The 55,760-nt window shown below is 53.9% G+C and carries 60 protein-coding genes and 2 tRNA genes (2 of these 62 cut by a window edge); 32 read left to right on the top strand and 30 right to left on the bottom strand.

From position 1 onward, the window contains the following. The 4 genes from rpsA to aroA form a co-directional block, all read right to left on the bottom strand. Positions 1-780, bottom strand: partial view of a 30S ribosomal protein S1 gene (gene rpsA, locus D7D48_RS08765; protein ID WP_125231052.1) — the 5' portion only. 927 nt of this gene lie to the left of the window's left edge; 780 of the gene's 1,707 nt are visible here — the first part of the coding sequence; its start codon is at positions 778-780; the stop codon falls past the left edge of the window. 249 nt (positions 781-1,029) lie between these two features. Then, positions 1,030-1,656 carry a (d)CMP kinase gene (locus tag D7D48_RS08760; protein WP_125231051.1) on the bottom strand — a complete coding sequence of 209 codons (627 nt, stop codon included), beginning with the start codon at positions 1,654-1,656 and terminating at the stop codon, positions 1,030-1,032. Continuing rightward, positions 1,653-1,931: a CBU_0592 family membrane protein gene (locus D7D48_RS08755; RefSeq protein ID WP_125231050.1), complete on the bottom strand. Its 279-nt coding sequence runs from the start codon at positions 1,929-1,931 to the stop codon at positions 1,653-1,655. Before D7D48_RS08755 ends, D7D48_RS08760 begins: the two co-directional genes overlap by 4 nt. Then, positions 1,928-3,262: a 3-phosphoshikimate 1-carboxyvinyltransferase gene (aroA, locus tag D7D48_RS08750; RefSeq protein WP_125231049.1), complete on the bottom strand. Its 1,335-nt coding sequence runs from the start codon at positions 3,260-3,262 to the stop codon at positions 1,928-1,930. Before aroA ends, D7D48_RS08755 begins: the two co-directional genes overlap by 4 nt. A gap of 155 nt (positions 3,263-3,417) precedes the next feature. Between aroA and D7D48_RS08745 the strand changes: the two genes are divergently transcribed. The 8 genes from D7D48_RS08745 (at position 3,418) to D7D48_RS08710 (ending at position 9,343) form a co-directional block, all read left to right on the top strand. Continuing rightward, positions 3,418-3,735, top strand: coding sequence for an FYDLN acid domain-containing protein (locus D7D48_RS08745; protein ID WP_125231048.1), 318 nt, complete (start codon positions 3,418-3,420; stop codon positions 3,733-3,735). Positions 3,736-3,808: 73 nt separating this feature from the next. After that, a tRNA-Ala gene (locus tag D7D48_RS08740) sits at positions 3,809-3,884 on the top strand. Between the two features lie 166 nt (positions 3,885-4,050). Then, a complete protein-coding gene (gene obgE / locus D7D48_RS08735; protein ID WP_125231047.1) occupies positions 4,051-5,103 on the top strand; it encodes a GTPase ObgE in 1,053 nt (350 codons plus the stop codon). Then, positions 5,088-6,218 carry a glutamate 5-kinase gene (gene proB, locus D7D48_RS08730; RefSeq protein WP_125231046.1) on the top strand — a complete coding sequence of 377 codons (1,131 nt, stop codon included), beginning with the start codon at positions 5,088-5,090 and terminating at the stop codon, positions 6,216-6,218. Before obgE ends, proB begins: the two co-directional genes overlap by 16 nt. Continuing rightward, complete coding sequence (locus tag D7D48_RS08725; protein ID WP_125231045.1) at positions 6,215-7,123, top strand: NAD-dependent epimerase/dehydratase family protein; 909 nt, start codon at positions 6,215-6,217, stop codon at positions 7,121-7,123. Before proB ends, D7D48_RS08725 begins: the two co-directional genes overlap by 4 nt. A gap of 90 nt (positions 7,124-7,213) precedes the next feature. Continuing rightward, complete coding sequence (locus D7D48_RS08720; protein WP_125231044.1) at positions 7,214-7,459, top strand: acyl carrier protein; 246 nt, start codon at positions 7,214-7,216, stop codon at positions 7,457-7,459. Between the two features lie 20 nt (positions 7,460-7,479). After that, on the top strand, positions 7,480-8,679 hold the full coding sequence (gene spt / locus D7D48_RS08715; RefSeq protein WP_125231043.1) for a serine palmitoyltransferase: 1,200 nt from the start codon (positions 7,480-7,482) through the stop codon (positions 8,677-8,679). Then, positions 8,636-9,343, top strand: coding sequence for a YoaK family protein (locus tag D7D48_RS08710; protein WP_245964412.1), 708 nt, complete (start codon positions 8,636-8,638; stop codon positions 9,341-9,343). Before spt ends, D7D48_RS08710 begins: the two co-directional genes overlap by 44 nt. Here the strand turns inward: D7D48_RS08710 and D7D48_RS08705 are convergent. Genes D7D48_RS08705 through D7D48_RS08695 form a run of 3 tightly spaced genes read right to left on the bottom strand, consistent with a single transcriptional unit; the run spans position 9,340 to position 11,755 of the window. Then, positions 9,340-10,263: a hypothetical protein gene (locus D7D48_RS08705; protein WP_125231042.1), complete on the bottom strand. Its 924-nt coding sequence runs from the start codon at positions 10,261-10,263 to the stop codon at positions 9,340-9,342. The two genes, D7D48_RS08710 and D7D48_RS08705, sit on opposite strands and share 4 nt — an antisense overlap. Before the next feature lie 33 nt (positions 10,264-10,296). Continuing rightward, positions 10,297-11,268: a diacylglycerol/lipid kinase family protein gene (locus tag D7D48_RS08700; RefSeq protein ID WP_125231041.1), complete on the bottom strand. Its 972-nt coding sequence runs from the start codon at positions 11,266-11,268 to the stop codon at positions 10,297-10,299. A gap of 10 nt (positions 11,269-11,278) precedes the next feature. After that, positions 11,279-11,755: a DUF2141 domain-containing protein gene (locus D7D48_RS08695; RefSeq protein WP_125231040.1), complete on the bottom strand. Its 477-nt coding sequence runs from the start codon at positions 11,753-11,755 to the stop codon at positions 11,279-11,281. 128 nt (positions 11,756-11,883) lie between these two features. Here D7D48_RS08695 and lptF point away from each other — a divergent pair, with 128 nt between their 5' ends. Genes lptF through D7D48_RS08680 form a run of 3 tightly spaced genes read left to right on the top strand, consistent with a single transcriptional unit; the run spans position 11,884 to position 15,401 of the window. Beyond that, positions 11,884-13,122 (top strand): LPS export ABC transporter permease LptF, encoded by a 1,239-nt coding sequence (gene lptF, locus D7D48_RS08690; protein WP_125231039.1) that lies wholly within the window; start codon positions 11,884-11,886, stop codon positions 13,120-13,122. Between the two features lie 3 nt (positions 13,123-13,125). Next, the gene (gene lptG, locus D7D48_RS08685; protein ID WP_125231038.1) at positions 13,126-14,214 is read left to right on the top strand and encodes an LPS export ABC transporter permease LptG; all 1,089 of its coding nucleotides are present in this window, start codon (positions 13,126-13,128) and stop codon (positions 14,212-14,214) included. A gap of 35 nt (positions 14,215-14,249) precedes the next feature. After that, on the top strand, positions 14,250-15,401 hold the full coding sequence (locus D7D48_RS08680) for an N-acetyltransferase (RefSeq protein WP_125231037.1): 1,152 nt from the start codon (positions 14,250-14,252) through the stop codon (positions 15,399-15,401). Between the two features lie 223 nt (positions 15,402-15,624). Here D7D48_RS08680 and D7D48_RS08675 read toward each other — a convergent pair whose 3' ends face one another. Beyond that, positions 15,625-15,951: a DUF952 domain-containing protein gene (locus tag D7D48_RS08675; protein WP_125231036.1), complete on the bottom strand. Its 327-nt coding sequence runs from the start codon at positions 15,949-15,951 to the stop codon at positions 15,625-15,627. A 180-nt stretch (positions 15,952-16,131) separates the two neighbouring features. Between D7D48_RS08675 and D7D48_RS08670 the strand changes: the two genes are divergently transcribed. Then, a complete protein-coding gene (locus D7D48_RS08670) occupies positions 16,132-16,743 on the top strand; it encodes an outer membrane protein (protein ID WP_125231035.1) in 612 nt (203 codons plus the stop codon). Between the two features lie 204 nt (positions 16,744-16,947). Then, on the top strand, positions 16,948-17,418 hold the full coding sequence (locus D7D48_RS08665; RefSeq protein ID WP_125231034.1) for a thermonuclease family protein: 471 nt from the start codon (positions 16,948-16,950) through the stop codon (positions 17,416-17,418). Between the two features lie 35 nt (positions 17,419-17,453). On the opposite strand, the gene D7D48_RS08660 is transcribed toward D7D48_RS08665, so the two are convergent. From D7D48_RS08660 to D7D48_RS08645, 5 genes are all read right to left on the bottom strand, one after another. After that, positions 17,454-17,735 (bottom strand): DUF1294 domain-containing protein, encoded by a 282-nt coding sequence (locus D7D48_RS08660; protein ID WP_125231033.1) that lies wholly within the window; start codon positions 17,733-17,735, stop codon positions 17,454-17,456. A gap of 98 nt (positions 17,736-17,833) precedes the next feature. Beyond that, a complete protein-coding gene (locus D7D48_RS10515) occupies positions 17,834-17,998 on the bottom strand; it encodes a hypothetical protein (RefSeq protein ID WP_185739829.1) in 165 nt (54 codons plus the stop codon). 27 nt (positions 17,999-18,025) lie between these two features. Continuing rightward, positions 18,026-19,528, bottom strand: coding sequence for an anti-phage dCTP deaminase (locus D7D48_RS08655; RefSeq protein ID WP_125231032.1), 1,503 nt, complete (start codon positions 19,526-19,528; stop codon positions 18,026-18,028). Between the two features lie 333 nt (positions 19,529-19,861). Continuing rightward, the gene (locus tag D7D48_RS08650) at positions 19,862-20,917 is read right to left on the bottom strand and encodes a ribonucleotide-diphosphate reductase subunit beta (RefSeq protein WP_125231031.1); all 1,056 of its coding nucleotides are present in this window, start codon (positions 20,915-20,917) and stop codon (positions 19,862-19,864) included. Between the two features lie 52 nt (positions 20,918-20,969). Then, complete coding sequence (locus D7D48_RS08645) at positions 20,970-22,844, bottom strand: ribonucleoside-diphosphate reductase subunit alpha (protein ID WP_425452566.1); 1,875 nt, start codon at positions 22,842-22,844, stop codon at positions 20,970-20,972. Between the two features lie 717 nt (positions 22,845-23,561). Between D7D48_RS08645 and D7D48_RS08640 the strand changes: the two genes are divergently transcribed. Next, a complete protein-coding gene (locus tag D7D48_RS08640; RefSeq protein ID WP_125231029.1) occupies positions 23,562-25,076 on the top strand; it encodes a fumarate hydratase in 1,515 nt (504 codons plus the stop codon). Positions 25,077-25,096: 20 nt separating this feature from the next. On the opposite strand, the gene D7D48_RS08635 is transcribed toward D7D48_RS08640, so the two are convergent. Together D7D48_RS08635 and rpsU are read right to left on the bottom strand one after the other, a co-directional pair. Beyond that, entirely contained in the window at positions 25,097-25,711 is a 615-nt protein-coding gene (locus D7D48_RS08635; protein ID WP_125231028.1) for an FKBP-type peptidyl-prolyl cis-trans isomerase, read from the bottom strand. A gap of 111 nt (positions 25,712-25,822) precedes the next feature. After that, positions 25,823-26,029, bottom strand: coding sequence for a 30S ribosomal protein S21 (gene rpsU / locus D7D48_RS08630; RefSeq protein WP_125231027.1), 207 nt, complete (start codon positions 26,027-26,029; stop codon positions 25,823-25,825). Between the two features lie 278 nt (positions 26,030-26,307). On the opposite strand from rpsU, the gene D7D48_RS08625 reads away from it, so the two are divergent. Next, positions 26,308-27,072 carry a class II aldolase/adducin family protein gene (locus tag D7D48_RS08625; RefSeq protein WP_125231026.1) on the top strand — a complete coding sequence of 255 codons (765 nt, stop codon included), beginning with the start codon at positions 26,308-26,310 and terminating at the stop codon, positions 27,070-27,072. Between the two features lie 149 nt (positions 27,073-27,221). Then, the gene (locus tag D7D48_RS08620; RefSeq protein WP_125231025.1) at positions 27,222-27,761 is read left to right on the top strand and encodes a (2Fe-2S)-binding protein; all 540 of its coding nucleotides are present in this window, start codon (positions 27,222-27,224) and stop codon (positions 27,759-27,761) included. Positions 27,762-27,765: 4 nt separating this feature from the next. On the opposite strand, the gene D7D48_RS08615 is transcribed toward D7D48_RS08620, so the two are convergent. Further along, positions 27,766-28,350, bottom strand: coding sequence for an HNH endonuclease (locus D7D48_RS08615; protein WP_125231024.1), 585 nt, complete (start codon positions 28,348-28,350; stop codon positions 27,766-27,768). Between the two features lie 180 nt (positions 28,351-28,530). On the opposite strand from D7D48_RS08615, the gene gluQRS reads away from it, so the two are divergent. From gluQRS to D7D48_RS08600, 3 genes are read left to right on the top strand one after another with little or no spacing between them, the layout of a single operon-like run. Then, a complete protein-coding gene (gene gluQRS / locus D7D48_RS08610) occupies positions 28,531-29,394 on the top strand; it encodes a tRNA glutamyl-Q(34) synthetase GluQRS (protein WP_125231023.1) in 864 nt (287 codons plus the stop codon). Between the two features lie 43 nt (positions 29,395-29,437). Then, positions 29,438-29,665: an HIG1 domain-containing protein gene (locus tag D7D48_RS08605; protein ID WP_125231022.1), complete on the top strand. Its 228-nt coding sequence runs from the start codon at positions 29,438-29,440 to the stop codon at positions 29,663-29,665. Positions 29,666-29,676: 11 nt separating this feature from the next. Then, positions 29,677-30,258: a cob(I)yrinic acid a,c-diamide adenosyltransferase gene (locus tag D7D48_RS08600; protein ID WP_125231021.1), complete on the top strand. Its 582-nt coding sequence runs from the start codon at positions 29,677-29,679 to the stop codon at positions 30,256-30,258. 40 nt (positions 30,259-30,298) lie between these two features. Here the strand turns inward: D7D48_RS08600 and D7D48_RS08595 are convergent, their stop codons facing one another. Beyond that, positions 30,299-31,153: a hypothetical protein gene (locus D7D48_RS08595; protein WP_245964411.1), complete on the bottom strand. Its 855-nt coding sequence runs from the start codon at positions 31,151-31,153 to the stop codon at positions 30,299-30,301. Positions 31,154-31,408: 255 nt separating this feature from the next. Between D7D48_RS08595 and D7D48_RS08590 the strand changes: the two genes are divergently transcribed. The 4 genes from D7D48_RS08590 to D7D48_RS08575 all read left to right on the top strand — a co-directional run bounded on the left by D7D48_RS08590 (position 31,409) and on the right by D7D48_RS08575 (position 34,006). Further along, the gene (locus D7D48_RS08590) at positions 31,409-32,056 is read left to right on the top strand and encodes an energy transducer TonB (protein ID WP_125231020.1); all 648 of its coding nucleotides are present in this window, start codon (positions 31,409-31,411) and stop codon (positions 32,054-32,056) included. A 79-nt stretch (positions 32,057-32,135) separates the two neighbouring features. Then, positions 32,136-32,894, top strand: coding sequence for a MotA/TolQ/ExbB proton channel family protein (locus tag D7D48_RS08585; RefSeq protein WP_125231019.1), 759 nt, complete (start codon positions 32,136-32,138; stop codon positions 32,892-32,894). A 92-nt stretch (positions 32,895-32,986) separates the two neighbouring features. Continuing rightward, the gene (locus D7D48_RS08580) at positions 32,987-33,529 is read left to right on the top strand and encodes an ExbD/TolR family protein (protein ID WP_125231018.1); all 543 of its coding nucleotides are present in this window, start codon (positions 32,987-32,989) and stop codon (positions 33,527-33,529) included. A gap of 21 nt (positions 33,530-33,550) precedes the next feature. Then, a complete protein-coding gene (locus D7D48_RS08575; protein ID WP_125231017.1) occupies positions 33,551-34,006 on the top strand; it encodes an ExbD/TolR family protein in 456 nt (151 codons plus the stop codon). A gap of 298 nt (positions 34,007-34,304) precedes the next feature. Here the strand turns inward: D7D48_RS08575 and D7D48_RS08570 are convergent, their stop codons facing one another. The 3 genes from D7D48_RS08570 to D7D48_RS08560 all read right to left on the bottom strand — a co-directional run bounded on the left by D7D48_RS08570 (position 34,305) and on the right by D7D48_RS08560 (position 37,400). Further along, positions 34,305-35,615, bottom strand: a complete 1,311-nt coding sequence (locus D7D48_RS08570) for a M20/M25/M40 family metallo-hydrolase (protein WP_125231016.1) — start codon at positions 35,613-35,615, stop codon at positions 34,305-34,307. 75 nt (positions 35,616-35,690) lie between these two features. Beyond that, on the bottom strand, positions 35,691-36,551 hold the full coding sequence (locus D7D48_RS08565; protein ID WP_185739828.1) for a Brp/Blh family beta-carotene 15,15'-dioxygenase: 861 nt from the start codon (positions 36,549-36,551) through the stop codon (positions 35,691-35,693). Positions 36,552-36,638: 87 nt separating this feature from the next. Further along, complete coding sequence (locus D7D48_RS08560; protein ID WP_125231014.1) at positions 36,639-37,400, bottom strand: bacteriorhodopsin-like; 762 nt, start codon at positions 37,398-37,400, stop codon at positions 36,639-36,641. 568 nt (positions 37,401-37,968) lie between these two features. Between D7D48_RS08560 and D7D48_RS08555 the strand changes: the two genes are divergently transcribed. Beyond that, complete coding sequence (locus D7D48_RS08555) at positions 37,969-39,027, top strand: glycine zipper 2TM domain-containing protein (RefSeq protein WP_125231013.1); 1,059 nt, start codon at positions 37,969-37,971, stop codon at positions 39,025-39,027. Positions 39,028-39,094: 67 nt separating this feature from the next. Here the strand turns inward: D7D48_RS08555 and glnA are convergent, their stop codons facing one another. From glnA to D7D48_RS08525, 6 genes are all read right to left on the bottom strand, one after another. Next, complete coding sequence (glnA, locus tag D7D48_RS08550) at positions 39,095-40,507, bottom strand: type I glutamate--ammonia ligase (RefSeq protein WP_125231012.1); 1,413 nt, start codon at positions 40,505-40,507, stop codon at positions 39,095-39,097. A gap of 44 nt (positions 40,508-40,551) precedes the next feature. Further along, positions 40,552-40,890, bottom strand: a complete 339-nt coding sequence (locus D7D48_RS08545) for a P-II family nitrogen regulator (RefSeq protein ID WP_125231011.1) — start codon at positions 40,888-40,890, stop codon at positions 40,552-40,554. Between the two features lie 173 nt (positions 40,891-41,063). Further along, positions 41,064-43,256 (bottom strand): PQQ-dependent dehydrogenase, methanol/ethanol family, encoded by a 2,193-nt coding sequence (locus D7D48_RS08540; RefSeq protein WP_125231010.1) that lies wholly within the window; start codon positions 43,254-43,256, stop codon positions 41,064-41,066. 71 nt (positions 43,257-43,327) lie between these two features. Continuing rightward, the gene (locus D7D48_RS08535; protein WP_125231009.1) at positions 43,328-43,993 is read right to left on the bottom strand and encodes a DJ-1/PfpI family protein; all 666 of its coding nucleotides are present in this window, start codon (positions 43,991-43,993) and stop codon (positions 43,328-43,330) included. Between the two features lie 21 nt (positions 43,994-44,014). After that, positions 44,015-45,202, bottom strand: coding sequence for an acetyl-CoA C-acyltransferase (locus tag D7D48_RS08530; RefSeq protein ID WP_125231008.1), 1,188 nt, complete (start codon positions 45,200-45,202; stop codon positions 44,015-44,017). A gap of 83 nt (positions 45,203-45,285) precedes the next feature. Next, the gene (locus tag D7D48_RS08525; RefSeq protein WP_125231007.1) at positions 45,286-47,022 is read right to left on the bottom strand and encodes a class I adenylate-forming enzyme family protein; all 1,737 of its coding nucleotides are present in this window, start codon (positions 47,020-47,022) and stop codon (positions 45,286-45,288) included. A gap of 118 nt (positions 47,023-47,140) precedes the next feature. Here D7D48_RS08525 and D7D48_RS08520 point away from each other — a divergent pair, with 118 nt between their 5' ends. Further along, on the top strand, positions 47,141-48,562 hold the full coding sequence (locus D7D48_RS08520; RefSeq protein ID WP_125231006.1) for a coniferyl aldehyde dehydrogenase: 1,422 nt from the start codon (positions 47,141-47,143) through the stop codon (positions 48,560-48,562). A 90-nt stretch (positions 48,563-48,652) separates the two neighbouring features. Beyond that, a tRNA-Leu gene (locus D7D48_RS08515) sits at positions 48,653-48,736 on the top strand. A 71-nt stretch (positions 48,737-48,807) separates the two neighbouring features. On the opposite strand, the gene D7D48_RS08510 is transcribed toward D7D48_RS08515, so the two are convergent. Together D7D48_RS08510 and D7D48_RS08505 are read right to left on the bottom strand one after the other, a co-directional pair. Next, complete coding sequence (locus D7D48_RS08510; RefSeq protein ID WP_125231005.1) at positions 48,808-49,530, bottom strand: SDR family oxidoreductase; 723 nt, start codon at positions 49,528-49,530, stop codon at positions 48,808-48,810. A 37-nt stretch (positions 49,531-49,567) separates the two neighbouring features. After that, the gene (locus D7D48_RS08505; RefSeq protein WP_125231004.1) at positions 49,568-50,863 is read right to left on the bottom strand and encodes an MFS transporter; all 1,296 of its coding nucleotides are present in this window, start codon (positions 50,861-50,863) and stop codon (positions 49,568-49,570) included. Between the two features lie 130 nt (positions 50,864-50,993). On the opposite strand from D7D48_RS08505, the gene pgsA reads away from it, so the two are divergent. Genes pgsA through D7D48_RS08490 form a run of 3 tightly spaced genes read left to right on the top strand, consistent with a single transcriptional unit; the run spans position 50,994 to position 52,259 of the window. After that, complete coding sequence (gene pgsA, locus D7D48_RS08500; RefSeq protein WP_125231003.1) at positions 50,994-51,566, top strand: CDP-diacylglycerol--glycerol-3-phosphate 3-phosphatidyltransferase; 573 nt, start codon at positions 50,994-50,996, stop codon at positions 51,564-51,566. Between the two features lie 4 nt (positions 51,567-51,570). Beyond that, the gene (moaD, locus tag D7D48_RS08495) at positions 51,571-51,822 is read left to right on the top strand and encodes a molybdopterin converting factor subunit 1 (protein WP_125231002.1); all 252 of its coding nucleotides are present in this window, start codon (positions 51,571-51,573) and stop codon (positions 51,820-51,822) included. Continuing rightward, complete coding sequence (locus tag D7D48_RS08490) at positions 51,819-52,259, top strand: molybdenum cofactor biosynthesis protein MoaE (protein WP_125231001.1); 441 nt, start codon at positions 51,819-51,821, stop codon at positions 52,257-52,259. The genes moaD and D7D48_RS08490 overlap by 4 nt, the downstream gene beginning before the upstream one ends. Positions 52,260-52,275: 16 nt before the next feature. Here D7D48_RS08490 and D7D48_RS08485 read toward each other — a convergent pair whose 3' ends face one another. Beyond that, positions 52,276-53,181, bottom strand: coding sequence for a hydrogen peroxide-inducible genes activator (locus tag D7D48_RS08485; protein ID WP_125231000.1), 906 nt, complete (start codon positions 53,179-53,181; stop codon positions 52,276-52,278). Positions 53,182-53,337: 156 nt separating this feature from the next. Here D7D48_RS08485 and epsC point away from each other — a divergent pair, with 156 nt between their 5' ends. Both epsC and D7D48_RS08475 read left to right on the top strand, forming a co-directional pair. Next, a complete protein-coding gene (epsC, locus tag D7D48_RS08480; RefSeq protein WP_125230999.1) occupies positions 53,338-54,060 on the top strand; it encodes a serine O-acetyltransferase EpsC in 723 nt (240 codons plus the stop codon). Further along, positions 54,057-54,401, top strand: a complete 345-nt coding sequence (locus D7D48_RS08475; protein WP_125230998.1) for a DUF2794 domain-containing protein — start codon at positions 54,057-54,059, stop codon at positions 54,399-54,401. Before epsC ends, D7D48_RS08475 begins: the two co-directional genes overlap by 4 nt. Positions 54,402-54,449: 48 nt before the next feature. On the opposite strand, the gene D7D48_RS08470 is transcribed toward D7D48_RS08475, so the two are convergent. Next, positions 54,450-55,352: an SDR family NAD(P)-dependent oxidoreductase gene (locus D7D48_RS08470; protein WP_125230997.1), complete on the bottom strand. Its 903-nt coding sequence runs from the start codon at positions 55,350-55,352 to the stop codon at positions 54,450-54,452. 180 nt (positions 55,353-55,532) lie between these two features. Here D7D48_RS08470 and D7D48_RS08465 point away from each other — a divergent pair, with 180 nt between their 5' ends. After that, on the top strand, positions 55,533-55,760 hold the 5' portion of the coding sequence (locus tag D7D48_RS08465) for an OprO/OprP family phosphate-selective porin (protein WP_185739827.1). Its footprint extends 1,284 nt past the window's final position; 228 of the gene's 1,512 nt are visible here — the first part of the coding sequence; it begins with the start codon at positions 55,533-55,535; the stop codon falls past the right edge of the window.

Here is a 55,760-nt window from a genome sequence, read left to right as displayed (position 1 = left end):
TGTGTCCTTGTTGATACGAACGATCTGCACCTTAACCGTGTCACCAATGTTGATGACTTCGCTTGGGTGGTTGATACGCTTGTAGCTGATGTCGGTGACGTGCAGCAGGCCATCAATGCCGCCCAGATCGACGAACGCACCATAATCGGTGATGTTCTTGACGACGCCGTCGATGATCTGACCTTCGGCGAGGTTCTGGATAAGGCCCGTGCGCTGTTCTGCGCGTGTTTCTTCCAAAATGGCGCGACGCGATACAACGATGTTGCCACGCTTGCGGTCCATTTTCAGGATAACGAAGGGTTGAGCGATGTCCATCAATGGCGCAACGTCACGGACGGGACGAACGTCAACTTGGCTGCCGGGCAAGAATGCCACTGCGCCGCCCAGATCAACGGTGAAACCACCCTTTACGCGGCCGAAGATAACGCCATCAACACGGTTGCCTGCGTCAAATTCGCCTTCCAGCACATCCCAAGCGGCTTCGCGACGGGCGCGATCGCGGCTGAGCATGGCTTCGCCGTTCATATTTTCTACGCGGTCTACGAAGACTTCGACTTCGTCGCCAACCTTCAGGTCGGCTTTCTGGCCGGGCATAGCGAATTCACGCAGCGCCACACGGCCTTCGGATTTGAGACCCACATCGATGACAGCATGGTCATTGTCGATTGCGGTTATGGTGCCTTTTACGACGCGGCCTTCAAAGCCACCGTCTGCGCCACCAAGTGATTCGTCGAGAAGTGCCGCGAAATCGTCGCGGGTCGGGTTTGGCGAAGTTGCCATAGGTTAGAGTGTCCTTACGTACATTTTGTCCGGCCAGTCGGTTGGTTCCGACGGTCTTTGACCAGAGTTGCCCTGATGCCCGAATAGCAGCAAAGCGTCCAAATACGGCGCATAACGAAGCAAAAAACCACGTCATGCTGAATTTGTTTCAGCATCCATCCATCAACTTAGACCAAAGGTCAGCGAGGCGAAATGGACCCTGAAACAGGTTCAGGGTGACGGTGTGTTCTATCGAGACACTCCGGCTGCTCAGCTCTTGCGAAGTCGAGACTCCACTAAAGCTATCGCGGCTTGAACGGCGTCGCCTATAGTCAAATCGCCGGTATCAAGCAATAGCGCGTCTTCCGCGGGTTTTAACGGCGCGTCGGCTCGGCCGGTGTCGCGTTCGTCGCGGGCGCGAATATCGGCAAGAATATTAGCAAATTCGGTCGAGATGCCCTGCCGCGTCATCTCCGTATGCCGCCGCCGTGCGCGAACCTCTGCCGGCGCGGTGATGAACAATTTTACATCCGCATGCGGTGCGATAACGGTCCCAATGTCGCGCCCGTCGAGCAATGCACCGCCGGGCTGATTGGCAAAATCGACTTGCCGCTTGTTTAGCGCCGCGCGCACCATGGGGTGGATCGAAACTCGGCTGGCTATCCCACCAACTTCTTCGCTTCGCAACATCGGGTCATCCAGCAAGCTATCAGGGAACGCGCATCCCGCCAAAGCGTCCGCCGCATTGTCGGGGTTTCCTTGGTGCAATTGCACTTGCCGTCCCACCGCACGGTAGAGCAAGCCCGTATCCAGAAACGGCAACCCAAAATGCGCGGCCAATGCCTTTGCCAATGTGCCCTTGCCCGAGGCAGTTGGCCCATCAACGGCGAGGATCATTCGACTGTGTCCCGCTCAGTGCGCCGTGCCATCAGCGCTTTGGTGATGCCAAATAGCGCAATCGCCATCCAGACAATTTCCAGCACCATCGTTGGTAGGTTGAAATTCACCGTCAACGAAATGGTCAGCAACGCTGCACCAAGGAAGTTTGCGACGTTGAACCACAAAGCATTCATCTTTGCCGTGAGGTTGCTGTACGCGAACGCCGCCACGATGAAGAAGCTACCCGCAAACCCAATCAGGTCCGCGGCGAAAGGCGATACATATTCGGTCAATGCTGCACCTGCAGAATATGTAAGATAGATTCAAATGTCGGAAAGCTGGTCGCGATGGGCGACACATCATCTACCGTTACTGGGTGATAAGTGTGCTGGCCTGCCACTGCAAAGCTCATGGCGATGCGGTGGTCAAGCGCACTGGTGACTGTTGCGCCGCCCTCCAGCGGCTCCCCGCCAGTGCCGTCGATGACGAGGCCGTCCTCGCGTTCCTCAACCCGCGCGCCAATGGCTTTCAAGCCAGTCGCCATAAGCGCAAGTCGGTCGGATTCCTTCACGCGCAGTTCGTCGAGGCCGCTGGTCGTTGTCCGGCCTTGGGCCATGCTAGCCGCGACGAAGAATACTGGAAATTCGTCGATCATACTTGGCGCCACATCCGCTGGGACGTCGATACCGCGCAGGACAGAGTGCCGCGCGGTGATGTCCGCCACGGGCTCGCCGCCGACTTCGCGCGCGTTAGAATAAGTGAGGTCCGCGCCCATCGCTTCCAGCATCTTGTAAATGCCCGTACGCGTCGGGTTCATGCCGACATGGGTGACAGTGACTTCGCTCCCCGGCGTAATCAATGCCGCGACAATGAAGAAGGCTGCCGAAGAGGGATCTCCGGGAACGTCAATTTGCTGTGGCTGTAATTCGGCTTCGCCCATCAATCGGATATGGCGAACGCCATCAGCGTCGACATCAACTGTCAAATCCGCACCAAATCCACGCAGCATCCGTTCGCTATGGTCGCGGGTAGGCACAGGCTCTATCACTTCGGTGATGCCAGCAATGTTTAACCCCGCTAGCAAGACAGCGCTTTTCACTTGTGCGGAGGCCACCGGCAGACGGTAGCAGATAGGCACGGCAGGTACCAATCCGCGCACCATCAATGGCAGCATGCCGCCGGGGCTTGCCGTAAACTCGGCGCCCATTTGGCTCAGCGGATCAATTACGCGGCCCATTGGGCGTTTGGACAGGCTGGCATCGCCAATGAAGGTCGCGGTTAGTCGGTGGCTGGCGACCAACCCCATCAATAGCCGTGTTGAAGTTCCGCTATTGCCCATGTCGAGTGCGCCAGCGGGCTGCAACAGGCCGCCCACGCCCACGCCGTTAACGGTCCAATGGCCTTCGCCAGTGCGTTCAATATGCGCACCCATGGCCCGCATGGCGGCAGCGGTGGCGAGCACATCTTCGCCTTCTAGCAAGCCAGTAATTTTGCTCTCACCCACGGCGAGTGCGCTCAACATAAGTGAACGATGCGAAATGGATTTATCGCCTGGAACCTTTAGCGTGCCGCGTAACGGGCCGCTTGGTTGAAAACTACCGGGTCGGGATGGGGCGCTGTGCATGATGTTTTGCGCTTTGCGGATGATGCGCGTTCAAGTCAACGACCACAGTAATTTTTGACAGCGGCGCGTCGCTGTGGCAAAGGCCGCGCCAATTGACGGTGATTCACAGATGTGCATTGCCTTTCCAAGCCAGTTTAAAAGGATTTAAGCCCGCCATGATCAAGGCTGAATGGGGAACCAAGCGCACTTGCCCGAAATGTGGCGTTCGTTTTTATGACCTGACGAAGGACGAACCGGTTGAATGCATCGAATGCGGCAATCAGTGGACGCCAGAGCCAGTTTTGAAATCGAAGCAGCCATTGCCGTTCGAAGAAGCTGAAAAGAAGAAAGACGATTCGGATCTGGCGGATGACGATCTCGACATTGACGTCGATGCCGTTGATGGCGACGTTTCGCCTGACAATGATGTCGACTTGGGCGGTGACGAAGATCTTGGCGTCGCTGGCACAGAAGATGAGCCCGACGACATCTAATCTTCGGACTTGATATATACAGGAGCGCCCGCTAGTGGCGCTCCTCACCAAGGCTGCCAACAGGCAGCCAGATGGGGCCTTAGCTCAGCTGGTAGAGCGCTACACTGGCAGTGTAGAGGTCAGGGGTTCGACTCCCCTAGGCTCCACCAACCTTCGCTAAAGCTACGGCTGGCAGGCCGCACTGCCCTGGCGGCGATTTCTCGCACCCTTGGTTTCGTCGTGCTGAACTCGTTTCAGCATAACAGGCGACGTTAGCATGTTGTCCCGAAACGAGTTCGGGATGACGAAATCGATTTGATAGTCTAAGGCCGCCATATGCATTTTCTTGACCAAGCAAAAATATTTGTCCGTTCCGGCGCAGGTGGCCCGGGTGCGGTCAGCTTTCGGCGGGAAAAATATGTCCAATATGGCGGGCCCGACGGCGGCAATGGCGGCAAGGGTGGCGATGTCATTTTTGAAGCTGTGGCTGGACTGAACACGCTTATCGATTTTCGTTATGCGCAGCATTTCAAGGCGATGCGCGGTATCCAAGGCATGGGCCGTGACCGCCATGGCGCTTATGGTGATGATCTTGTCATTCAGGTGCCTGTGGGAACGCAGGTTCTGGCCGACGATGAAGAGCGTACCTTGCTGCTCGACCTGACCGAAGTCGGGCAAAGTGTTGTGTTCTTGCGCGGTGGCGATGGCGGCCGCGGCAACGCATCGTATAAAAGCTCAACCAACCGCGCCCCGCGCCAACATGGCCCCGGCTGGCCGGGCGAAGAAATGTATGTCTGGCTGCGTTTGAAACTGCTGGCCGATGCGGGCCTAGTCGGCATGCCAAATGCAGGTAAATCGACCTTCATCAACCAAGTGTCCAACACCAAGGCGAAGGTTGGCGATTATCCGTTCACTACGACGCGTCCGCAATTGGGTGTTGTGGACCATAAATCGCGTGAGTTCGTGTTGGCTGATATTCCGGGGCTTATTGCCGGTGCAGCGGAAGGCGTTGGCATTGGCGACCGTTTCTTGGGCCATATTGAACGCTGCCGCATACTCATCCATTTGATCGATGCGACGCAAGATGACCCGATTGCCGCATGGCATATCGTCTGCGACGAATTGAGCGAATATGGCGCGGCCTTGGATGAAAAGCCCCAGATTGTCGCACTCAACAAGGGCGACTTACTTGACCCTGAATTGATGGCCGACATTGCCGAGCAGCTTCATGCGGCGGGCGCGCAGGATGTTATCGCGATTTCCGGTGCGACGGGCCAAGGCGTCGACTTGGTCCTTGATCGGATATTGGAGGCGCTGCCTGCCAAAAGCGGGATTGAAGGCGCAAAGGCCGATGGTATCACCGAGGACGGGACATGGTCGCCGATCTGAGCGCTGCATTCCTGCCGGCATCCTGCCCCTTATTGGTGGTGAAGGTCGGCTCCTCGTTGCTGGTGCAGCCAGACGGGACTGTGCGGCGGGAATGGCTTCAGACACTCGTTGCGGACATCAGTGCGCGGCATAAGGCGGGGCAGAGGTGCATCATTGTCACCTCAGGGGCGATTGCGCTGGGCGCCCGCCGTTTGGGCTTTGACAAGGGTGGCCGCGCAAGCCTTGCCGATGCGCAAGCCGCCGCTTCGGTCGGGCAGATTGTGTTATCGGGCATTTGGGCGGACCTTTTGGAAGGTCAGTCCTTAGCCGCAGCGCAGATGCTGGTGACACTCGATGATCTTGAGGACCGCCGCCGTTATTTGAACATCGCAGCCACGCTTGATCGCCTCTTGGGGGCTGGCGCCGTACCGGTTATCAACGAAAATGATAGCGTCGCCACGGAGGAAATCCGCTTTGGCGACAATGACCGTTTGGCCGCGCGTGTTGCGCAAGCTGCGGGCGCAACGGGCGTGATATTGCTGTCCGATGTTGACGGTCTTTTTGACCGTGCGCCGCATTTGCCGGGTGCAACGTTGCTGCCGACAATAGACAAGATTGATGGCCGCGTGCGGGTGATGGTGGCTGAGGGCTCCTCGTCGGGCATGGGTTCCGGCGGTATGGCGTCCAAATTGGACGCCGCTGATATTGCAACGCGGGCAGGGATTGGTCTGGTGATCGCATCGGGCTTGCGCGACCATCCTTTATTGGCGTTGGAACAAGGGGGGGCTTCGACCTTCTTCGCGCCGCGAGAGGGTGGCTCAGCACGCAAAAGCTGGCTTGGCGGACGGCTGACAGTCAAGGGGCGAATCCGCATTGATGATGGCGCGGTGCAAGCGCTCAAGAACGGAAGCAGCCTGTTGCCCGCTGGTGCATTGTCGGTTGAGGGCGAATTTAAACGCGGCGATGTCATCGACATCAGCGCGGATGATGACATTGCGATTGCGCGCGGGCTTTCCGAATATGACGCGGTCGATGCGGCGCGGATTTGCGGGCATCGGTCCAGCGAGTTGGCCGCCATATTGGGCACTGTGCCGCGCTCTGTGCTGGTCCATCGCGATCAATTGGTACTTTTGTGAAAACGGTCGCATTGACAGGCGCGACGGGGTTCGTCGGGCGGATTACGCTGGGCCGATTGGTCGCGGCTGGTTGGCACGTGCGGGCATTGACACGGCGCGACCAGCCCAAGACAGCAGGCGTGACATGGGTGCATGGCCGCTTGGATGATACAGCCAGCCTTATCGAATTGTGCGACGGGGCCGACGCGGTGTTGCATGTTGCTGGCGTCGTAAACGCGCCCGATGCCGCTGGTTTCGAAAGCGGTAATGTGGCGGGCACGGCGAACATGATCGCCGCTGCGCAATTGGCGGGTATCGATCGCTTCGTCGCGGTCTCGTCACTTGCCGCGCGAGAACCGGCGCTGTCCATCTATGGCGCGAGCAAGGCGAAGGCGGAAAATCTTGTAAAGACGTCAACGCTCGACTGGACCGTCGTCCGTCCACCCGGTGTCTATGGCCCTGGCGATACCGAAATGTTTGATATGTTCCGTATTGCGGCCAAAGGCTGGGCTTTGTTGCCGCCACGCGGGCGCGTGTCGGTCATCCATGTCGATGATCTGGCGCGCTTGCTCGTAACCTTGTTGTCAGCCGACAATGTGTCGAAGCGCCTGTTTGAAGCAGATGATGGGACGGCGGACGGGTGGAGCCATGAAGCCTTTGCCAAAGCCATTGGCGCAGCGGTTGGCCGTAACATCACGGCCGTACATGCACCGAGCTTTCTTTTGAAATTTGCAGGCTGGGCGGACCGCGCGGTCCGCGGGCCAAAGGCGAAGCTGACGCCGGATCGCGCGAATTACCTTGCGCATCCCGACTGGACCATTGATCGCGGCGCGGCCCCTGCACCCTCGCTTTGGGTGCCGGAAATTGCAACGCCTGCGGGCCTGAAAGACACGGTAAGCTGGTATCGCAAGCATGGGTGGATGTAGCGCCTTAGCCTTGCCCTTTTGCCGCCTTATTCGCTTGCCATAGCGCGGATATATGGGGCATTGGCCGCCAATCATATCGAGGATGTAAGAATGACTGACCGAAGCGAAATGTTTGATCGCCTCAAGGGCTTGATTGAACCATTTAACAAAAAAGGCGTCGAAGTTGGTGAAGCAACGACCTTTGCTGGCGATCTTGAATGGGACAGCCTGACCGTTATGGATTTTGTGGCTGAAGTCGAAGACAGCTTCGACATCATCATCAGCATGAATTTGCAGGCGGAGATTGAGAATGTCGGCCAGTTGGTCGATGCCGTGACCAAGCTAACCACTGCTTAAAATTTGCACGAGAGACGGTAATGACTGACCTATTTTCAAAATTTGACGCCTTAATCGCCCAGCGCGAAGGTCTGCTTGCCACGGGTGTAAAAGACCCGTTCAGCCTGGTGATGGAAGAAGTGAAATCGCCCACCGTCGCTGTTGTGAATGGTAAGGAAACGATCTTGCTCGGCACCTATAATTATATGGGTATGACCTTTGACGAAGATGTCATTGCCGCAGGTAAAAAGGCGTTGGACGAATTTGGCGCGGGCACGACCGGCAGCCGCGTTCTGAACGGCACATTTCAGGGCCATAAGGAATGCGAAGACGCGTTGAAGGAATTTTACGGGATGGACCACGCCATGGTCTTTTCCACGGGCTATCAAGCGAATTTGGGCATTATCAGCACAATTGCGGGCAAGGGCGATTATATCATCCTCGATATCGACAGCCATGCGTCGATTTATGATGGCTGCAAAATGGGCGATGCCGAAATCGTCGCATTCCGCCACAATGACGCTGAGGCTCTTGAAAAGCGCCTTAAGCGGCTTCCGGCGGACGCAGGCAAGCTTGTGGTGCTGGAAGGCGTTTATTCCATGCTGGGCGACGTTGCGCCATTGAAGGAAATGATCCGCGTCTCGAAAGAGGCTGGCGCAATGATCTTGGTCGACGAAGCGCACTCAATGGGCTTTATTGGCGAAAATGGACGCGGCGTGGCGGAAGAGCAGGGCGTGCTCGATGATGTCGATTTCGTCATTGGCACCTTCTCCAAATCGGTTGGTACCGTGGGCGGCTTCTGCGTGTCGAACCACCCCAAGTTTGAAATCATGCGGTTGGTGTGCCGTCCTTATGTCTTCACCGCCTCGCTACCGCCATCGGTCGTTGCTTGTTCAGCGGCCAGCATCCGCAAATTGATGCACAATAAAGACAAACGTGCGCATTTGTGGGAAAATTCAAAGAATTTGCATCAGGGGTTGCGCGATCTTGGCTTTCAATTGGGCACGCCCAATGCACAAAGCGCCATCATCGCGGTCGTCATGCCTGATCTGGAAAAAGGCGCGGCGATGTGGGCCGCATTGCTTGAAAACGGGCTCTATGTGAACTTGGCACGTCCGCCCGCGACGCCAGCGGGTATGACCTTGCTGCGTTGCTCATTATGCGCAGAACATAGCAGCGATCAGGTCGCTGACATTCTTGACCGTTTCGAACGCGCGGGCAAAGCCGTCGGGATCATCTGACGGGGCGTCCGTGAACAGGCTGGACCGTAACGCCCGCCTTTTGGCCGTTAGTTTCGCGGCCATGGCGGGGATGGTCGATGCTATTGGCTTCCTCGCCAGCGGCGGGTTTTTCCTGTCCTTTATGAGCGGAAATTCCACGCGGCTCAGCGTGGGTATGGTGGACACCGCGCCTTATCTCGGCATGGTCGCTTCATTGTTGGCAAGCTTTGTGGTGGGCGTCGTCGTCGGCTCGCTTATTGGCCGCAAAAACACGCTATCGCCCACAAAGCGGCAGGCGATTATCCTCATGATCATATCGGCATTATTGTGCGCCGCGCCGCTGATTGCTGGCTTCGGATTTCTACTGACCGGCCTGTGCTTGGCTGCATTTTGCATGGGGCTGGAAAACACGCTTTTTGAACGCGAAGGGTCGGTGTCGTTTGGGCTCACCTACATGACCGGCGCGCTCGTTAAGATCGGGCAAGGGTTTGCGACATTTATCAGCGGCGGACCGCGTTTGGACTGGGTACCCTATCTGTTATTATGGTTAGGTCTCTTCAGCGGCGCTGCGGTTGGTGCGTTGATGTTTGGCATCTTCGGGCTCAACAGCCTGTGGTTGCCTGCAGGTTATGCCGGGGTTTTCGCGCTTGTTCTGCTCGCGCCGCGCAACCACTTTGACGGTTAACGCACCGCGCCCTTCGCCAGCAACTTCGGCACGAGAAATAACGCCGCGACTAAGGGCCATTTGCGTTGCCATGGCCGGATGACGATGTGCGTTCCGGCGTGTCGGTTGATCTTCCATGCCAGATAATCAATTCCGCCCGCATAAGTAAACGCGGCTTTAGCAAGCCGAGCAATAGTCAGTAATTTGCCGCGTCGCCGCAAGCCCGGCCAACGATTTTTCTCTTGCGCAATTCTGCCATCCACATCGGGCAATAGCAGGATTTTCCCACCGCGCAGTTCGTTTGCTATGCTGGTGTGAAACAGCGCAGCGATGCCAAAACTTCTATAGCGTTCGGGGTCGAATGCGATGACGGACGACGGCCGGTCTTTGCGTTCGGCCCGCAGTTCGGCGCTATAGGTCATTTGAAAACCCGACTGCCATAAATCGAGGACGTCCACGTCCCGTTCGACAAATGCCAATGCCGCATTGAGTAAGGTTGGTGCTGCGCCGGAAATCGCTATTACGGCCGTATGTTTTGCAGTTTCGTCCGCGCACCATGCAAAGCGCGACGGCTGCGCAAATCTAGCCCACACCGATACGGCGGAGGCGGCTGGCCGGTTAAGGTCATGAAAGTCTTTTTCGCTTAACACCGCGACTTTCGCGATGAGGCCATTATGTTGAAACGGAAAGACGTTGGGCGGCAAAAGCCGGTTCCATTTCGCCAGCCAGCCTTTGCCATAAGCCGTTTCATAGTCCGAAACGATCAGGTAAAAATCAAGCATCTCGCCCTGCAGTTGTTCGGACCGTAAACATGAACCGTAAAACAACACGGCGCGTGCAGCGCCATTAAACTGCGCCGCGATATGCGCTGCAAATTCACCGACCCCCGTTTGTACCGGGACAGCCAATTCTTCAGCGACAAGTTGCGTAAGCGAAAGCATATCTAAGGCCTTAGCCGCCTTTGTGGGCGCTTGTTAAGCGGCCAATTTCAAGAACGGAACCGGCGGTGTGGAGCGCAGCACGATGGGGCTGCCACGATAGGCTTCAAACACTTCACCATCCAGAACTACGCTGCTCTGTTCGCTATCGATACGAATGACGTCACCCTGCTCAAAATGGACGCCAGTCATTGGGGTTTGGCCCAATTTCCCACGCAAGGACGCTGCGATCATTTTGAACATTGCCAATGGTTTTTGGTCCACGGCCAGAAATTTCATCAGCCCGCGTTGTTTAATGCTGCCCGCCTGCCCGCCTAACAACAGCTTTTCCAAGGTTGTCACAATTAAGACGGAGAAAGTGCCGTGCAATTCACCGCTCCGAATGAACGAAATACTGACTGGCTTGGATCGTTTAGGAAGAAAACTGGCTTTTACACTCACCATTGCTGACAAAATGACCGCAAGTACTGTCAAAAAATGGCTCAGCCCATTGGGTAAACCCAATGGATAAATCTTGTGCCGACAATATAAAATTGTTTCGGCAAGCCCCGCGCCGCCTAAGAACATGCCAAGCACCGGGCGCGCACCTTCGCTGCCATCGCTCAGGGCAATGAGTTCTCGCACCACGATATGTTTTGACAGGTCGCCTTTTGCGACCTCAATGATTCGCGAAAGCGCTTCCAGCGGGTCGCCTTCTGCGCCCAAGTCCAAGGCGATGAGGTTCGTCTTGCCATTCGGTAATACTGCTACTGGCGGCGGAGTGCCTTCAAAATGACCGCCATGATACAACTCGGTCAGGGCGGATTGAACCGTGCCATCGCCACCGTTGATAACCAAAACCTTGGGCTTGACGCGGGCAATCATCTCCAGTGCCTTAGCAATCTGGCCGATCTCCTCGACCTCATAATGGAATATATCCGGGTTTTTGGCGCAATAGGTGCGAACTGCCGGCAATATAGAACGGTTACCAGTTGAATTCGGGTTCGAAAGGAGCGCTACTAAAGCCAAATCAGTACCCTCACATATATTTCAAATTGACGGTAATGCGCGTAACGCCCGGCCCAGCTTGAAAAGCAACCTTGTGAACCGATGGTCTGCCCAAATTCAGTATGCTGATGCTTGGGTTGTTGGAAAAGCCGCCGCCGTCTTGGCTGATATCGGTCTTGCCATTGCCATTGCGGTCATGCCGGACAGCGATGCCATATTTGCCCTCGGAGGGAATAGGGATACAAATATTCATGCTGCCTTCATTGGCGGGGCTTTCGACCCGATGAAGCCAGCGGCCCTTTGCCAGCCACGCGCTGGGGATTGCGGGATAGGATTGGACGCGGATTTTTCCCTTTGATTCTTTTACGCCGCGTATCTGTACGAGCACAGCCGGTCCATTGCCCGACGTGCATCGCGACATATCATTATTGAGCTCTTGATTGGCTGCAGCTGCGCCAGAAACCAGCACCAGACCCACCATAACCACAAGAGCGACACATTTCTTCATTGCAATACTCCTGGAACTTTATGTCCGTTATCCGCACGTTTTTCGGATAGCATCGATATTGCCCCTGAACCTGTAAGCGTCTATCGGGTGAGTTTGCGGCCAAATTAGGGTGACAGGGCGACCATAAGTTGAAATTTCTAACTGCCACTGACCGCTATATCTTCCGGCTGGTAATGCTGCCGCTGCTTGCGACGCTCGCAATTGCCGCATCATTATTGCTGCTGGAAAAGATGCTGAACCTGTTTGACTTCGTTGCCGCAGAAGGTGGGCCCGTCAGCGTGGTGTGGCGCATGCTCGCCAACCTTATGCCCGAATATCTTTCCTTGGGTATCCCCATTGGCCTGCTGCTTGGCATCTTGCTGGCGTTCCGCCGATTGGCAACGTCTTCAGAGCTCGATATTTTTCGTGCAGTGGGCATGAGCTATTTCCGCTTGCTGCGCGTTCCGTTCATGCTCGCAATCGGCCTTGCAGTCGTTAATTTCGCCATCGTTGGCTTTATTCAACCAAGTTCGCGCTATTTGTATGAAGAACTGCGCTTTGAACTGCGTTCAGGTGCCTTTGGCGCGAAAGTACGGGTGGGGGAGTTTAACAATGTCGGCAAAAACCTGACCGTCCGTATCGATGAGAGCCGCAATAACGGCAATGCGCTGTCGGGCTTATTTGTTTTCGCGCAAAGCAACAGCGGGCAGACCATTGCCGTGACGGCGGAACAAGGCCAGTTTTTGCGGACCGATGATCCTGATACGATCTTGCTGCGGCTCGAAAAAGGAACGCTCGTACATGATGCGCCCAATTATGAATCGCCACGGGTGTTAAGCTTTACCAGTCACGACATCCCTATTCCGTTGCCAAAGATCGAAAATTTCCGAACGCGCGGTGGCAAGGATCGCGAATATCTGATCACTGAGCTGATCCAAATTGGTTTGGATGCCCAAAAACCGGAGCTTGATCGCAACAGGGCTTGGGCCAATTTTCACTTCCGCTTAGTAGAAGTCGCTATGATGCTCTTGCTACCGTTGCTGGCACTGGCATTGGCAATTCCGCCAAAGCGGTCAACCTCGGCGCTTGGGGTGTTCTTATCGATTGTGATGGTGGTGACCTATCACAAAATCAACGAATATGCCGAAGGCGTCGGCGGCATGGGAATCGTTGATCCCTTCATTGCTTTGTGGCTGCCATTTTTGCTGTTTGCAGGGCTGATCCTTTGGATGTACCATATCATCGCGCATGTGCCAGGTGGACAGCCAATTGGCGCGTTGGAGGTTTTTGCCACAAAAAGTGGTAAATGGGTCAAGCGTATGTTTCGGTTCGGTCGAAAATCGCGGTTGGCGACCATTGGTATGCCCGCACCATCGGCGGAGGCATAGACCATGCATTTCTTCCCGTCGCGCAACATCACAATCTATATGGCAAAGCTGTTCATCATTCGCAGCTTCGCCGTGCTGATGATGCTGGTTTTGATATTGATGACGCTAGATTTGCTGGGTGAAAGTGGCAAAATTCTGTCAGTTCCCGGAAATGACCAAGGCGATGTGCTGCATTATGTTTCGATGCGTGCGCCGCAGATTATTGCAAGATTTCTGCCTTTTTCCGTTTTGCTGGGTACCCTCATCACTTTTGCGGGTTTAAGCCAGAACAGCGAAGTCGTGGCGATGAAGGCGGCCGGATTATCTGCGCATCAGATTTTGGCACCGATGTTCGTCGCCAGCCTTGGCGTTGCGGTGATATCCTTTACCTTTAACGATACCGTTGTTGCGCCCAATACGGCGCGATTGAAGGCATGGCAGGCGGCGGAATATGGCGCCGTGGCACCTGATGGCAACGCCAGCAATAATATATGGGTGCGTGAGGGCGATGACCTTATCAAAGCGGGCAATGTCCTTGGCTCCGGCGATGACACCGTGCTGGAGGATGTCCGCATATATCTGCGTGCCAATGGCGGATTGCGACAAGTCATCACTGCCAGCCGGGCGCGTTACACCGGCGATGCTTGGCAGCTTGAGGACACAAAATCGTTCAATGTGGCGACAACAACCGGGACGACGGCAGATCGTCTTGTCATTGGTAAAGGTATAACGCCCGACCGGTTCAATGTGGTGAAGGTCGACGGTGACAGCCTTGCTTTCCTGCCGCTTATGCGCGCGATTGACGATCTCAAAGCAGCTGGACGCCGTACGGATAATCTGGAGGGCATATTATGGCACAAGCTATCTGGGCCCCTGTCCACATTGTTGATGCCGTTGCTGGGCGCAGTGGCGGCCTTTGGCCTTGCCCGATCTGGCGCGCTCTTTTTGCGGGCGGTTATCGGGATGGCTTTGGGCTTCACCTATTTTGTCGCTGACAATTTCGCTTTGGCGATGGGTAATCTCGGCGCCTATCCACCATGGATTGCGGCATGGGGGCCGTTTTTGTTGTTCTTCTTGATCGGCGAGACAGTTTTGGTCCGCACTGAAGAATGAGGGTCGCAGGTCGCGCAAGGTTTCAGGGATAGTATATGACAGATATCAACATTCGTCCGGTTTCGACAAAGGCCGACAAGCGCGCTTTTGTCGATTTGCCTTTTCGTTTATATGCGAACGACCCGAACTGGGTGCCGCCCTTGAAAAGCGACGTCATGGCGACGATTACGCCGGGCAAAAACCCGTGGTTCGAACATGGCGAAGCGCAGTTGTTTCTGGCCGAGCGGAATGGACAGATTGTCGGTCGGATTTCGGCGCATTTGGATTTTCTGGCTTTGGCCCAGCCTCCGGAACAGGGCATGGGCCCCGGTGTAGGCAATTGGGGATTTTTTGAAGCCGAAGACGCCGAAGTGGCAAAAATCCTCATCAAAACCGCAGAAGCCTGGCTGCGTGACAAAAAAATGGTCCGTGCGCTGGGGCCATTGAGCCTTTCGATCTGGGAAGAGCCAGGATTGTTGGTGCAGGGTCATGATCACCCGCCGACGGTACTGATGGGGCATCACACCCCTGCATATGGCGCGTGGATAGAGGCGGCGGGCTATGCGGGTGTTAAAGACCTTTATACCTATCACATACCGATTGACGTGCCCTTGCCGCCTCTGGTGCAACGCATTGTCGCATCGGGTGAACGCAATGAACGGATTGTCATTCGGAAGGTCAATAAGGCCAATTTTGATGCTGAAGCGGCTATCATATTGTCGATACTGAACGATGCATGGAGTGGGAATTGGGGCTTTGTGCCCATCACGGATGCAGAAGTCGCGCATACCGGCAAGCAGCTTAAACCCATTGTGTTTAACGATCTGATCCGCATTGCAGAGGTTGATGGAGAGCCTGTGGCTTTCATGATGACATGGCCTGACATCAATGAGAAAATCGGCACTTTCGGTGGATCATTATTCCCGTTCAACTGGGCAAAATTGCTGTGGTGGCTTCGCGCCCCTAAGGTCCGCAGCATGCGCGTGCCGTTGATGGGCGTGGTCAAAAAATTGCAGGCGACACGATTGGCCAGCCAATTGGCGTTCATGATGGTCGCCTATATTCGCGATGCGTCGACGCGCATATTTGGTGCCTCGCGCGGGGAATTTGGCTGGGTATTGGACGATAACGGCCCGATGCAGTCCGTGGGCGCGGCGATGAATGGTGAGGTCAACAAAGTTTATCGTATTTACGAAAAGCCATTGTGATCGGGCGGAGAATGGCCTTGGAGAAAGCGTTTAAGCTAAGCGACCCACGTCTGCATCTGTGAAGCTATTGTTTAACGTCTGATGGCATCGCCCAAGGTGACAGCCAGCATGACAATCGCAAAAGATGTCAGCATAGTCATGAAAATGGCGACGGCGGGAATTTGAATGACGTCCATGTCGGTTTCCTTCAGTTGAGAAGGCCCTTATGGCGCCGGAAATGCCGTCATGCTTTGATCTGAGTCAAATATCCAACAATCGCGTGCATCGGCAAATCCCCATAAATATGCGGGAAAAGTGCGCCGCCGCGCGATGGCTCCCATTTGATTGCATCTTTCAGCGTGGTTAAATCCACCTCGGCAATTACAAGACCCTCTTGTCCGGCAAAATGCTTGTCCAACGTGCCCTGAACCTGATCTTGCGTCGACAAATGGATATACCCGTCTGCCAGATCAACAGGGGCGCCGTGAAAGACGCCGTCCGCTTCAAATTGCGCCCATTGCGCTGCGGTCAGGATCTTGAAGGCGGTGGCGGGTTGCGGCGTCTGTTCCATGCGGCATCCATGTCCAAATCGGAAGGGGAGGGCAAGCGGGTTTAGCGCCAGCCCAAAGCGTGCCTATAATGTCACAGCATTTTTGTTGTTTTATATTCATGAAACTATCCGTGCCGCTGCGGCATTTGGTCAACGATGCCGCAAGAATGGCGTCAGTTTGACTGAAAATGGATAATCAAAATGCGTAAACTTTTAATTGGTGCAGCCCTCCTCTCCACTGCACTTGCAACCCCTGCCTTTGCGCAGGAAGACGCGCCGTTCACGGGGCCGCATGTCGAAGCGCTCGTCGGCTATGACGATGTGGCCGATGGTGACGGTGATCTCATGTATGGCGTGGCCGCAGGTTACGACTTTCAAATGGGCGGCGTGATTGCCGGTATCGAAGGCGAATTTGCCGATTCCGACGTTAACGGTGCGGCTAATGACCTGTTCTCCACCGGCGATTCGTTCCGGTTGAACACCGACCGTGACCTGTATGTTGGCGCGCGTCTTGGCTTTGCCGTTTCGCCTTCAACGATGATTTATGTCAAAGGTGGTTACACCAATGCGAAGTTCGAAGGCCGTTTTGACAATGGCGCAGGTACGATCTTCAACAATGGTGTGACAGCCGATGGCTATCGCGTTGGCGCCGGAATGGAGCAAAAATTCAACCTGCTTGGGCCAAGCGGCTTCATCAAGGCGGAATATCGGTATTCTAACTACAAGAATCTCGACATCGGCGAAAATGATTATGATCGGCAGATCAACGTTGACCGTCATCAGGCGGTTATTGGTCTAGGCGTTCGTTTCTAATCCGCCATCAGACTCAAGCCACATACGAAGCCGCCGGGCGCAACCCCGGCGGCTTTTTTCATGTGCGCTGCCGATTTCAACTGCTCCAAATCCGACCTAATGGGCCGTGACCTTAACCAATCATTGAGCCTAACATGTAAAATATGGTATTATGAAGCGGCAGTGCTCGTGCGCTGCTGACATGCGCAAAGGTCCAGTGCACATATGACTCGCTTTCTCTCGCTTCGACTGATGCTGCCTGCTGCCATTTTGTGCGGCGCTTGGACAGCCATGCCCGGCGGCGTTGCGGCCCTTGCCGCCACCGCCACCGCCAGCGTCGCCGATACCGAAACCGCCGCCTTCAGCATTTGCAAAAGCGGCGCGGGTACGAACTGCGTCGTGGATGGGGATACGATATGGTATCGCGGTAGCAAGATCCGCATCGCCGATATCGACACCCCCGAAACACATCAACCGCAATGCGCGGCGGAGGCGGCGCGCGGTGCCGCGGCCACGCGGCGGCTACACCAACTCGTCAATGCCGGTCCCTTCACTTTGCAAAGCATAAACCGCGACGAAGATCGCTATGGCCGCAAATTGCGCATATTGACGCGCGGCGGCCAAAGCCTGGGCGAACTATTGGTCGAAGAAGGCCTTGCGCGTTATTATGCAGGCGGCCGACGCAGCTGGTGCTGACCAGCCCTATCGCCGCCCCAGACGCGCGCGGTTCGTCATAAACAGCCCGCCGCCAGCACAGCGGCACAGACCTGCAATATCGCAATCTGGTGGAGGTGGCTGGAAAAAGGCTGCTTTCGCGTCTTGTGCCGGAACAGCGCGCGGCCAGCATACGCGCCGATGGTGCCGCCGAATAATGCCCAAGCCAGCAACGCCCCTTCGGACACGCGACCTGCCCCCGCCCCAGCGCGCATCTTATCGACGCCGAACAGTAGGAATGTCCAGAGGTTTACCAGCGCAAACAGGCCAAGCGCATTGGGGAGGGTGTAGCTAGCCATGCAAGTAGCATGGCATCGAAGTGGTTAAGGGCGGGGTGAAAATCTGACTAAGGTTTTTTTATAGTAGTAGCGTGGGCTTCAACTCCAATGCCGCAACATCATGCTTTCTTAGGAATGCTTTGCTTCGAACCAAAGCTGTAAAATGCACCCTGATTAAGGGTGCTCCGCAATTCCATCTGATACGCATTTTGAGATTTCTGACTAATTCCATCAACAATTTGTCGATCACGAATAATTTGCTGCTTTAATGTCGAATCTGACATAATATCCCACCTTCCCCACCGACATAATTATTCATTATGCACAGCATGAATCATTTCTAATATCGGTTCAAGCTGAATTGCAATCATCGCTTCAAATTCCGGTCGAGCGGCATTTGCGACGGAACCTACAGGCATTGCACTAAGTGGTTGCCACTGTGCGACAGCGCCATAACCATCTTTACGTTTACGATAAGAAAAAACGCGCTGATATAAGGTGGGTGAAATACCTCTGAACGAACGAAATTCAACTGGCTCACGATTATTGTCGCAATCAGTTTCTCGAGGCTCTGATTCTATTTCTCTATGATATAATTCAGCTGTTAGGCTTTTAGGATAAGGCTCAATATAAATAACAGATGATATTCCGGCGGAAATGATATGACGGGCACACAAATGGCATGGGTATGTAGTGCAATACAAAGAAGCACCTTGAACCGCACGACCATTTGCAGCTGCTTCAGTTATGGCGTGCATTTCTGCATGTACAACTCGACTAAACTCTATCAAATTCCGTAATCGTGAGTCATCTGTCAATTTTTTATTCTTTCCATGCAAAAGATCATCTGCAATATTATCCTTGTTTGTATCTTTTGAAATATATTCTGATTCTTGTAGTATCTCTATAAATTTTGTTATAGATTTTTTTACTTCGTTAAAATTTGGATCGTGTTGTTCCACCTTATCGCGATTGTCATCAATGCACCCTTCTCTTCCTTCGTAGTAAAAGCCGCCGCCAGGGTATGGCACTTCATTGCATCCACTTGAAATAATTGTGCCATTTCGACTGCAGATCACGGCGCCTACTTGGCGCGAAAGGTCACATGAACGTAAAGCTGTGGCCTTCGCTACAAACATCATGTATTCGTCAAGTGTCGGAGTTATAAATGGATCTTGAAATATAAGACGAATAAATCGACGAATTTCTTCACTTCCATTTTTATAATCGACAAAGAAATCTGACTTTGGGAACGTATCTCTTACGCTCTGACCCGTGTCATCCTGACCCTTTTCATCAAGTTCGATTAGTTCTCTAGCTTTATCAACGTATATACCCGAAACAGGCTTCGTTTCAGATCTTGCTAATTTATTAGCGAGAAAAGTTATTCTATCATCCTTTGATGAAGAAACAGAAATTGAATAAAAATTTCGACCATATATTTTATCAAGTATCTCTAGCTCTTTAGGATTTTTCAAAGAGTCGATAATAAAAGCAGTTGATTTATCCTGATCTTTTTCATCACCGCGACTTGCGCGAATGGCTGTTACCATTAAGGATGCTACTCCAGACCCATCTTGTGATTTTTCACGAATTTGATCGCCTGCTGACATTAAACTTTTGATGCGAAAAAACTCATTTTCACTTTCCGGTACATGGAGTGCTTCTTTGATTGCATTACTTACTTTAATTTCTTCATATTTATATCCTACCACTACCAACTGAGCTTTCAGTTGTTGTTTTACATCGGTCAGGTCGGTTCCGGCCGGACATACTAATCCGATGTATAGGTTAGGTCGTGGCGTATCACTCACACCGCTGCAACCCGAGCATGTTCGAGCATATCTATGCCGTAAATTTTGGCGTCTATGACCTCGATCATGCCTCTCTTATTTTGTGATAGTCGAAGCTGTTCCATATTTAGCCCCCAATGGCTGCGCACGCTTGTTACACTTTCAACATATTGTCAAAAAATGTGAAGTCAAATCCGATTTGGCAGTTGTCCACAACGTGTCGCTAGTATGACCGCAACACGCTCCCCCCACATCCGCACAGAATGCGCACAAAAAACTGCCGCGCCTCTTTGCAGAAGCGCGGCAGCGGGAATGTCTAACGCGATGGCGTATAAATCAGATCATGGAGAATGCTTACTCCGCGGCAACCCCTGCCGCTTCAAACATGTCCATGCCGTCATTTTCGGCGGCTGGCTCGATGCCGATGATGCTTTTCTTCTTACGGTTGTCGAAGCTGTTCCATACCTGGCCCCAATCGCCGCGTGTCGACGCCTTGCTGTACTCGGTCGCGCGGGTTTCGAAGAAGTTGGCGTGCTCGACGCCGTTCAACAATGGCGCGAGCCATGGCAGCGGGTGGTCTTCGACCATGTAAATGGGCTGGAAACCAAGCTGACCCAAGCGCCAATCGGCGATGTAGCGGATGTAGCGCTTGATTTCCTTGGCGGTCATACCGGGGACGGGGCCCATTTCGAACGCGAGGTCGATGAACGCGTCTTCCAGACGGACGACCTTCTGGCAGCAATCGATAATGTCTTCCTTCACCGACTTGGTGAGGCAGCCACGTTCGGCGCAGAATGCGTGGAACAGTTTGGTGATGCCTTCGCAATGTAAGGATTCGTCGCGGACGGACCACGAAACAATCTGCCCCATGCCCTTCATCTTGTTGAAGCGCGGGAAGTTCATCAGCATCGCGAAAGATGCGAACAATTGCAGCCCTTCGGTAAAGCCGCCGAACATCGCGAGTGTGCGGGCAATGTCTTCGTCGCTGTCGACGCCGAATTGGTGGATATAATCGACCTTGGCCGCCATTTCTTCATATTCAAGGAAGGCCGAATATTCGCTCTCGGGCATGCCGATGGTGTCGAGCAAATGGCTGTACGCCGCAACATGGACGGTTTCCATGTTGGAAAAGGCGGTGAGCATCATCTTGACTTCGGTCGGCTTGAACACGCGGCCATAATGTTCGTGGTAGCAATTCTGCACCTCGATATCGGCTTGCGTGAAGAAACGGAAAATCTGCGTCAGCAAATTGCGTTCATGGTCCGAAAGCTTCTGCGCCCAATCGCGGCAATCCTCGCCCAAGGGCACTTCTTCGGGCAACCAATGGATCTGCTGCTGGCGTTTCCAGAAGTCATAGGCCCAAGGATATTCAAAGGGCTTGTAGCTGTTGCGCGCTTCTAACAATGACATCGTTTTTTCCTTGGACCTTAATTTTAATATTCTATCGCGATGCTTGCGTGCCTTATTGGCAGGCTAAGCATTCTTCATAATCGGTTTGGGCGGCAAGCTCGATAACCGGCGCTTCTGCGGTGTTATCCGCCTCAACCCCGCCGGCAAAACCGGCACGCTGGATGGACTTCGAACGCAGATAATAAAGCGACTTCACGCCCAATTCCCATGCGCGGAAGTGGAGCATGAGAAGGTCCCATTTTTCCACATCAGCAGGGATATAGAGGTTCAGCGACGTTGCTTGGTCGATATACGGCGTGCGGTCCGCGGCCAGTTCGATCAACCAACGCTGGTCGATTTCGAAGCTGGTCTTGAACGTGTCCTTCTCCTCTGGCGTGAGGAAGTCTAGATGCTGAACCGAACCGCCCTTTTCAAGGATGCTGTTCCAGACATTGGTCGAATCCTTCGCCTTTTCCTGAAGCAGCTTTTCCAAATAAGGGTTCTTGACGATGAAGCTGCCCGACAAGGTTTTGTGCGTGTAGATATTGGCCGGAATGGGCTCAATACAGGCGCTGGTGCCGCCACAGATGATCGAAATCGACGCCGTTGGCGCAATCGCCATCTTGCAGGAGAAACGCTCCATCACGCCCATTTCTTCAGCATCAGGGCAAGCGCCACGTTCGTTGGCGAGCATCATCGATGCTTCATCTACTTGCGCGCGAACATGTTTGAAGAACTTCATGTTCCAAGATTTGGCAAGCGCGCTTTCAAAGCCGACGCCGCGGGATTGTAGGAAGCTGTGATAGCCCATGACGCCAAGGCCGATGGAACGTTCACGGCTCGCCGAATATTTCGCCCGCGACATTTCGGGTGGCGCGCGATCAATGAAGTCCTGCAGCACATTGTCGAGCATGCGCATCACGTCTTCGATGAAGACCTTGTCGCCGTTCCATTCGTCCCATTTTTCCAGGTTCAAGGACGACAGACAGCATACGGCCGTGCGGTCATTACCCAAATGGTCACGGCCCGTTGGCAAGGTGATTTCCGAACAGAGGTTCGATGTGGAAACCTTCAGACCCAGATCACGGTGATGCTTTGGCATCGCATTGTTCACGGTGTCGCTGAAGATGATATAAGGCTCGCCTGTTGCAAGGCGGGTTTCCACCAGTTTCTGGAACAAGGACCGCGCATCGACCGTGCTACGCACTTCGCCTGTTTTGGGGCTGCGCAGGTTGAATTCTTCGCCGGCGCGCACGGCTTCCATAAATTCGTCGGACAGCAACACACCATGGTGCAGGTTCAACGCCTTACGGTTGAAGTCGCCCGATGGTTTGCGGATTTCGAGGAACTCTTCAATTTCAGGGTGGCTAACGTCCAGATAGCAGGCCGCAGAGCCACGACGCAGTGACCCTTGCGAAATCGCAAGTGTCAGGCTGTCCATAACGCGGACAAACGGAATAATGCCGCTGGTCTTACCGTTGAGGCCAACAGGTTCGCCAATGCCACGAACATTGCCCCAATATGTACCAATGCCGCCGCCGCGTGACGCGAGCCAGACATTTTCGTTCCAAGTGTTGACGATGCCTTCAAGGCTGTCATCAACGCTGTTCAAATAGCAACTGATGGGCAAGCCACGACCCGTGCCACCGTTCGACAATACAGGCGTTGCTGGCATGAACCACAGGCGGGAAATATAATCATACAGACGCTGCGCATGCGCTTCATCATCGGCATAAGCCGACGCAACGCGGGCAAACAGATCCTGATAGCTTTCATCCGGTAGCAGATAACGGTCTTGCAACGTGTCCTTGCCGAATTCGGTCAACAGGGCATCGCGTGCAGGATCGGTCACGACATTGAAACGACGCACGTCGACAGACTTACTCGACGCAGGTGCTTTGGCGTCAGCAATCTCTGCCTTTGCCGCTTCAGCTACCTTTTCAAGCATATCTGTCATCATTCCTGCGGTCATGTCGTCGGCCCCTTGGCCCGTATCCCTGAAATCCATTTTAACCTGTAGCTCCATTCATTGCGGCGACCCGAAACTGTCTGTCGGTTTTCCGACATCCAGCGACCAGCTGTATCTTGGCGGGAACGAATGTTCCCATATTGTTCGACTCAGGGCGCGAAACTCCCTGGTAGCATTTTTTGGCCTTGTCAGGGGGAGTACTTCAACTTGTCCCCAACTTATCGACGGGAAAAAAGCCTCCGCCGACATATTCGTCTACTGAAGCTTCAAGCACAAATTGTGGTAATGCCCCCTGTGGCCAACCGCTACCTATAGTGCCTTATTCATTTTTAGACGCAAGGGGGTAAATACATAATCTTGATCTCAATTCGTCGCTCATGTGATTCCATTCGTCGCACCTTGATAGGTACCAACAGCGAGCGACGCGCGGACCTGCTAAGTGAAATTCAGCGCGCAAGATGTAAAATGGCGCAATGCATATTTTTTTATGCCAAAATGAACATATCGATAGGCGGCACTTATTTTGCGTCTTGCTCGCGCTTGCTAGGCCAGTGGCTGGCGTAAATATGGTCCTGTCGACGCCATTCGAGACAGCCGTTACGCGCTCCATATCTTCTCGGCGCCACAACACATGATGCTTGAATAGGCGCTCCAGCGCGTTAAGGGGCATGGCATACTTATAGCGTAGGGGCCGATATGACTGTAATCATCCGCAATGCCGACTTGATCGAAAGCGTGGCCGACGCGTTGCAATATATCAGCTATTTTCACCCGATGGATTATATCCGGGCCTTGGGCGACGCTTATGCGGCGGAACAATCGCCTGCCGCCAAGGATGCTATCGCGCAGATCCTAACCAATAGCCGTATGTGCGCAGAGGGGCATCGCCCGATTTGCCAGGATACAGGCATAGTCAACGTCTTCGTCAAATGGGGCATGGATTGCCGTTTGGAAGACACGTCCGTATCCTTGCAGGACGTCATCGATGAAGGCGTCCGCCGCGCCTATTTGCATCCGGACAACAAGCTGCGCGCGTCTGTACTCGCCGACCCAGCCTTCACGCGGCGCAATACCAAGGACAATACGCCCTGTGTGCTACATGTCGATCTTGTCCCCGGCTCCAAAGTGTCCGTCGACGTTGCCGCTAAGGGTGGCGGCAGCGAGAATAAGTCGAAATTCAAGATGATGAACCCGTCGGACAATATCGTCGATTGGGTCGTAGAGATGCTGCCCCAAATGGGCGCAGGTTGGTGCCCGCCCGGCATGTTGGGCATCGGCATTGGCGGCACAGCCGAACATTGCGTGTTGCTGGCCAAACAAGCGTTGATGGAGCCCATCGACATGGGACCATTGAAAGCGCGCGGGCCGCAGAACGATATCGAAGCCATGCGCATCGAAATTTTTGACAAGGTAAATGCCCTTGGCATCGGTGCGCAGGGGCTCGGCGGCCTCTCCACTATCTTGGATGTGAAAATCATGGACGCGCCATGCCATGCGGCAGGTAAGCCTGTGGCCATGATTCCTAATTGCGCGGCCACACGCCACGCCCATTTCACATTGGATGGTGCTGGCCCGGCGTTTCTTGAGCCACCAAAATTGGACGAATGGCCCAAGGTCGATTGGAAGCCCGATGCTGCGGCCATTCGCGTCGATCTCGATACGCTGACGCCGGACATTGTGGCTGGTTGGAAGCAAGGGGATCGTCTTTTGCTCAATGGCAAGATGCTGACTGGCCGCGACGCCGCTCATAAGCGCATTGCCGATATGTTGGCGAAGGGGGAAGAACTGCCAGTCAGTTTCAAGGGGCGCATGATCTATTATGTTGGCCCCGTCGATCCGGTTGGCGAAGAGATTGTCGGACCCGCAGGTCCGACCACCGCCACGCGTATGGACAAGTTCATGGACATGATGCTGGAGCAAGGTCTGCTCGCGTGCGTTGGCAAGTCCGAGCGCGGGCCGGCGGCCACACAAGCTATCGCCAAGCATAAGAGCGCCTATCTTATGGCCGTTGGTGGCGCTGCCTATCTCGTCGCTCGCGCCATCAAGGGCAGCACGGTCGTCGGCTTTGCAGATTTGGGTATGGAAGCCATTTACGAGTTTGAAGTGCAGGACTTTCCCGTAACCGTTGCGGTCGATAGCGACGGTAACAATGTCCACCAATTAGCGCCCGCTTATTGGCAAAAGCGCATTAAGGATGAAGGTTTGTTGTAGGGGGTTTAAGCCCCCTGCAATTACTGACCGCGCATTTGGGCGTCAATTTGCGCCTGAATTTCAGGTGGTAGACCCTCTGCCGCGTCGCCAGCACTGCCCTGCTGTTGCTGCTGCATTTCCTGCATCTGCTTTTGCATCGCCTCGATTTCGGCGCGTGACTTGAATTCGAGCAGCTCGACATCGAAGGTAAGTTCGCTGCCGCCGGGAATTACAACTTCGCCTGTTTGCGGGTTACGCTGATCTTCTGGGCCATAGCCAAGCGCGGCCGGAATCCAGAGGCGATATTTGCCACCACGCTGCATAATCTTCAGGCCTTCGGAAAAGCCAGGAACTACGCCAGTGACAGGAAAGCCAGCTTGCGGGTTTTGGTCAAAAATGGTGCCATCCTTCAACATGCCCTTATAGCTTACAAGGACCACGTCATTGTCTGTAGGATTAGGACCTTCGCCGGCCTCTATAATCTTGTAGCGCAGGCCCGATGGAGTGGTCACAACATCGCCAAATTCCTGCCGCACGTCGCTAGTGCCCCAATAAGCGAGGCCGCCACCTGCAGCGAGGACCAATGCAATCGCCGCCCAATATTTTGTGAGCGAACCTTTTTTAAGTGGCTGAATGGGAACGGCAGTGACGGACATACAAAATTCCTATGGTCTGTGTTGCGCGCTGACTAGCAGAAAGCGGCGCGGATTCTAGACACAAAAAAAGCGCCGGTTAGAGGCGCTTTCCTTGTTGCAGTGTGTGGACGCTTATTTCGCGCCGTCACGTTCCTGCTGCTTACGCTCCATCTTGCGCGCGCGACGGACAGCTGCGGCCTTTTCACGTGCGCGCTTTTCCGATGGCTTTTCAAAATGACGACGAAGCTTCATTTCGCGATACACACCCTCACGCTGCAGCTTCTTCTTCAGCGCGCGTAGAGCCTGATCAACATTATTATCGCGAACCATGATTTGCATAAAAAACTCAACTCCGCATCGAATCGGCAAAATGGCTTAAAACGGCCACTTTGAAAGGCTAAAAACGAAAATCGCCGCATTCACAGGCGGCGTGTTGATGTGGCCCCTACCTATGTCGCCTCCAAATATCAAGCGGAAATGGCGCTTTTTGTGGGCTTGGTTGCTGTTGGACGCCGTAGCTTAGGGGAAATGTTAGGCCTTCGTCGTATCGCCTAATGCTTGCCCTCACGCTTTGTTCGCTTCATAATGCAATGCAACTGAAGAGCAGGAGAGCGGATATGGCCACCCAATTGAAATCGGACAGCAAGTATAGCGAAGCGGAATGGACCGCACGGCAAGAGCTTGCGGCCTGTTACCGGATTTTTGCGATGTTTGGTTGGGATGAGCTTGTGTTCAACCACATTACGGTCAAGGTGCCTGATGAGGACGGCGCGTTTTTGATTAACCCTTATGGCATGCATTTTGGTGAAATTACTGCATCCAGCCTGATCAAAATCGATATTGATGGTAACAAGATCGACGTCGACAACCCGTGGCATGTGAACAAAGCTGGCTTTGTCCAGCATAGCCTGTTCCATCGCACATTGCCCGACGCACATGCGATTATTCACACGCATACTACGGCCACTGTGGCGGTGTGCAGCCTTGAGGGCGGCTTGCAACCTGTGAACTTCTATGCGTGCAACTTCATGGGGCAGTTGGCCTATCATGACTTTGAAGGCGTCACCGTGCGCGAGGAAGAGGGGGTTCGGTTGGTCGAACATCTCGGCGACAAGCGGATTTTGATGCTGCGCAACCATGGCCCCGTCGTCATGGGCAAAACACTTCCTGATGCCTTTATCAGATATTGGGCGCTCCAGCGCGCGTGCGAGCATCAGATGGCAACGCTGCAAATGGGTAAGCCAATCACGGTGTCACCAGAGGTGATCGCTGTGCACCAACGCGATTTGTACATGGCATCGCCCCCCGGCGGATCGGGCCGGGTAGAATTTGACGCGATGGTGCGCAAGGTAGACCAAGTTGACAAGAGTTGGCGGGATTAACCCTTTTTCTCGTCGCAAAATGGTTCTGGAAGATAAGGTGCTGAAACAGGTTCGGCATGACGCAAAAAATGCTCTGCGACCAGCAGGCATCCGTCACGCTGACCTTGTTCCAGGGACTTACACCTGATTAGTCCAATGTTGAAGGTACTATGACCAAATTCACCGTCAACGACCGCCCAATTCAGTATAAAATGGATCCGCAAACGCCCTTATTGTGGGCGCTGCGTGATGCATCGAACCTGACGGGCACCAAATATGGCTGCGGCATTGGCGATTGCGGTGCCTGCATGGTTGAAATTGACGGTGAAGCTATCCGATCCTGCCTTGTAACTATAGCAGAGGCGGAAGGACGCTTTGTCACAACGATTGAGGGCCTGAGCCGTGACCGGAGCCATCCGTTGCAACAAGCGTTTGTGGCCGGCAATGTTCCACAATGTGGCTTTTGCATTTCCGGCGTCATTATAGCGGCGTCTGTATTGCTGAAGAAAAATAGCAATCCCACCGATGCTGAAATTGACGCCGCGATCACCAACCTTTGCCGTTGCGGCATTTATCCACGGCTGCGTGGCGCGATCAAGCGCGCGGGCCGTGTCATGCGTGGCGAAGAACGCATTGCCGCCGCGCCGCCGCCCGGCATTACACCGGAGGATGCAGCGAGGGCCGTGCCCGCTTTGAAGGTGCCGAAATAAGGGCTTAGCCCTCCAGCTCGATGTCCCAATATAACCAGTCGTGCCATGTTTCATGCAGATGGTTCGGTGGAAATGCGCGGCCCCGGTCTTGCAATTGCCAGCTTGTCGGCCGGATCGCAGCCATGTTGAGCTGCATTTGTGCCTGCTTTGGTGTGCGGCCACCCTTTTTAAGGTTGCAGTGCAGGCAAGCCGTGGTGACATTTTCCCAACTTGTAACGCCGCCCAAGCGACGGGGGACAATATGGTCAAAGGTTAAATTGTCGCCGGCCCCGCAATATTGGCATTCAAACTTGTCGCGCAGGAACAGGTTGAAACGGGTGAAGGCGGGATATTCCGACGGCTTCACATATTGGCGCAGCGCAATGACCGACGGAATTTTCATATCCAAATTTGGACTATGCACATGCCGATCATAGTTGGAGACAATGTCGACTTTATCGAGGAAAACAGCCTTAATGGCTGTTTGCCAAGGCCAAAGGCTCAGCGGGTAATAGCTTAATGGCGTGTAATCCGCGTTCAGCACGAGCGCAGGGCAATTTTCCGGGTGCCTTGCTCGGCCCGCCGCTTCGAAAGTTCCGGTATGCAACATAAGTCGAACCTACTCCCCTTTTGTCATACACGCTTTAAGCCTATGAGCGTTACAGCAATCTGACAGTCGCCAACCTATTTGCACATATTGTGGCGTCAATAGTCTAAAGCTACCGAATGTGGTATAATTGGGGATAATTTTTTGACGGCATTGGACTTCATTTATTCCTGCCTGGACCCGATGGTGAATCCGAAGGGTCCGGTTGTCACCAGATTTGCCCCGAGTCCCAACGGGCAGTTACATTTGGGGCACGCCTTTTCAGCGCTATGTGCCCATGAATTTGCGCGCGCTTTTGGTGGTCAGTTTCACCTTCGCATTGAGGATATTGACGGGACGCGCAGTCGACCCGAGCATATCCAAGCGATCCTTGCTGATATGCAGTGGCTTGGTCTTGCACATGACGGTAAAGTGCAGTTCCAATCGCAGCATACCGCCCGCTATGTGGCCGCGCGTGACCGGCTGGTTTCCGCTGGCTTTTTATATCGCTGCGGTTGCACCAGAGGCGACATATCCGAAGCTTTAAAACATAAGCCTGTGCCCCATGGCCCCGACGGTCCGCATTATCCGGGCACCTGCCGGGAGCTGCCTTTTGCAGGAGATGGCCCATATAGTTGGCGCCTCGACACTAAGAAGGCCGCCGACTTGGTTGGCCCACTTATGTGGACTGATTTGGCGGCGGGGCAGCAATTTGCAGACCCTATGGCCTTTGGCGATGTTGTCTTATGGCGCAAAGATGCGCCGGCATCTTATCATCTCGCAGCGACCGTTGACGATGCCACAGATGGTATAACCCATGTCGTGCGCGGCAAGGACCTATTTGCCTATACCGCCATTCATCGGCTGCTGCAGAATTTGCTCGACTTGCCGGAGCCAGTCTACTGGCATCACCCGCTCTTGTTGGACAGCACGGACGAAAAATTGGCTAAGAGCAAATCGTCACCAGCTTTGTCTGCCCGCCGTTTGGCGGGTGAAAGTTCAGCGGAACTTATGGATAATTTGCGTCACCGAATGCTTCCGCTTGGAATTTCCTTATCTGATGCTTAAATAAGGCGAACGGGGTATTGGCCCTGAACAAGGACTTCTCCCGATGACTATATTGTTGGTTCTCCTCATTATTGGCGCCGCTGGTGCGGTGGCCTTCGCGTTAATCCGCGGATTGCATGCTTTTGCCAATTTACGGCCGGCCGATGTGGACGAAGCGGGCTTGCCCAAATCGCTCACTGTGCAGAACAAGATGATGTTTGCGCGCGTGAAGTGGCAGGCAATCACGATTGTCTTGCTTGCTGTTTTGGTGGTCATTGCCGGGTCGCAATAAGCAAAGCGATCATGGTTAAGCTTAATAAAATTTACACGCGGACCGGCGATGATGGCACAACTGGCCTCGTCGATGGATCACGCGTGTCGAAAACGGCGGCACGGTTGCAGGCGATTGGCGAAGTCGATGAAGCCAATTGCGCTCTGGGTGTTGCGATCCAGTCGCTTGCCGCAGACGAAGGCGACACGCCGTTGGTCAATGACCTGCGTCGAATTCAAAACGATCTTTTCGATTTAGGTGCAGATATCGCAACGCCGGGGGAAAGTTTTGAACCTTCTCCTATGGAGCTGCGGATCATTGCGCCTCAGGTTGAATGGCTTGAGGCGGCGATTGATGCCGCCAATGCCCAACTTCCGCCGCTGACCAGCTTCATTCTGCCCGGCGGCAGCTTGCCAGCCGTTCAGATGCATATGGCACGCGTAATTTCGCGTCGCGCCGAGCGTGCGCTTGTGGCGGCATCGCTTGAAGTGGCGATCAATCCGCAGGCGCTGCATTACCTCAACCGTCTTTCGGACTATCTCTTCACTTTGTGTCGCTTAATTAACGCAACACGGGGCGGCGATATATTGTGGGTGCCAGGCGCATCGCGTTAACTGCAGACGTTAAGGTTCGGGCCTTTGTAGTCCAAAGGCTTTACCGTTTTCGTCCGCAGGGCCCGAGGGAGTCGATTACAAATTTATAATCGGCCTTCGCGCGGGCGATATCTGCATTCAACACGCCTTCAACGCGATCAGAAGGCAGCGCACGTGGAAGGCCGCATGCGAGGCGGTACCATAATAAGGTAAAACGCTGCGGCGCGGTTGCTGATGCGTCAATGACCTCGGCTGTTGAAACGGCCCATTGCTTTTGCTGACCTGGGCGGCTCAAGATTGTAAGCGACAGCGGCTGATCATTGTTTGTTTTCAAGAAAATCTGGGTTTCACCTTCCCCCAAAACGGTCCCGGCGCTGTGAAAGGCGCTGCTCACGCCAGCAATATGTGGCGCCGCATTCACTTGGACAGCTTCTTTTACGATGGCGCGGACGATTGCATCGTTAGCGGTGCTAAATGATGCGAGCGCATTTGGCCGCGTCAGTTGGACCTCGCCGGGGCGACCGGTCACCTGTCGGCCAAACAGATAGATGCGTTGTTTTTGAAGCTTGGGAATTTTTCCTTTACCATTTTTGGGTACATCTAGCAGGAAACGGATGCGTGGCGTGACGCCTCCTTCGCCACGAATCAAGGCCATGACATCGGCCTCAACTAGCACGCGTTCGACCGAGGCCGGGACACCTGCCGCTTGTTCAGCCGATAATTTTCGGACATTTCTGATGGTCACATCGACAATAAGAGGCGATATTACCACCAAATCGGCAATATCTGCATAGCTTGCATTATCGGCTGCGACGACAAAGGATGGTGGCAGGTCAAGTGGCGCTTGCGACAATGATGATGTACTGAGTCCCAGTAAAATCAAGCATAAAGCTGTTTTTCCATGAACGAATCGCATGCATTATCCTTTTCATTGCGCGCTGGTGGACGTGATTTGACCCTCTATCATATAGTTGGTTATTGCCTACCCATCCATGAATTGCGCCTTAATCGCAGAATCCGGATTGCTTGGCCCGAAAGGGTTGGCTAATGCGTCGGTGAATCGAGCAAAAAAAAAGACAGAATTCGATATCGCAGGGGTACATCAGGGATGTATTAAAACATGTCTGTATGATGTACTGTTTTGTTTTGAAGGTAGGAGAGTTTTTTCCGCATGGCATATGCTGATCAAGATGGGATGAGCACAAACCGTTTGGTTTCTGTCATCATTGTTATCCTACTTCACGCTTTCCTCGGTTATGCCTTGGTTACGGGTCTTGCGTATGACGCGGTCACGACCATCAAGGAAAAGATGACCGTAGTAGACGTGAAGGAAGAAGAGCCACCCGAAGAAGAAGAGCCGCCGCCCGAGCCCGAAAAGCAGATCGAGCCGCCGGTTGTCTCACCTCCGCCTTTGGTTCAGACGGTTACGCCGCCGCCAACGATTCGTACCGTTGCTACGCCGCCGCCCTCTGCACCGATTGTGCCTACGGCAGCTCCACCGGCGCCACCACCGCCACCAGCGGGGCCAACTGCTGAAGCGAGGCCACGCGGCAACCCAGGCAATTGGGCTAATACGAATGACTATCCGTCGCGTGCGTTGCAGCAAGAGCGTGAAGGGACCACCGGTTTTCGTGTTACGATTGGTGTTGATGGCCGCGTCATTGAATGCGTTGTTACGCAGTCAAGCGGTCATGACGATTTGGACGCTGCGACCTGCAACAACGTAAAGCGGCGCGCACGTTTTGAACCTGCCGTTCGTAACGGTGAAAAGGTACAAGGTTCTTACTCCAACCGCGTAAGGTGGCAGATACCGAAATAATTTAACGGCCCGGCAAAGGGGTAGCCTTCGCGCCGGGTCTTTTTTGCTAGATAGTTCTATTTTTTGAGAGGTAGTTAAAATGTCGATTTTGTTTCTGACTGCGGCTGGAGCCGCAAATCCAGATGTGGCCGCACAATTCGGTCTTATCCCTGCACTGAACGAAGGTGGTCCAATTTCATGGTCGATCTTCATCGTCATGGTTATCATGTCGATCTTCTCGTTTTACATCATGTTCACCAAGCTTTTCGAGCAGCAGAAGGTTATGAACCAGTATAAAGAAGTTCGTGCGCAGTTTTGGCGCGCCGCAACACTTGAAGAAGGTGCTGCAAAGCTCGACAAGAACAGTGCCTATCGTCAAGTTGTAGACGACGGTATCGCTGCACAAAAGCAGCATAGCCTTTTGACTGACCCAATCGAAGCACATGATTGGCTGCACGGCGCGATGGCTCGTTCGGAAGACTCGATCAACAACAAGCTTGCGGGCGGTTTGCCGTTCCTTGCAACCGTTGGTGCAACTGCTCCATTCGTCGGTCTGCTTGGTACTGTTATCGGTATCTACTCGGCACTGATCAAGATCGGTATCGCGGGACAAGCCGACATCGGTAAGATTGCTGGTCCAGTTGGTGAGGCACTTATCATGACTGCTATTGGTCTGTTCGTTGCTGTTCCTGCGGTTCTTGCCTACAACTGGCTTCAGGCCCGTAACAAGACCATCGCGCGTAGCCTGGCAACTTTCTCGAACGATGTGCTCGGCTATATCTCTTCGGGTGGCCGCGTTAAGCCTGCCGTTCCTGCGGCAGCACCAAGCAAGCCAGCGCCAGCAGCGGTTAAGAAGTAAGATTGGGTGAGGGCTGCGTTTGCGCGCAGCCCATCCGCCAGCTTGTGCTGGTGCTCGATTTTTGACCCAATTTAGTTAGAGAGGATTGGCCAATGGCAATCAGTTCAGGAGGCGGCGGCAATGATACGCCAATGTCTGACATCAACACGACGCCGCTCGTCGACGTCATGCTGGTGCTCTTCATCGTGTTCCTTATTGCAATTCCGGTTGCGATTCAGACAGTGAAAATGGACATTCCGGTCATCAAGTTTGAACCCACTAAAGCAAAGCGTGAAAATGTTTTGTTGTCAGTGACAACAACTGATGTGGCCGGACGCGACCCAGGTGACCCCGCGTATCAAGGGGCAAATCCTGGTGGCGAGTGTCGCATTTACTGGAATGTTACCCCGGTCGATTCGACAGAATTGGTCGATCGTGCTGCAAAGCATCTGAAGGCCGAATTTGAAAAGCTTGGTGGCGAAGAAGCCGCAGCTGCTGGACAAATCTTGCCTGAGATGTTGCCTGAGGCGCACATCCGCGGTGATATTAACACGCCCTATCGTTGCATAGGTGGTGCAATTTACACCATGCAAATGGCTGGTTTCGCGCGCGTTGGCTTCATTTCGTCGCCATTCGAAAACGCGAATGTCCAGTAAGCAAATTAAGGAGCAATCATCATGGCAATGAGTGGCGGTAACGATGATGGCCAGCCGATGATGGAAATGAACACGACGCCGTTGATCGACGTCATGCTCGTTCTCCTCATCATGCTGATGATCACCATCCCCCCGGTTTCGCACGCCGTTAATATTGACCTTCCGGTCAATGACCCTAACGCACCACCACCGGTCGACCCAATTGATCCTGTGATTAACAAGATCATAATTCTACCGAACAGCAGCATTCAATGGAATGGCACGCCTGTGACATTGCAGCAAATGGAGCAATATTTGGTTCGAACGACGTCAATGAATCCAGAGCCGGAGCTGCAGTTCCAGCCGGCCCCGACGGCGCCCTACGACACTGTTGATAAGGCGTTGGTCTCGGTGAAGCGCAGCGGCATTACAAAGTTCGGATTTGTTGGAAACGAACAATATCGCGTATTTGGCAAGGCCGCGCGCGAGGGACGGTAGTCTAAGGACTTCGAACTAATCGACATGGAAAAGGCGGCGTAGCAATGCGCCGCCTTTTTTGTTGAGGGGCTGTGACTTGGTTCCAGAAAGCGAAACTAGGGCATTATTTCACAATTACGGCAGACAAAGCTGAAGCCGTCGCTTCATATAGCATGAAGCCGTCGCTTCATATAGCATGAAGCCTATCTCACTTTATGCTAGATAGGCAGGCGTGAGGGTGCCCAACCTGCGCTGATAGAATGTTGCGTGGAAGCACATACGATGTTGAAAGTGCCGACGTAATCAAGCTGCACCAAAATTAATTTCCGCGGGAAAGTCGCGACATCAATATGGCTGCCCGCTTTGCTTGGCGCTTGATGCTGGCCAGATCGACTGTCTCCCCGGGTGCATGATCGCCCTTGCTGTAGACCCCAAGTCCGACAAGACCATCCACATCATTGGCAACGAAGCTGATATCGCCAGCACCGCGTTTCAGCGGGTCCAGAACAGGCTGTCCGGCAAGGCCAAGGTCTCGGTTGACAGCGTTAAGACCAGCAAGCAGCGCCTTGTTGCCGTCGGTCGGTGCCATGGCAGGGTAGCTGCCAGGATCAAAAATGATCTTCGCTTTTGTCTTGGGGGCCGAGGCCTCCACGATGCTGCGCATTTTTACGCGAACACGAGCGCTCTGTTCTTCGGACAATGTCCGGAAATCGCCATACGCCATGGCCAAGCCGGGGATGATATTCGTCTTACCCTTGGCGTTCACGCGGACGCCATCTGCATCAACGTTCACTTCCTGACCAGCTGCTACCAAGCCGACGTTGAACGTCAAATTCGGTTCAGGTAGCTCCATGCGGAACCGGTTCAGGATACGCGCCAGTTCAAAAGCCGCGCCATCGCCATAAGTGGCGTCAAATATCAGGGAGCTGTGTCCCGTGACACCCGACACTTCCAATTTCCAGCTATTCGATGACCGTCGCGATATGACGCCCATGTCCTTGCCATTCTCAATCGAAAGCCCCTCAAAATCGAGCGCTACATCCGCGGTTTTGCCAGCTGCGATCAACGGCGCACGTGTCACGTCAATCGGCTCGCCGGCATCCTCCTCATCGCCCGTCATATGGATTTCTATATTTGCGTTCTTCAGCGTTCCCGCCGCCTGCATAGCGCGCAGGGCGGACACGATGACAACCATGCCGCCCTTATCATCGCCAGCACCTGGACCGACGGCTTCATTGCCATTGCGCACAAAGGTCTGGAACGGGCTATCGGCTTCAAACACTGTATCGAGATGCGCAATGAGCAATAGTTTCTTTGTGCCCTTCTTGCCCATCTTAGTCGCGACGAGGTGGCCCGAGCGCCCCGCTTTAGCCATATCAATCCATTCAACCTTGAAGCCCAACGGCTCCAGTTCGACGCGCATCATGTCGCCAACTGTTTTTACACCCGGAAAGTTCATGGTCCCCGAATTCTGGTTCACCAGCTTTTCAAGAAGGGCAATAGAGCGCTCATATTCCGCGTCGACGGTCGCGACCATTTTGGCTTCGGGAGCAGACAATTTGGCATGTGCCACAGGTGAAAGCGCGACAAAGGCAATGCTGCTGCACAGCATGAAGGCACGGAATTTCATAATCTACTCCTAGTTAAGTTAGGGTTGATGTGCCGTGCTTTGTCGGTTGAGGCAAGGGCGTTGAACAGCCCCAATTTAAGCGGGCGTTTTGTCCGACAAAATATGTTCAAGAATGAAATGCGGGACAGTAAGTGTGGATATCAAAATGAATGCCGTCCGGATGATACCCATGTCAGCGGGAACGGGGCCTTGAAACACGAACATCAGGGCACCCAAACCTAATGACAAAGCGAATACTGCGATAATGATAGCGGCCTTCTTCAATGGCGAAAGGTCACCTGTTTCGCGCAACGCGTCAGCCATGTGGCGCGGCGAATGTAGGCCACAGAAGAATATTGCAAATGCAATAAGCGGCGGTAGGAACATGGCGGCGATGATGCAGGAAAGGACCTCCAACGCGCTTTGCTTGTCATTATGTCGGAATGCCCAATAAGCAAAGACGAGGCTACCCAAGGCTGCTGGTACAGACGCCGCACCAAGTAATGCCGCAATCACTGCGCCATTTTCGCTGCCGGTTAGTGCAGCGAATATCATGGCAACATCGTCAGGGCTGGCAAGCGCTGGCAATGCCACCAAAGCCCATCCGACCATCATGGCCAAAAACGGGTCAACGCCGCCACGCCAATCACGGCTAAAATGCACGATGGAGATGACGAGAAATGAAATCAGCGCTAGTTCAGGCACCTGCAACCATAAAAGCACCATGGCACCTGCACAGCCGAGATAGCCGCCAATGATCTTGGCCTTGCCGGCAGATCTCTTTTGTCCGAAATGGGCCGCGGCAATTTCAACGTCCAATGTTCCGTGCGGTATACCCGCAAGCACAATGGCGACAGCAGCCAGCATATTGGAATGCGTGCCGCCCATGACGCCCCAAAAGCGATCAACGAAAATCAGCAGAAGAGTAGCCACCGGTAACGCAAACAGGCGCAACATTTTTGGAAATGTTGCGCCTGCAGAATGCGAGTATAAAATTGTAGTCATTTAGGAATGTACATCGCCGAAGCGACGCACGTCCTTTTTTTAGCCATGGGCCTTATCGCCATATTCTGCTTGCGACTTGCGTACTGCGATCATGTAGATCAATACGCCGACGCCAGCCTTTGCGATCAAGTCAGCAATTGTATAGCCGACTTGTACGCCTACGGTTACGTCCGAACCGCTTAGGTTGGTGTAAGGGATCATGTATACAATCGGGTAGAAACCCCATGATGCGAAGGTCAACAAACGTGCCTTCTTCACCAATTCGCGAACATTCTCTGGCTGATTATTAATCGATGCACCGAGACCAGCGAACAGCTGCCACATAATGTAGACAAATGGTATCGCCGACAATGTGCCCCACAATACGCGGGTTGGAATGTCAGTTGCGATTTCACCTGGGTAACCCAAGACAATCATCAAAGCTGCGGCGCTGCCGAGCTTGATTGACTTTGACACTGTTTCTTCTTGGCTCAATCGCATCACGAGAATAAGCTCAATCAACAAAAGTGGCACAGTTAACAACCAATCGACATAGCGATAGGCGTCGTTAAATGCATAGCCGCTTGCGGTCACTATGCCGCCTTCAACGGAATATGCACCTTCCCAGCTCTGAAAAATACGGAAGTAGTGATATGCAGCAATGGCAGTAACCAAGCCGGAAATCGTAAGAGCTGTCTTGTAGGCTGGGCCTACTTGCGAGCGACCGAGCCACAAAAACAGCGTCGCCGCTGCCATGGTAGCAAATGTAAATGAGAATGCATTATAGACCAATGAATATTGGCCAAAAGTAAGATTTTCCATGTTTCTCTCCCCCCTTTATTTGACACTTCTAAAAGTATCGGGAGAGTAGATGGTAACCTAAGCATTTGATGTGTCAACCCATCCATTATACCGCTTTTACCCCTATATTGCTCTAAATATTCCGCTAATTGCCTCCACTGGTGGGTTAGGGGGTGGTGCTATTTATCTGTACTTGATTGTAACTATGCGCGACTGAATGCCTTGCTATCGAACTGAAAGCCGGCGCTTCAATACCGCATGAAAATTGCCGTATGGCTATAGAAAAGGTGATGAAGGCATCATCACGGCGCTAATGGGAGGCGCTAGACGAAATGGTGCTTGCGCGTCTCAATAGGAACATTGCGTTCAGCTTTGGGGTCAGCAAACAGACTGTCAAAATGAACCGATCATGATGCATGGAAAGTTGGACATGGCCAGTTTTGCGGATGCCATTCGGATCGCTGTCGAAAACGTACTCTGAAAAGGGCCTTTTGTCCCCAAACTGTAGCTTGGGAAGGTGGCGAAATGGAACAAAACGCTGCAGAACCAATTACACTTTCACGAAACATTTACGTGAAAAGAGAAGCTCATGAAAAATTCGATTTTTCTAACTGGAATCGCGCTATCTATTTTGACCCCTTCAATTGTTATGGCGCAGGACGATGGTTGTCGGCGTGACGGCAATGGCCGGATTGTTGGTACCGTCATTGGCGCAGGCGCAGGCGGTGTATTGGGGAATGTCGTCGCCGGGCGCGGCGACAAGACCGAGGGCGCGATAATCGGCGCTATAGTTGGTGCGGTTATCGGCAATCAGGTATCAAAATCAGACCGTGGCAATTGTCGCACGGCTTATGGTTTTTACGATGAGCAAGGCCGTTGGCACGCAACAGGCGTCAGCACGTCCGATGCCCGTGGCTATTATGATCGCAATGGCACTTGGGTTGATGGTCAACCAAACGGATATTATGACAATGGGCGATGTTTCACGGCGAACGGCGATCTTGAAAACGCCGGCTATATCGACCGAGCTGGTAATTGGGTGCCTGCATCATCCGTCGGCTATTATGACCGCAACAATCAGTGGGTAGGCGGCATGGCTACGGGCTATTACGACACCAACGGTCGTTGGGTCGCAGGCCCCACGCGTGGCCGGTATGACGCACGTGGCCGATGGATTGCCGGTGATACGGGATATGCGAATGAAAACAGCGCTAATTGGAATGCGGTGGAGCAGCCCGGCTATTACGACACCAGCGGTCGCTGGGTCACTGGCCGAGCCTATGGCTATTATGACGCGCGGGGTCGCTGGGTTTCAACACGGCAGGGCAGTTATCAGAACAACGATAACGGTCCGAACAACCCATATCGCCCAGGCACAGGGCAATACGCACTGAACCAAATGCCAACGGATATTGCGGGACGGATCAGTTGGATGCGGGCATATATCCCTAACGCAGTGCAATCGCAGCACATGAACCGGACGGCAGCACAATATGCGCGTCGTGAGCTGACCGCGATTGAAGCGCAGAACCGCCAGTTCAATCGGGACGGCCGCTTCACCCAGCGTGAAAGGCAGATGATACAGCGGCGCCTGGACCGGCTAACGATCCGCTTTCAACAAAGCGAACGCCAATCGCGCAACAATTAAAGCCAAAAAATAAGGCCCGGCAGTCCCCCAACCGCCGGGCCTTTAGCACTGATCCGATGCGTTAGGATCAGTAGCTATAATACATGTCGAACTCGACAGGGCTTGGCGTCATTTCCCAACGGGCGACGTCTTCCATCTTCAGTTCGATATAGCTTTCAATCTGGTCCTTCGAGAACACATCACCCTTCAACAAGAAGTCATGATCCGCGGCCAGGGCATCAAGCGCTTCGCGCAGTGAACCGGCAACGGTTGGGACTTGTGCCAGTTCTGCTGGTGGCAGGTCGTACAGGTTCTTATCCATGGCTTCGCCTGGGTGGATTTTGTTTTGAATACCGTCGAGTCCAGCCATGAACAACGCAGCATAGCACAGATATGGATTGGCCATTGCGTCAGGGAAGCGGACTTCTACGCGCTTTGCCTTGGCACCAGCGCCATAAGGGATACGGCAAGAGGCGGAGCGGTTACGCGCCGAATAAGCGAGTAACACAGGGGCTTCATAACCCGGAACCAAACGCTTGTAGCTGTTGGTGGTCGGGTTGGAGAATGCGTTAATTGCCTTGGCATGCTTGATGATGCCGCCAATGAAAAACAGGCACATTTCCGACAAGCCAGCATAGCCATCGCCGGCGAAGAGCGGTGTCTTACCTTCCCAGATCGACAAATGGGTGTGCATGCCTGAGCCGTTATCTTCCTTGATAGGCTTTGGCATGAACGTTGCGGTCTTGCCATAAGCGTGCGCCACCTGATGCACGACATATTTGTAGATCTGCATACGGTCAGCGGTCTGCGTCAGCGTACCAAAGGTCAAGCCAAGCTCATGTTGGGCTGCAGCAACTTCATGGTGATGCTTGTCGCATGGCAAACCCATTTCCAACATGGTCGAAACCATTTCGCCACGGATATCCATAGCGCTGTCGACAGGTGCGACAGGGAAATAACCGCCCTTGGCGCGTGGGCGGTGGCCCATATTGCCGCTTTCATATTTCGTGCCGCTGTTGGTTGGCAATTCGATATCATCAATCTTGTAATAAGACGTGTTGTAGCTGTTTTCGAAACGCACATCGTCGAACATGAAGAATTCGGCTTCTGGACCGACATAAACGGTATCGCCAATGCCCGTAGTCTTCAGATAGGCTTCGGCGCGCTTGGCGGTCGAACGCGGATCGCGGCTGTATAACTCACCGGTCGATGGCTCAACAATGTCGCAGAAGATGATCATCATCGGCGTTGCTGAGAATGGGTCAACATATACCGCATCGAGATCTGGCTTCAGGATCATGTCGGATTCGTTGATCGCTTTCCAGCCTTCAATCGAAGAGCCGTCGAACATCAGGCCGTCTTCCAATTCATCCTCGCCAATGACGCCGGCGCACATCGTCAGATGTTGCCATTTACCCTTGGGATCGGTGAAGCGTACATCGACCCACTCGATTTCCTCATCCTTGATGCGTTTGATGATGTCTTTGGCTGAAGTGCCCATAATGCGTTCCTTCTTTTGCGTTTCTTTTTGGTGATTTGGATGGTTTATACGGCGTCGTTATCGCGTTCGCCTGTGCGAATGCGCAGCGCGGTCTCAACGGGGATAACGAAAATCTTGCCATCGCCAATGCGGCCCGTTTGCGCGGCGGCGGCAATCGCCTCAACGACGCGATCGGCAAGACCGTCTTCAACGACAACCTCGAGCTTTACCTTGGGCAAGAAGTCTACGACATATTCGGCGCCGCGATATAATTCGGTATGGCCCTTTTGACGGCCAAAGCCCTTGGCTTCGGTCACGGTGATGCCCGATACGCCAACTTCGTGCAGCGCCTCTTTCACTTCGTCCAGCTTGAACGGCTTGATGATCGCTTCGATCTTTTTCATAACATTTCCTTGTATGACGCGTGAGGCATAGGCTCCGCGCGCACGTATGATAGGGTTATCCTATCAAGTATCGTGCCAAATCGGGTGGCGCACAAATTCCCGATTTTTAAGAGATTGAGGCAATGGCATCTGCCTAAATTTTAGGCAGATGCCAGATTCATGGGCAGCAGATTTTACTTGGCTGCTCTTTTTGTGCCGCCGCTTAAGGCCGCGTCATTGGCCTTCGCATAATGCGCACGGCTGACAACATAAGCGCGCACTTGCTCGGCTTCTTTGGGGCTTAGTACGCTGCTAAAGCTGACCATACCATTGCCTTTCAAGATACCGTCGATGACAACGGATTTCCATGTAGCCGCATCGGCAATCGTACCCGATTTGCGTAAGTCCGGCAGCACGCCGTTGCCAACCGCGCCAGGGCCGTGGCAGACGAGGCAATAACGTTGATAATTGGACCCCCCCGCCGCGATATCAGCTGGCGTCCCGAACTGCTTGGTCGGTTTCCACACATAAGGTGCGGTTTCTGGCAAGGCTGGCAAAGTGACTTTGCCGCCCAGTTTCAGAACGATCAAGCGCGGCAGATTGGGTACAGCCGCGCTCGTTGATCCTGCATAGCCAGACACCAAGGGGAAAGCGCCGCCCTTGCTCGTGAGGAACGCCACATATTGTTCGCCATCGACAGTGTAAGTGGACGCGCCGGACAATACGCCAGACTGCACATTGAGGTTGAGCAACTGCTTGCCCGTATCCGCCGCATAAGCGCGGAATTCGCCCATCGCTGTGCCTTGGAACACAAGGTTTCCGGCCGTGGTCATTGTCCCGCCATTCCAAGATGCGGGATGGTTGACGGTCCATTTGGCTTTGCCCGTCTTGGGATCAAACGCCACCAATTTACCAGTCGTAGCGGCCTTCACCGCCTTTACGAAATTGACATCATCCGGAAGGTCCGCCGTTGCCATCGCGCCGCCGATATTAAAGCCAAGTTTTTTACGCTCCATCTCATTTGGTGCAATTGGCGGGAGATATGCGCCGCCGATATACATAGCTGGAATATAGACCAAGCCCGTTGCCGGGTTGAAGCTCATCGGGTGCCAATTATGCGCGCCAAGTGCCGACGGGTTCGCCAGATATAGCTTGCCAGTTTTTTCGTAACGCGCTTCTGGATTTTCAATCGGACGCCCGGTTTTTAGGTCATACCCAGTCGCCCAGGTGATGCCATCAATAAACGGGTCGGCCGACAGCAATTTGCCATTCGACCGGTCTATCGTGAAGAAAAATCCATTTTTGGGTGCGTGATACAAAACTTTGCGTTCTTTGCCGCCACGCGTTTCGGTAGCCAAGATGATCGGCTGCGTCGCGGTATAGTCCCAGCTTTCTGCTGGGGTTTCCTGATAATGCCACACATATTCGCCAGTGTCGGGTTTGAGCGCGACGATGGACGAGAGGAACAGATTGTCGCCTTCTCCATTGGATCTTATGCCATGGTTCCACGGGTTGCCATTGCCAACGCCGAGATACAGCTGATCGAGTTCGGCATCATACACAATCGCGTCCCACACGGTCCCGCCGCCCCCGCTTTCACGCCAGTCACCCTTTTTGGGCTTCGCGCTCCAGGTTTTGGTTGCTGCGGTTTTGAGGATTTTGTCGCTGGCCGCGTTGTCCGGTTCGCCTTTAGGATTTGGCGTGGTGTAGAAACGCCATGCCTTTTTACCGGTGGCCGCATCATAAGCGGTGACATAACCGCGTGCGCCAAATTCCGCGCCACCAAAGCCGATAACAACCTTGTCCTTCACCACACGCGGGACGCCGGTGATGGTGCCGTTCGATTCGAGATCAAGCGTCTGCGCGCTCCAATTCTGCTTTCCGGTGCTCGCATTGAGAGAAATCAGACGACCATCAATGGTACCGACGAAAACACTGCCCTTCCAAAAAGCGACACCGCGATTGACTACGTCGCAGCAAGCTTTGACGCCGCGCGCTTTGTCTACTTCGGGGTCGAAACTCCATAATGGTTTTCCGGTTTTGGCGTCATAGGCAAAAACTTTCGACCACGCGGTGGAGACAAACATTTTGCCATCGACGACCACCGGCGTTGCTTCTTGCCCGCGTGCATCTGGTAGGTCGGTAAACCAGGCGATGCCTAAGTCCTGCACATTGCTGTCGTTAATCAGCGTCAACGGGCTGTGCCGTTGTTCATTATAATTGAAACCGGTCATCGCCCAGTTGGCGCCGTCACCCCCGGTTTTCAAATAATCACCGTCAATCGCGGCAAAGGCTGGATTGTCCGAATCCATCGCCGATTTTTGGCAGGAACCCAATAGCAATGCAGCGCTTAACAATGCAGCAGCGGCCAAAATCTTTTTTGTCATTTTATCTCTCCCCCGAAAGGAGAAGCTATGCCGATGCCGCGTGCGCGTCCAGTATGAATTTAATCGGCGGATTAAATTATATGTTGAATGGCCATTTTCATTTCGGCAGCTGCCTTGTCGTAAACGCGCGCGCGCAGATTATGGACTGTTTCATCTGAGGAACTTTTGAGGGAACCGCCGCCGAAGGGAGGCGCGGGATCATATTCGAGTGCCAATTGAATGGTCCTTGCGACATCTTCGCTCGCGATTTTCGCAATAAGGTTCAGCGCGAAATCAATACCTGAGGTGACGCCGCCTGCGGTTATCAAATTGCCATCATGCACGACGCGCGCTGGCACGTGCGTTGCGCCGAACAGGGGGAGCAACTGCGTATAGGCCCAATGGCACGTTGCCTTTTTACCTTGAAGATAGCCTGCCGCGCCAAGGATGAACGCGCCGGTACACACGCTGGTGATATAATCCGCACCCTTGGCTTGTTGCCGGACAAAATCGACAAGGGCGGTATCGGCAATCGCATCGCGGACGCCATGCCCGCCGGGCACGCATAAAATGTCGGCTTGCGGACAATCGGCAAAGCTGGAGCGCGGCAAGATTGAAAAACCGCAGTCGGTTGTGACCGCTGCGCCATCTTTGGTAACGACGTGCACCTGCGCGCCGGGCAGGCGGGACAAAAACTGCACGGGCCCCGTGAAATCGAGCTGCGTTACATTGTCGAACAGGACGAAAACGATATGCATATAGCCCCGCGTGGTAGCCGTTTAGATTAACTCAATCGCCAGCGCCGTCGCCTCACCGCCGCCAATGCACAAGGACGCGATGCCGCGTGTCTTGCCATGACGTTGCAGTGCCGCAACCAAGGTTGTAATAATCCGCGCGCCTGACGCACCAATGGGATGGCCAAGCGCGGTAGCGCCGCCATGAACATTAATCTTGTCATGCGATATGCCAAGGTCATGCATCGCAAACATGGCGACGCAGGCAAAGGCCTCATTCACTTCAAACAGGTCGACATCATCGATGGTCCAACCGGCCTTTTCCAAGCATTTGTTGATCGCGCCGACAGGTGCCGTGGTAAATGCTGATGGTTCCTGCGCATGCGCGGCATGGGCAATGATGCGGGCAACGGGTGTTTGGCCATTGGCATCGGCGACCGACTGACGCGCGAGGACAAGCGCTGCTGCGCCATCGGAGATGGAAGAGCTGGTTGCCGCTGTAATCGTGCCGTCCTTGGCAAAAGCTGCTTTCAGTGTGGGAATTTTGTCGGGCATGCCCTTGCCGGGTTGTTCGTCTGTGTCGACAATGACATCGCCTTTGCGCGTGGCAACGGTCACAGCGACGATTTCCTGCTTGAACGCGCCATCGGCAATCGCTTTTTGTGCGCGCCGCAGCGATTCAATCGCGTAGGCATCCTGCGCCTCGCGGGTCAGTTGATAATCATTGGCGGTGTCTTGCGCGAATGTGCCCATGGCGCGTCCAGCCTCATAGGCGTCTTCCAAGCCATCCAAGAACATATGGTCATAGGCCGTGTCATGGCCAATGCGCGCGCCGCTGCGATGCTTTTTCAGCAAATAAGGCGCATTGGTCATGCTTTCCATGCCGCCCGCGATAACATAATCGACTGAGCCGGCGACGATCGCCTCGCTGCCCATGATAACGGTTTGCATGCCCGATCCGCATACTTTGTTCACCGTCGTTGCCTGCACCGATTTGGGCAAGCCAGCCTTGATCGCGGCTTGACGGGCAGGCGCTTGGCCCAAGCCAGCGGGAAGAACGCAGCCCATGTAGATGCGCTCAATCATGGCGCCATCGACTCCCGCGCGTTCCACTGCGGCCTTTACTGCGGTCGCGCCAAGGTCGGTTGCCGAAACGTCCGCCAATGCCCCCTGCATCGCGCCCATGGGCGTGCGGGCGTAGGACAGGATTACGACGGGATCGGCGTTGCGCATGGGAGTTTCCTTTGACTTGGATTTAACGCCCTATAGGCCGCCGATCCGTCAAAAACAAACGTGAATCACCCTTGGTCGCCGCCTCAGAACAAGGCCTTCAAATCGCGTTTCAGGATCTTGCCATTGGCGTTGCGAGGTAAAGTATCCTGCGTGAAGATGATCTTTACCGGCACCTTGAACTTCGCGAGACGTTCGCTGACATAATGTCGAAGCTCCTCCTCCGTAGCGGTCATGCCGGGTGCCAAATGCACGACGGCTGCGGGTTCTTCGCCTAAGGTTTGATGCGGGATGCCCACCAAAGCTGCGTCGGTAACGGCAGGATGTTCGTAGAGAATATTTTCGACTTCCGACGAATAGATATTCTCGCCACCGCGAATGATCATGTCCTTTGCACGGTCAACGATGAAGCAGAAACCTTCGTCATCCACCCGCGCAAGGTCGCCTGTACGCACCCAGCCATCGACAAATGTTTCGGCGGTGGCGTCGGGACGGTTCCAATAGCCTTTAACGATTTGCGGGCCGCGTGCCCATAATTCGCCTACTTCACCAATGGGCAATTCCGTGGTGCCATCCTCGGACATGATTTTCAGATCGGATACCGCGACCGCCGGGCCGCAGCTCTCCGGACGATTGAGATAATCTTCAGCCAAGTGCGAAGTTACGGTCGCCATGGTTTCGGTCATGCCCCAGCCATTGCCGGGCAAAGCGCCGAATATTTCGTGGATTTTGCTCACCAATTCCGGCGCAGATGGTGCACCGCCATAGCTGATCGCGTCGATAGAACTGAGATCATATTTTTCGCGGTCTGGATGTTCGATCAACTGCCAAGCGATAAACGGTACGCCGCCCGTGGCATTGACCTTTTCGCGCTCGATAATCTCGAATGCTTTCACGGTATCCCATTTGTGCAATAATATGATTTTGTGGCCAGCTTGAATCGTAGGGATCATCGATGCCGAACAGGCGGTGACGTGGAACATCGGGATCACAAGCAAGGAAGCCCGAATGCTGGGCTCTGGCAAAGAATCGCCCCGACGCAGCACCGTCGCCGCGCCCGAATAGGCACTGGACAAGCCATTGGTGAGCAAATTGCGATGTGATCCCAATGCGCCCTTGGGTTTGCCGGTTGTGCCGCTCGTGTAGAAAATAGTGACGGCATCATCAGGTGCTATTGCGACGTCCGGCAAGGGCAGGTCTGGCAAATTAGAATAGCTTTTGGGTTCGCCAATTATATTTTCGAGCGGGGTAGCAGGCTCTGCCATCGCGGCCCCACCGCTGCGCGCAACCATCACATGTTGCAGCGCGGGCATTTCGGCTTTGTACGGTGCAATGCGGTCCCAGCGTTCAGCATCGCAGATTAAAACAGCTGCGCCCGAATCGGCCATACCAAAGACCAACTCTTCGCCGGTCCACCATGCGTTCAACGGCACAACAATTGCGCCCGTCACGGCAGCGGCGAAAAAGGCGACCGGCCATTCGGGTAAGTTACGCATTGCAAGGCCGACGCGGTCGCCCTTTTTAATACCGCATTCTTTTAGCGCCTGCGCCAAGGACGCTACGGCGCGATGCCAGGCGTCATAGGTAACGCGCTCATCCTCATACACTACGAATTCGCGGTCACCGAATGCCACTTTGGCATGTCCGGCCAGCACGGCAAGATTGGGCAAGGCATTTTTCCAGACGCGCGTTGGCACGCCCTCAATCACAGCAGTTTCCATTTCAAATGGCATGCCCGGCGCACACAAGGCGGCCTTTACCTGATCACGAGTCATCACTGGCCAACCCGCAGGTGGCGTCCATTTTTTGCCTGCCTCGATCATGTTCTCTCCATTCCGTCGCGACGCTTTGCGCGTGTTCGCACTGTCGATACGCCAAAATGGTTTCAATGTGCAACGCTTCGCGCTAGCAAATCATCAACTGATTAAAGGGAGAGAAAGAATGACCGCAAATATGCAGACTGTGCTCGAAAAACAGCGCGCCGCGTTTACCGCTGCGATGCCGGAACCAATGTCGGTACGCCGCGACCGTATGGATCGCGCGATTGCTTTGTTGATCGACCATGCCGAAGATTTTGCAAAGGCCGTTTCGGCAGATTTCGGCCATCGCAGCCGTGAGCAAACATTGCTCACCGATATCATGCCTTCTGTCAGTGCGATGAAGCACGCGAAGAAGCATTTTGAAAGCTGGGCCAAGGGCGAGAAGCGCAAACCCACCTTTCCGTTGGGCCTTATCGGGGCCAAGGCGGAGGTCGTGTTCCAGCCCAAGGGCGTGGTCGGCGTCGTTGCGCCTTGGAACTTCCCTGTTGGCATGGTGATGGTGCCCATGGCGGGTATTCTCGCCGCCGGTAACCGCGCGATGATCAAACCCTCTGAATTTACAGAGCGGGTGTCGGCCTTGTTTGAAGAACTGGTGCCCAAATATTTCGCCGAAGAGGAAATGGCGGTTTTCACCGGCGGCGCGGACGTCGGCATGGCTTTTTCCAAGCTGGCCTTTGACCATATGATCTTCACCGGCGCAACGAGCGTTGGCAAGCATATCATGCGCGCCGCCGCCGACAATCTGGTACCGGTCACATTGGAACTTGGCGGCAAGTCGCCGACCATCATTGGCCGCAGCGCGGACAAGAAAAAAGCGGGCGAGCGGATCGCATTGGGCAAGATGATGAATGCTGGCCAAATCTGCCTCGCGCCCGATTATTTGTTGGTGCCAAGCGATCAGGAGCATGATGTCATTGAGGCTGTGAAGGCTGGCGTCACCGCGCAATATCCAAAATTGCTGCACAATGACGATTACACGTCGGTCGTGAATGGCCGCAATTATGAACGTTTGCAGAGCTATCTCGACGATGCGCGCGAAAAGGGCGCTGAGCTTATTGAGGTAAACCCGGCCAATGAGGAATTTGCCACGTCCAACGGCAACAAAATGCCGCTGACCATCGTCCGCAACGTCACCGACGATATGAAGGTGATGCAGGAAGAAATTTTCGGCCCCATCCTGCCTGTGATGACCTATTCAACGATGGATGAGGCCATTGATTATGTGAATGCGCATGACCGGCCACTTGGCCTCTATTATTTTGGATCGGACAAAGCCGAAGAAGATTGCGTGCTGACGCGGACTGTTTCTGGCGGTGTGACTGTCAATGATGTGGTCTTTCACAATGCGATGGAAGACCTGCCCTTTGGTGGCGTTGGGCCATCGGGCATGGGCAATTATCATGGCGCAGACGGGTTCAAGACGTTTAGCCATATGCGCGCCGTCTATCGCCAGACCGGCGTTGATGTTGCCGGCATGGGTGGGTTCAAAGCCCCTTATGGCAAGGCTACGCTCAAGACACTCGCAAAAGAGCTCAAAAAATAGAGGAGCGGAAGAATTAAGGATGCACTTGCATCATAGCGGAGGCTCGGTTAGAGGGGCCTCCGCTTTATCGGGTTCGCTCGACAAAGATGTGCCCCAGTGGTGGAATGGTAGACGCGCTGGATTCAAAATCCTGTTCCGAGAGGAGTGCCCGTTCGAGTCGGGCCTGGGGCACCACTTATTTTCCCGACATTGCAGATTGCGGGTTTCTCAATTGGGAAACCAACTTCGCGGGTTCCGATTGACCCTTAAAATTTGATCATGATCCGCCGCACAAGGGCGGGTGATAGCGAGTAGATAAGCCGTAATAGCTTCACCATGCCGACATTGGCCTCCTTGGCATTAGTCGCAATGGCATCCACTATCTCTGCCGCACATTGTTTGGCCGACATTTTATTGCCGCTTATCCGGCCACGCGTCATCGCGGTATCAACCACGGGTGGGAGGGCTTCAATCACATGGATATGTGTGTCGCGTAAATTGTGGCGCAAAGATTGGGTGAAACTACGCAAACCAGACTTCGTCGCGCAATAGACTGGACCGCCCGCGCGCGGTGCAATGGCAAGGCCTGAGGTGACATTGACGATCACCGCCTCTGGCCGCTTCAATAAGTTCGGCAGGAAATGGCCAATCAGATGCAGTGGCGCGTTAAGGTTTAGGAAAATAGCCTGATCCGTCAGCGCAAGGTCAAGGGGTTCCCCGGGGCCGAAATTTCCACTCATTCCCGCATTGTTTATAAGCATGTCGATAGGGCGATCCGCCAAAGCAGCGGCAAGCGCCGCACAGCCAGCGGGGGTAGAAAGGTCCGCTTGAATGGCCTCAAGACCTTCCGCCCGCGCGGATGCCAGCGCGTCTTCGCGGCGACCACATACAAGCACGGTTGCGCCTTTTGCTGTCAACTGGCGCGCGATTTCCAGACCAATGCCGTCTGTTCCGCCCGTCACCAATGCGGTTTTGCCTGAGATTTTCATGCTATGATTCTCCACCCCTTTGCTGCGTTCACCTATGTTATGATGTGACCTGCAGCGCGACAATGTCGCTCGCTTTATGGAGCCGCCAAGCGATCCAAGCGGATATCAAACAGGCTGCTGCAATCATGAACAAAGTGTCGGCAATGCTAACGCCAGCGCTTACCAGAAGGCTGTAAATAATCGCGCCAATCACCATAGCGCCCGAATTCACAATGTTATTGGCCGCAATGGTCCGCGCGGTTTGCGATTTCGCAACGGTGGTGGTCAAAAACGCATAAAGAGGCACCACAAACATCCCGCCTGCAATAGAAATGCCCAGCAGGTCGACAATCATCCGTTCGCCTTTGCCAAGCATCAGGAAATCATACCAATTCATCAACTCTTTACCGACCGGACCCCAATGGCTTACGGTCCACCATAGGTCGAGAACGAACAGCCCCATCACAATAACCGATGCGGGGGCATATTTCGCCGATACTGTTCCCTTGAGTAGGCGGTTTATTGCAATCGAACCAATGGCGATACCTACCGAGAAAAACGCTGTGAACAGCGTTGCGACCGTGTTGTCGCCGCCAATGGCATTCTTAACCATAGGCGGGAAAATCGATCCCAAGACGGCGCCAATGCCCCAAAAAAAGCTAATGGCCATGATTGCCATGAAGAGATGGGGGATGTGCATTGTGTCGCGCACTAACTGCCAACTGCTGCGGAAAATGTTCCAATCCATTTTGGCGGTCGGCGCGTCGCTTTCTGGTGGGGCATTTGGAACGGACTGCGCGGTCACCCGTCCAATGATGGCAACAATGATGATGCCGACGCCAGCAATGTCACCGGGGATAACGCCGCCTGCAATAGTACCACCCAAAATAGCTAAATAGGTTCCAGCCTCCACAAGGCCAGTGCCGCCCAGAACCTCATCTTTTTTCAGATGTTGCGGCAGGATGGCATATTTTATGGGTCCGAAAAATGTCGAATGCACGCCCATCGCGAACAAGGCGGCGAGCATTACCGGAATATTGTGAAGATATATGCCCGCCGCCCCAAATAGCATGATGAATATCTCGGCCGTTTTGACCATGCGGATGACTTTGGTTTTTTCAATCGTATCGGCCAATTGCCCCGCCAGTGCGGAAAACAGAAAAAATGGTAAGATGAACAGCGCGCCTGCAATTGCGTTAAAATTCGCTTCCTGCGTAGGGTCCGAATAAATTTCATAGGTGACCAACATCACCATCGCCATTTTGTAGAAATTATCGTTGAAAGCGTTAAGAAACTGGGTGACGAAAAGCGGCAGAAAACGGCGCTTGTTCATCAAAGACATTGTTGTGGCCATAAAATTACAAGCTTCCTATGCAAAGGATATGCCGTGTCTTAGCCGCCGGTTAGAAGCATGGCAAAGCGCATTTCTTTCGGCAGGTAAATAGTCAGGTGATTTTGTCTACGCAGCACGCTATCAATGCGGCATGCTTAGCTTGCCCAATCTTCTCACTCTGTCGCGAATTTTCGCGGTGCCCATTTTGGTTTTTCTTTTGTGGCCGGGAACAAAGCCGATGAGCGTGCAACCGATGCCGCTCGATTATGCTTTTGCTTTTGTGCTGTATTGCCTGATGGGCATCACCGATTATTTCGACGGTTATCTGGCGCGGGCGCAAGGCGCAGTCTCCAAATTGGGTGTTTTTCTTGATCCGATTGCGGACAAAATCATGATTGCCGCCGTTATCTTGATGTTGGTGTTTACCCGTGATGTGGAAGGATGGCATGTGATCGCCGCCTTAATCATTTTGTTGCGTGAGATGATTGTATCGGGCCTGCGCGAATTTCTTGCCGGACTGCAGATTTCGGTGCCCGTGTCCAAACTCGCCAAATGGAAAACAACATTCCAATTGGTCTCGCTTGGTGGGATCATTTTGGCTGGGGCCTTGCCAGATTGGATACTGCTCAAGCAATTGGCGTTGCTGCTGTTGTGGATTGCGGCGGTGCTGACGATGATTACCGGTTGGGATTATCTGCGCGTCGGCATCAAGCATATGGATTGACGCGATGAAATTGGTGTATTTTGCTAGCGTGCGGGAGGCGATTGGGCTTTCATCGGAAGAATTTGATGTGCCGCAAGATGCCTGCACAGTAGGCGATCTGGTGGTGAGGATTTCCGCGCGTTCCGAAGATCATGCCCGCGCATTACATGACCTGCCGCGTCTGCGTTTCGCACTAGACCAAAATATGGCCACCGCCGACACGCCTTTGCTCGGCGCGCAAGAATTGGCGATTTTCCCTCCGGTCACGGGCGGATGAAAACCGTTCGAATTAGCGAGACCGCGATTCAGCCCGACCAAGAGCTAACAGCACTTGCTGGCCTTGGCGGCGGGGCGCTGTCGAGTTTCACCGGATTGGTGCGCGACGATGATGGGGTAACCGCGATTGAATTGGAGCATTATCCCGGCATGACTGAGGCAAGCCTTTCCAGCCTCATAGAAGCCGCTACAGCGCGCTGGTCATTACTGGGCGCTGTCATCACGCACCGCGTCGGAATTGTGCCTGTGGGGGCGCCTGTGGTGGTTGTCGGGACCGCTTCGCTGCACAGGGCGGAAGCATTGGAGGCGACAGCCTTCCTGATTGACCGGTTGAAGACCGAAGCCCCATTTTGGAAGCGCGAGCATTATGCCGATGGCACTACTAAATGGGTGGAAGCTAAATCGAGCGACGAGGCGCGCGCCGAACGCTGGGGTTGACGCTTAGTGTCTGACCTTAGCCTGCGTGCAAACCGCGCAGTGCATCCGCCAGCATTTCAAATTCTTCACGCCGCGGGCTGTTGGTGCGCCATACCAAGGCAATCTCTCGCGATGCATGTTCGGCGTTCAGCGGGCGGGCTTGCACATCCGTGCCGTTCAATAAGCCTGCTGTAACGGCCATTTCGGGAATGATGGTAAGGCCAAGACCATTGTCGACCATTTGTACCAACGTATGCAGTGACGTACCCAGCATCGTTGCAAAGGCGCGCATTTCAGGCCGGTTGCATGCGGCAAGCGCATGGTCCTTCAGGCAGTGGCCATCGACCAGCAAAAGCAACCGGCTTTCGTCGATGAGGTCGGGTGTGATGCTTTCGGGCGGGTCGCGCGGGTCGTCTTTAGGAAACGCAACAAACAAGCGGTCTTCAAACAATGTCGCCTTTTCAATATCACCAGCGGCAAAGGGCAGCGCGAGCAACACGCAATCCACTTGCCCATGATGCAACGCGTCAATTGCGGCGGCGCTGGTTTCTTCGCGCAAATATAGCTTCAGATCGGGATATTGTTTGCGCAATGCGGGCAATAATTTGGGCAGCAAAAATGGTGCAATCGTCGGAATGACGCTCATCCGCAGGTCATCGGCCAGTGGCTTGCCCGCCGAACGCGCCATTTCTGCCAGCTCCTCTGCTTCGCGCAATATGCGGTGCGCCTTGGCCACCATCTTGTTGCCCAGCGGCGTGAAACGAACAACGCGGCGCGTGCGCTCCACCAGCATGAGGCCCAGTAAGGATTCCAATTCGCGAATGCCTGCCGAGAGCGTAGATTGCGTGACAAAACAGGACTCTGCAGCTTTGCCGAAATGGCCATGCTCTTGCAGCGCAACCAGATATTGCAGCTGTTTGAGCGTTGGAAGATATGTGCTCATAAATCGGTCCTGTTAATCAATAAATGATATATAATCGGTTTTGCCAATTTATCCATACATTATTATAGGTAAACTGCATCCTTTGCTGGAAAAACGCAGCCGAACGTCTTAGCTTGGTATCAATCAACGGGTCCGGCAAAGGCCAGAAGTGTCATTATGTTTATTTCTAATCTAATCGATTATCTCGACTCGATCAAAGAACGTGACCCGGCACCGCGCTCACGGTGGGAGATATTATTATATCCTGGCGTTTGGGCGGTAGGCTATCACCGCGTCGCGCATTGGTTGTTTTTGGGCGAGATGTTTTTTCTGGCGCGGTTGGTCAACCACTTTGCCCGCTTCATGACGGGTATCGACATTCACCCTGGCGCAAAAATTGGCAGTAACTTTTTTCTCGACCATGGTTTCAGCGTCATCGGCGAAACCGCAGAAATCGGTGACAATGTCACAATGTACCAAAATGTCACGCTTGGCGGCACCAATCCGACGACGGGCATTGGTGGCAAGCGGCATCCGACCATATTGGACAATGTCATCATCGGTTCGGGCGCGCAGATCCTTGGACCCATTAAAGTTGGCGAGCGTGCGCGCATTGGCGCGGCTGCGGTCGTCACAGACGATGTGCCAGCCGGCGCAACTATGATTGGTCAAAAAGCGCGTTCGACTTTGGTAAAGGCCGAAACTTACGCACGGGATTTCATGCCTTATGGCACGCCTTGCCGCGAAATGTTTGATCCCGCGACCCAAAGCCTTGAAATCATGCAGTGCGAGATTGAAAGCTTGCGCAAGAAAGTGGCAGAGTTGATGGCGGAGCGTGATGCCGCGTCTAATGTTACGCCTGCCAAGCCACGTTCAGCCAAAGGACGCAAGGTCAGTTGACCGCCGTTATCACGCCCTTTCCCGGGGTTAGTCGACATAATCAGGTCGGCTTTGAAAAAAATGAACTGACGCAGATACTGAACCTGTATGGCCGGATGGTCGCGGCGGGGAACTGGCGGGATTATGCTATTGATCTGGGCCGCGACGCGGCGGTGTTCAGCGTGTTTCGTCGCGCGACCGAACGCCCCGAATATCGCATCGAAAAACGCCCCGCTTTACGCAACCGCCAAGGCATGTGGGCCTTGGTCGGGGAAGGCGGCGCGATTTTAAAACGTGGGCATGATCTCGGGCCGGTGCTTGCACCTGTCGAACGCAAGCTCATGAAGCTGGTCGACGCATAAAAAAGCCCGGCCAAAGACCGGGCTTCTTTAATCGCCATCTACGGCTACTTAGCCGAGGGCTTGCAACGCCTTCATGACGGCGATCGATTGTTCGCCGCCCGATTGCGGCACAGTCTCGCCCGTGCGGTCGATGATCTTGTCCCATGCTGCGGCAAAACCTTCGACATTGCGGTCTTCCTGACGCAGCGCAACGCCGGGTGTCATGGTTACATAAGCTGCGTGATAGCCACCACCACCTGCGCCGATAATCATGTTCGTCGGTGCATCTTCGCTGACCAGATATAGCGCGGCTGGAACGACATTTTCAGGCGTGAACTGCTCGAACAGGCCTTCTGGGAAGATATCCTCGGTCATGCGCGTACCAGCGACGGGCGCGAGCGAGTTTACACGGACATTATATTTCGCACCTTCCAAATGCAGCGTCTTGGTAAAGCCAGCAAGGCCAAGCTTCGCCGCGCCATAATTGGCCTGACCGAAATTGCCGTACAGACCCGTGGATGATGTCGTCATCAAGATACGGCCATAGGCTTGGTCACGCATCGTGTCCCACACCGCCTTGGTGCAGTTGGCCGAACCCATGACGTGGACCTGAAGCACGAGGTCAAAATCGGGCATATCCATCTTGGCAAAGCTCTTATCGCGCAAGATACCCGCATTGTTGATCAATATGTGCACGCCGCCAAAGGCCTCTTTCGCCTTAGCGACCATTTCGACCATTTGTTCATATTCGGTAACGCTGCCGCCATTGGCCATCGCTTCGCCGCCAGCGGATTTGATTTGTTCAACGACCTGCGCCGCTGCATCAGATGTACCGGTGCCGTCGCGTGCGCCGCCCAAATCATTGACCACCACTTTGGTTCCGCGCTTGGCCAATTCAAGTGCATAGGCCTTGCCCAAACCGCCGCCCGCACCTGTCACAATTGCGACTTTATCTTTAAAACTGATGGTCATACATATTCTCCATAATCAAAGCGGCTAAGGTCGCCAAATCGCCCTGAGCCTTGGCATGACAGCCCAGTTGACGCAAGCGTAAAGCAATAGATGCATATTGTCATAAAAGCGAAATATGACCGTCATGGGAGAGACATATATTTGTTGTTAAGGCGTCATCAAATCAAACAGGATATCACCGTGACTACAAAAAAATGGCTTTACGGAACAACTTTGTTCACAATCGCAACCGCCGCTTTACCTGCACATGCGCAGGCCAACGGGTCGGAGGTCGAAGCGCTGCGCGCCGAAGTGGCGGCATTGAAGGAGCAGCTCACCAATATCTCTGCAAAGATAACTGCAGTGGAAAAAAAGACCACAACTGAGGTCAAATGGAAAGGCGGACCAGAGTCCGGCGGACCCGATGGT

Origin of the sequence: Sphingorhabdus wooponensis (assembly GCF_003933235.1) — a bacterium.
In the GTDB taxonomy this organism is placed as follows: Bacteria; Pseudomonadota; Alphaproteobacteria; order Sphingomonadales; family Sphingomonadaceae; genus Sphingorhabdus_B; species Sphingorhabdus_B wooponensis.
The sequence above is the reverse complement of the archived record's forward strand: the minus strand, read 5'-3'. Positions and strand labels throughout refer to the sequence as shown.

Coding starts and splice junctions, on each gene's coding strand:
- proB (WP_125231046.1), top strand. CDS start 5,088: ATGGTCGCCGATCTGAGCGCTGCATTCCTGCCGGCATCCTGCCCCTTA.
- epsC (WP_125230999.1), top strand. CDS start 53,338: ATGTTTATTTCTAATCTAATCGATTATCTCGACTCGATCAAAGAACGT.
- D7D48_RS08545 (WP_125231011.1), bottom strand. CDS start 40,890: ATGAAAAAGATCGAAGCGATCATCAAGCCGTTCAAGCTGGACGAAGTG.
- pgsA (WP_125231003.1), top strand. CDS start 50,994: ATGCTTAGCTTGCCCAATCTTCTCACTCTGTCGCGAATTTTCGCGGTG.
- lptG (WP_125231038.1), top strand. CDS start 13,126: ATGCATTTCTTCCCGTCGCGCAACATCACAATCTATATGGCAAAGCTG.
- D7D48_RS08670 (WP_125231035.1), top strand. CDS start 16,132: ATGCGTAAACTTTTAATTGGTGCAGCCCTCCTCTCCACTGCACTTGCA.
- D7D48_RS08620 (WP_125231025.1), top strand. CDS start 27,222: ATGACCAAATTCACCGTCAACGACCGCCCAATTCAGTATAAAATGGAT.
- D7D48_RS08705 (WP_125231042.1), bottom strand. CDS start 10,263: ATGCTTTCGCTTACGCAACTTGTCGCTGAAGAATTGGCTGTCCCGGTA.
- glnA (WP_125231012.1), bottom strand. CDS start 40,507: ATGGGCACTTCAGCCAAAGACATCATCAAACGCATCAAGGATGAGGAA.
- D7D48_RS08485 (WP_125231000.1), bottom strand. CDS start 53,181: ATGAGCACATATCTTCCAACGCTCAAACAGCTGCAATATCTGGTTGCG.
- D7D48_RS08560 (WP_125231014.1), bottom strand. CDS start 37,400: ATGGAAAATCTTACTTTTGGCCAATATTCATTGGTCTATAATGCATTC.
- D7D48_RS08760 (WP_125231051.1), bottom strand. CDS start 1,656: ATGATCCTCGCCGTTGATGGGCCAACTGCCTCGGGCAAGGGCACATTG.
- D7D48_RS08745 (WP_125231048.1), top strand. CDS start 3,418: ATGATCAAGGCTGAATGGGGAACCAAGCGCACTTGCCCGAAATGTGGC.
- D7D48_RS08570 (WP_125231016.1), bottom strand. CDS start 35,615: ATGAAATTCCGTGCCTTCATGCTGTGCAGCAGCATTGCCTTTGTCGCG.
- D7D48_RS08535 (WP_125231009.1), bottom strand. CDS start 43,993: ATGCATATCGTTTTCGTCCTGTTCGACAATGTAACGCAGCTCGATTTC.
- D7D48_RS08635 (WP_125231028.1), bottom strand. CDS start 25,711: ATGTCCGTCACTGCCGTTCCCATTCAGCCACTTAAAAAAGGTTCGCTC.
- D7D48_RS08695 (WP_125231040.1), bottom strand. CDS start 11,755: ATGAAGAAATGTGTCGCTCTTGTGGTTATGGTGGGTCTGGTGCTGGTT.
- D7D48_RS08675 (WP_125231036.1), bottom strand. CDS start 15,951: ATGGAACAGACGCCGCAACCCGCCACCGCCTTCAAGATCCTGACCGCA.
- D7D48_RS08520 (WP_125231006.1), top strand. CDS start 47,141: ATGACCGCAAATATGCAGACTGTGCTCGAAAAACAGCGCGCCGCGTTT.
- obgE (WP_125231047.1), top strand. CDS start 4,051: ATGCATTTTCTTGACCAAGCAAAAATATTTGTCCGTTCCGGCGCAGGT.
- D7D48_RS08530 (WP_125231008.1), bottom strand. CDS start 45,202: ATGCGCAACGCCGATCCCGTCGTAATCCTGTCCTACGCCCGCACGCCC.
- D7D48_RS10515 (WP_185739829.1), bottom strand. CDS start 17,998: ATGTCAGATTCGACATTAAAGCAGCAAATTATTCGTGATCGACAAATT.
- D7D48_RS08505 (WP_125231004.1), bottom strand. CDS start 50,863: ATGGCCACAACAATGTCTTTGATGAACAAGCGCCGTTTTCTGCCGCTT.
- spt (WP_125231043.1), top strand. CDS start 7,480: ATGACTGACCTATTTTCAAAATTTGACGCCTTAATCGCCCAGCGCGAA.
- D7D48_RS08605 (WP_125231022.1), top strand. CDS start 29,438: ATGACTATATTGTTGGTTCTCCTCATTATTGGCGCCGCTGGTGCGGTG.
- D7D48_RS08590 (WP_125231020.1), top strand. CDS start 31,409: ATGGCATATGCTGATCAAGATGGGATGAGCACAAACCGTTTGGTTTCT.
- D7D48_RS08600 (WP_125231021.1), top strand. CDS start 29,677: ATGGTTAAGCTTAATAAAATTTACACGCGGACCGGCGATGATGGCACA.
- D7D48_RS08575 (WP_125231017.1), top strand. CDS start 33,551: ATGGCAATGAGTGGCGGTAACGATGATGGCCAGCCGATGATGGAAATG.
- D7D48_RS08615 (WP_125231024.1), bottom strand. CDS start 28,350: ATGTTGCATACCGGAACTTTCGAAGCGGCGGGCCGAGCAAGGCACCCG.
- D7D48_RS08585 (WP_125231019.1), top strand. CDS start 32,136: ATGTCGATTTTGTTTCTGACTGCGGCTGGAGCCGCAAATCCAGATGTG.
- D7D48_RS08595 (WP_245964411.1), bottom strand. CDS start 31,153: ATGCGATTCGTTCATGGAAAAACAGCTTTATGCTTGATTTTACTGGGA.
- D7D48_RS08640 (WP_125231029.1), top strand. CDS start 23,562: ATGACTGTAATCATCCGCAATGCCGACTTGATCGAAAGCGTGGCCGAC.
- D7D48_RS08525 (WP_125231007.1), bottom strand. CDS start 47,022: ATGATCGAGGCAGGCAAAAAATGGACGCCACCTGCGGGTTGGCCAGTG.
- D7D48_RS08645 (WP_425452566.1), bottom strand. CDS start 22,844: ATGCTTGAAAAGGTAGCTGAAGCGGCAAAGGCAGAGATTGCTGACGCC.
- D7D48_RS08555 (WP_125231013.1), top strand. CDS start 37,969: ATGAAAAATTCGATTTTTCTAACTGGAATCGCGCTATCTATTTTGACC.
- D7D48_RS08470 (WP_125230997.1), bottom strand. CDS start 55,352: ATGACCATCAGTTTTAAAGATAAAGTCGCAATTGTGACAGGTGCGGGC.
- D7D48_RS08720 (WP_125231044.1), top strand. CDS start 7,214: ATGACTGACCGAAGCGAAATGTTTGATCGCCTCAAGGGCTTGATTGAA.
- D7D48_RS08540 (WP_125231010.1), bottom strand. CDS start 43,256: ATGACAAAAAAGATTTTGGCCGCTGCTGCATTGTTAAGCGCTGCATTG.
- D7D48_RS08680 (WP_125231037.1), top strand. CDS start 14,250: ATGACAGATATCAACATTCGTCCGGTTTCGACAAAGGCCGACAAGCGC.
- D7D48_RS08650 (WP_125231031.1), bottom strand. CDS start 20,917: ATGTCATTGTTAGAAGCGCGCAACAGCTACAAGCCCTTTGAATATCCT.
- D7D48_RS08625 (WP_125231026.1), top strand. CDS start 26,308: ATGGCCACCCAATTGAAATCGGACAGCAAGTATAGCGAAGCGGAATGG.
- moaD (WP_125231002.1), top strand. CDS start 51,571: ATGAAATTGGTGTATTTTGCTAGCGTGCGGGAGGCGATTGGGCTTTCA.
- rpsU (WP_125231027.1), bottom strand. CDS start 26,029: ATGCAAATCATGGTTCGCGATAATAATGTTGATCAGGCTCTACGCGCG.
- gluQRS (WP_125231023.1), top strand. CDS start 28,531: ATGGTGAATCCGAAGGGTCCGGTTGTCACCAGATTTGCCCCGAGTCCC.
- D7D48_RS08490 (WP_125231001.1), top strand. CDS start 51,819: ATGAAAACCGTTCGAATTAGCGAGACCGCGATTCAGCCCGACCAAGAG.
- D7D48_RS08565 (WP_185739828.1), bottom strand. CDS start 36,551: ATGTTGCGCCTGTTTGCGTTACCGGTGGCTACTCTTCTGCTGATTTTC.
- D7D48_RS08665 (WP_125231034.1), top strand. CDS start 16,948: ATGACTCGCTTTCTCTCGCTTCGACTGATGCTGCCTGCTGCCATTTTG.
- D7D48_RS08510 (WP_125231005.1), bottom strand. CDS start 49,530: ATGAAAATCTCAGGCAAAACCGCATTGGTGACGGGCGGAACAGACGGC.
- D7D48_RS08660 (WP_125231033.1), bottom strand. CDS start 17,735: ATGGCTAGCTACACCCTCCCCAATGCGCTTGGCCTGTTTGCGCTGGTA.
- aroA (WP_125231049.1), bottom strand. CDS start 3,262: ATGCACAGCGCCCCATCCCGACCCGGTAGTTTTCAACCAAGCGGCCCG.
- D7D48_RS08580 (WP_125231018.1), top strand. CDS start 32,987: ATGGCAATCAGTTCAGGAGGCGGCGGCAATGATACGCCAATGTCTGAC.